Origin of the sequence: Streptomyces sp. NPDC101490, from assembly GCF_044767145.1 — a bacterium.
Classification (GTDB): Bacteria; Actinomycetota; Actinomycetes; order Streptomycetales; family Streptomycetaceae; genus Streptomyces.
Genome location: NZ_JBIWNI010000012.1, coordinates 1 through 55,256, shown reverse-complemented (window position 1 = coordinate 55,256; position 55,256 = coordinate 1). Strand labels below are relative to the sequence as shown.

At 72.5% G+C, this 55,256-nt stretch carries 47 protein-coding genes and 1 pseudogene; 43 read left to right on the top strand and 5 right to left on the bottom strand.

Going from position 1 to position 55,256, the window contains the following annotated elements:
- The first annotated feature begins 180 nt into the window (after positions 1-180).
- From secF to ACIRQY_RS21710, 3 genes are all read left to right on the top strand, one after another.
- A complete protein-coding gene (secF, locus tag ACIRQY_RS21720; protein WP_351787507.1) occupies positions 181-1,251 on the top strand; it encodes a protein translocase subunit SecF in 1,071 nt (356 codons plus the stop codon).
- Positions 1,248-1,799 carry an adenine phosphoribosyltransferase gene (locus ACIRQY_RS21715; protein ID WP_351787510.1) on the top strand — a complete coding sequence of 184 codons (552 nt, stop codon included), beginning with the start codon at positions 1,248-1,250 and terminating at the stop codon, positions 1,797-1,799. The genes secF and ACIRQY_RS21715 overlap by 4 nt, the downstream gene beginning before the upstream one ends.
- Before the next feature lie 211 nt (positions 1,800-2,010).
- Positions 2,011-4,488: a bifunctional (p)ppGpp synthetase/guanosine-3',5'-bis(diphosphate) 3'-pyrophosphohydrolase gene (locus ACIRQY_RS21710; RefSeq protein WP_351787513.1), complete on the top strand. Its 2,478-nt coding sequence runs from the start codon at positions 2,011-2,013 to the stop codon at positions 4,486-4,488.
- Between the two features lie 157 nt (positions 4,489-4,645).
- Here ACIRQY_RS21710 and ACIRQY_RS21705 read toward each other — a convergent pair whose 3' ends face one another.
- Both ACIRQY_RS21705 and ACIRQY_RS21700 read right to left on the bottom strand, forming a co-directional pair.
- Positions 4,646-5,875, bottom strand: coding sequence for a DUF349 domain-containing protein (locus ACIRQY_RS21705; RefSeq protein ID WP_351787516.1), 1,230 nt, complete (start codon positions 5,873-5,875; stop codon positions 4,646-4,648).
- Between the two features lie 200 nt (positions 5,876-6,075).
- On the bottom strand, positions 6,076-6,876 hold the full coding sequence (locus ACIRQY_RS21700; RefSeq protein WP_351787519.1) for a peptidylprolyl isomerase: 801 nt from the start codon (positions 6,874-6,876) through the stop codon (positions 6,076-6,078).
- 162 nt (positions 6,877-7,038) lie between these two features.
- Here ACIRQY_RS21700 and ACIRQY_RS21695 point away from each other — a divergent pair, with 162 nt between their 5' ends.
- The 5 genes from ACIRQY_RS21695 (at position 7,039) to rpsD (ending at position 12,247) form a co-directional block, all read left to right on the top strand.
- Positions 7,039-7,746, top strand: coding sequence for an MBL fold metallo-hydrolase (locus tag ACIRQY_RS21695; protein ID WP_351787522.1), 708 nt, complete (start codon positions 7,039-7,041; stop codon positions 7,744-7,746).
- A gap of 8 nt (positions 7,747-7,754) precedes the next feature.
- Positions 7,755-9,017 (top strand): histidine--tRNA ligase, encoded by a 1,263-nt coding sequence (gene hisS, locus ACIRQY_RS21690; RefSeq protein WP_403928080.1) that lies wholly within the window; start codon positions 7,755-7,757, stop codon positions 9,015-9,017.
- A 165-nt stretch (positions 9,018-9,182) separates the two neighbouring features.
- The gene (locus ACIRQY_RS21685; protein WP_403928077.1) at positions 9,183-9,809 is read left to right on the top strand and encodes a vitamin K epoxide reductase family protein; all 627 of its coding nucleotides are present in this window, start codon (positions 9,183-9,185) and stop codon (positions 9,807-9,809) included.
- A gap of 42 nt (positions 9,810-9,851) precedes the next feature.
- Entirely contained in the window at positions 9,852-11,207 is a 1,356-nt protein-coding gene (locus tag ACIRQY_RS21680; RefSeq protein ID WP_403928278.1) for a replication-associated recombination protein A, read from the top strand.
- A 425-nt stretch (positions 11,208-11,632) separates the two neighbouring features.
- Positions 11,633-12,247, top strand: a complete 615-nt coding sequence (rpsD, locus tag ACIRQY_RS21675) for a 30S ribosomal protein S4 (protein ID WP_024758279.1) — start codon at positions 11,633-11,635, stop codon at positions 12,245-12,247.
- Between the two features lie 33 nt (positions 12,248-12,280).
- Here rpsD and ACIRQY_RS21670 read toward each other — a convergent pair whose 3' ends face one another.
- Entirely contained in the window at positions 12,281-14,473 is a 2,193-nt protein-coding gene (locus tag ACIRQY_RS21670; RefSeq protein ID WP_403928072.1) for an ATP-binding protein, read from the bottom strand.
- 160 nt (positions 14,474-14,633) lie between these two features.
- On the opposite strand from ACIRQY_RS21670, the gene ACIRQY_RS21665 reads away from it, so the two are divergent.
- The 14 genes and pseudogenes from ACIRQY_RS21665 (at position 14,634) to nusB (ending at position 28,736) form a co-directional block, all read left to right on the top strand.
- Positions 14,634-15,074, top strand: coding sequence for a DUF948 domain-containing protein (locus ACIRQY_RS21665; RefSeq protein WP_351787533.1), 441 nt, complete (start codon positions 14,634-14,636; stop codon positions 15,072-15,074).
- A 5-nt stretch (positions 15,075-15,079) separates the two neighbouring features.
- Positions 15,080-15,424 (top strand): DUF6167 family protein, encoded by a 345-nt coding sequence (locus tag ACIRQY_RS21660; RefSeq protein ID WP_403928069.1) that lies wholly within the window; start codon positions 15,080-15,082, stop codon positions 15,422-15,424.
- Positions 15,424-18,093 (top strand): alanine--tRNA ligase, encoded by a 2,670-nt coding sequence (alaS, locus tag ACIRQY_RS21655; protein WP_351787538.1) that lies wholly within the window; start codon positions 15,424-15,426, stop codon positions 18,091-18,093. Before ACIRQY_RS21660 ends, alaS begins: the two co-directional genes overlap by 1 nt.
- A 2-nt stretch (positions 18,094-18,095) precedes the next feature.
- On the top strand, positions 18,096-18,560 hold the full coding sequence (gene ruvX, locus ACIRQY_RS21650) for a Holliday junction resolvase RuvX (protein ID WP_189832423.1): 465 nt from the start codon (positions 18,096-18,098) through the stop codon (positions 18,558-18,560).
- Between the two features lie 103 nt (positions 18,561-18,663).
- Positions 18,664-20,487, top strand: a complete 1,824-nt coding sequence (gene mltG, locus ACIRQY_RS21645) for an endolytic transglycosylase MltG (RefSeq protein ID WP_403928066.1) — start codon at positions 18,664-18,666, stop codon at positions 20,485-20,487.
- Positions 20,487-21,314: a shikimate dehydrogenase gene (locus tag ACIRQY_RS21640; RefSeq protein ID WP_403928063.1), complete on the top strand. Its 828-nt coding sequence runs from the start codon at positions 20,487-20,489 to the stop codon at positions 21,312-21,314. Before mltG ends, ACIRQY_RS21640 begins: the two co-directional genes overlap by 1 nt.
- A 289-nt stretch (positions 21,315-21,603) precedes the next feature.
- Complete coding sequence (gene aroC / locus ACIRQY_RS21635; RefSeq protein ID WP_351787546.1) at positions 21,604-22,788, top strand: chorismate synthase; 1,185 nt, start codon at positions 21,604-21,606, stop codon at positions 22,786-22,788.
- Positions 22,785-23,306: a shikimate kinase gene (locus ACIRQY_RS21630; protein ID WP_351787549.1), complete on the top strand. Its 522-nt coding sequence runs from the start codon at positions 22,785-22,787 to the stop codon at positions 23,304-23,306. Before aroC ends, ACIRQY_RS21630 begins: the two co-directional genes overlap by 4 nt.
- Positions 23,303-24,400, top strand: coding sequence for a 3-dehydroquinate synthase (gene aroB, locus ACIRQY_RS21625; RefSeq protein ID WP_351787552.1), 1,098 nt, complete (start codon positions 23,303-23,305; stop codon positions 24,398-24,400). The genes ACIRQY_RS21630 and aroB overlap by 4 nt, the downstream gene beginning before the upstream one ends.
- Positions 24,397-24,843 (top strand): type II 3-dehydroquinate dehydratase, encoded by a 447-nt coding sequence (aroQ, locus tag ACIRQY_RS21620; protein WP_351787554.1) that lies wholly within the window; start codon positions 24,397-24,399, stop codon positions 24,841-24,843. Before aroB ends, aroQ begins: the two co-directional genes overlap by 4 nt.
- Before the next feature lie 676 nt (positions 24,844-25,519).
- Positions 25,520-26,500 (top strand): annotated as a pseudogene (locus tag ACIRQY_RS21615) (AAA family ATPase); the annotation flags it as partial.
- 67 nt (positions 26,501-26,567) lie between these two features.
- Positions 26,568-27,680: an aminopeptidase P family protein gene (locus ACIRQY_RS21610; RefSeq protein WP_351787560.1), complete on the top strand. Its 1,113-nt coding sequence runs from the start codon at positions 26,568-26,570 to the stop codon at positions 27,678-27,680.
- A gap of 49 nt (positions 27,681-27,729) precedes the next feature.
- Positions 27,730-28,296: an elongation factor P gene (gene efp / locus ACIRQY_RS21605; protein ID WP_351787561.1), complete on the top strand. Its 567-nt coding sequence runs from the start codon at positions 27,730-27,732 to the stop codon at positions 28,294-28,296.
- Positions 28,297-28,298: 2 nt separating this feature from the next.
- The gene (nusB, locus tag ACIRQY_RS21600; RefSeq protein ID WP_351787563.1) at positions 28,299-28,736 is read left to right on the top strand and encodes a transcription antitermination factor NusB; all 438 of its coding nucleotides are present in this window, start codon (positions 28,299-28,301) and stop codon (positions 28,734-28,736) included.
- A gap of 284 nt (positions 28,737-29,020) precedes the next feature.
- Here the strand turns inward: nusB and bldD are convergent, their stop codons facing one another.
- Positions 29,021-29,521: a transcriptional regulator BldD gene (bldD, locus tag ACIRQY_RS21595; RefSeq protein ID WP_017242229.1), complete on the bottom strand. Its 501-nt coding sequence runs from the start codon at positions 29,519-29,521 to the stop codon at positions 29,021-29,023.
- 244 nt (positions 29,522-29,765) lie between these two features.
- Here bldD and pyrR point away from each other — a divergent pair, with 244 nt between their 5' ends.
- From pyrR to ACIRQY_RS21525, 14 genes are all read left to right on the top strand, one after another.
- Entirely contained in the window at positions 29,766-30,329 is a 564-nt protein-coding gene (gene pyrR, locus ACIRQY_RS21590) for a bifunctional pyr operon transcriptional regulator/uracil phosphoribosyltransferase PyrR (RefSeq protein ID WP_351787566.1), read from the top strand.
- An 87-nt stretch (positions 30,330-30,416) separates the two neighbouring features.
- The gene (locus ACIRQY_RS21585) at positions 30,417-31,406 is read left to right on the top strand and encodes an aspartate carbamoyltransferase catalytic subunit (protein WP_403928056.1); all 990 of its coding nucleotides are present in this window, start codon (positions 30,417-30,419) and stop codon (positions 31,404-31,406) included.
- Positions 31,407-31,408: 2 nt separating this feature from the next.
- Entirely contained in the window at positions 31,409-32,695 is a 1,287-nt protein-coding gene (locus ACIRQY_RS21580) for a dihydroorotase (protein ID WP_403928053.1), read from the top strand.
- Positions 32,692-33,264 carry a hypothetical protein gene (locus ACIRQY_RS21575; RefSeq protein ID WP_403928051.1) on the top strand — a complete coding sequence of 191 codons (573 nt, stop codon included), beginning with the start codon at positions 32,692-32,694 and terminating at the stop codon, positions 33,262-33,264. Before ACIRQY_RS21580 ends, ACIRQY_RS21575 begins: the two co-directional genes overlap by 4 nt.
- On the top strand, positions 33,261-34,430 hold the full coding sequence (gene carA, locus ACIRQY_RS21570; RefSeq protein WP_403928048.1) for a glutamine-hydrolyzing carbamoyl-phosphate synthase small subunit: 1,170 nt from the start codon (positions 33,261-33,263) through the stop codon (positions 34,428-34,430). The genes ACIRQY_RS21575 and carA overlap by 4 nt, the downstream gene beginning before the upstream one ends.
- Positions 34,423-37,731, top strand: coding sequence for a carbamoyl-phosphate synthase large subunit (gene carB, locus ACIRQY_RS21565; RefSeq protein WP_403928045.1), 3,309 nt, complete (start codon positions 34,423-34,425; stop codon positions 37,729-37,731). Before carA ends, carB begins: the two co-directional genes overlap by 8 nt.
- A gap of 140 nt (positions 37,732-37,871) precedes the next feature.
- The gene (locus tag ACIRQY_RS21560; RefSeq protein ID WP_403928043.1) at positions 37,872-38,981 is read left to right on the top strand and encodes a quinone-dependent dihydroorotate dehydrogenase; all 1,110 of its coding nucleotides are present in this window, start codon (positions 37,872-37,874) and stop codon (positions 38,979-38,981) included.
- Positions 38,978-39,853: an orotidine-5'-phosphate decarboxylase gene (gene pyrF, locus ACIRQY_RS21555; protein WP_351787584.1), complete on the top strand. Its 876-nt coding sequence runs from the start codon at positions 38,978-38,980 to the stop codon at positions 39,851-39,853. Before ACIRQY_RS21560 ends, pyrF begins: the two co-directional genes overlap by 4 nt.
- A 300-nt stretch (positions 39,854-40,153) precedes the next feature.
- Positions 40,154-40,477, top strand: coding sequence for an integration host factor (locus ACIRQY_RS21550; RefSeq protein ID WP_030008746.1), 324 nt, complete (start codon positions 40,154-40,156; stop codon positions 40,475-40,477).
- A 73-nt stretch (positions 40,478-40,550) separates the two neighbouring features.
- Positions 40,551-41,123, top strand: a complete 573-nt coding sequence (gene gmk / locus ACIRQY_RS21545) for a guanylate kinase (RefSeq protein WP_403928038.1) — start codon at positions 40,551-40,553, stop codon at positions 41,121-41,123.
- Between the two features lie 120 nt (positions 41,124-41,243).
- Positions 41,244-41,516 carry a DNA-directed RNA polymerase subunit omega gene (gene rpoZ / locus ACIRQY_RS21540; RefSeq protein ID WP_005319902.1) on the top strand — a complete coding sequence of 91 codons (273 nt, stop codon included), beginning with the start codon at positions 41,244-41,246 and terminating at the stop codon, positions 41,514-41,516.
- 118 nt (positions 41,517-41,634) lie between these two features.
- Positions 41,635-42,846: a bifunctional phosphopantothenoylcysteine decarboxylase/phosphopantothenate--cysteine ligase CoaBC gene (coaBC, locus tag ACIRQY_RS21535; RefSeq protein WP_403928035.1), complete on the top strand. Its 1,212-nt coding sequence runs from the start codon at positions 41,635-41,637 to the stop codon at positions 42,844-42,846.
- Between the two features lie 247 nt (positions 42,847-43,093).
- Positions 43,094-44,302: a methionine adenosyltransferase gene (gene metK / locus ACIRQY_RS21530; RefSeq protein ID WP_403928032.1), complete on the top strand. Its 1,209-nt coding sequence runs from the start codon at positions 43,094-43,096 to the stop codon at positions 44,300-44,302.
- 93 nt (positions 44,303-44,395) lie between these two features.
- Positions 44,396-46,534: a primosomal protein N' gene (locus ACIRQY_RS21525; protein ID WP_403928030.1), complete on the top strand. Its 2,139-nt coding sequence runs from the start codon at positions 44,396-44,398 to the stop codon at positions 46,532-46,534.
- Positions 46,535-46,681: 147 nt separating this feature from the next.
- On the opposite strand, the gene ACIRQY_RS21520 is transcribed toward ACIRQY_RS21525, so the two are convergent.
- Positions 46,682-47,200: a hypothetical protein gene (locus ACIRQY_RS21520; RefSeq protein ID WP_403928027.1), complete on the bottom strand. Its 519-nt coding sequence runs from the start codon at positions 47,198-47,200 to the stop codon at positions 46,682-46,684.
- Between the two features lie 638 nt (positions 47,201-47,838).
- Here ACIRQY_RS21520 and fmt point away from each other — a divergent pair.
- The 7 genes from fmt to ACIRQY_RS21485 all read left to right on the top strand — a co-directional run bounded on the left by fmt (position 47,839) and on the right by ACIRQY_RS21485 (position 55,165).
- Positions 47,839-48,771: a methionyl-tRNA formyltransferase gene (gene fmt, locus ACIRQY_RS21515; RefSeq protein ID WP_403928025.1), complete on the top strand. Its 933-nt coding sequence runs from the start codon at positions 47,839-47,841 to the stop codon at positions 48,769-48,771.
- 418 nt (positions 48,772-49,189) lie between these two features.
- Positions 49,190-50,602 carry an RsmB/NOP family class I SAM-dependent RNA methyltransferase gene (locus ACIRQY_RS21510; RefSeq protein WP_403928023.1) on the top strand — a complete coding sequence of 471 codons (1,413 nt, stop codon included), beginning with the start codon at positions 49,190-49,192 and terminating at the stop codon, positions 50,600-50,602.
- 203 nt (positions 50,603-50,805) lie between these two features.
- Positions 50,806-51,489, top strand: a complete 684-nt coding sequence (rpe, locus tag ACIRQY_RS21505; protein WP_351787607.1) for a ribulose-phosphate 3-epimerase — start codon at positions 50,806-50,808, stop codon at positions 51,487-51,489.
- Between the two features lie 133 nt (positions 51,490-51,622).
- Entirely contained in the window at positions 51,623-52,672 is a 1,050-nt protein-coding gene (locus ACIRQY_RS21500; protein WP_351787610.1) for a sugar-binding domain-containing protein, read from the top strand.
- A 186-nt stretch (positions 52,673-52,858) separates the two neighbouring features.
- Positions 52,859-53,296, top strand: coding sequence for a ribonuclease domain-containing protein (locus ACIRQY_RS21495; RefSeq protein WP_403928020.1), 438 nt, complete (start codon positions 52,859-52,861; stop codon positions 53,294-53,296).
- The gene (locus ACIRQY_RS21490) at positions 53,286-53,621 is read left to right on the top strand and encodes a barstar family protein (protein WP_351787616.1); all 336 of its coding nucleotides are present in this window, start codon (positions 53,286-53,288) and stop codon (positions 53,619-53,621) included. Before ACIRQY_RS21495 ends, ACIRQY_RS21490 begins: the two co-directional genes overlap by 11 nt.
- Before the next feature lie 62 nt (positions 53,622-53,683).
- Positions 53,684-55,165 (top strand): GuaB1 family IMP dehydrogenase-related protein, encoded by a 1,482-nt coding sequence (locus ACIRQY_RS21485; RefSeq protein ID WP_351787618.1) that lies wholly within the window; start codon positions 53,684-53,686, stop codon positions 55,163-55,165.
- Positions 55,166-55,256: the final 91 nt, after the last annotated feature.

The following is a 55,256-nucleotide window of genomic DNA, read 5'->3' as shown; positions in this document are numbered from 1 at the left end:
CCGGCGCCGGGGTGCCCCCCCACACCCCCCCGGCCCCCCCCCCCCCCGCGCCGCCCAACTTCCCCCCCCCCCCCCCCCCGCCCGCGGCCGGGGCCCCGGGGGGGGGGGGCCCCCCCCCGCCGCTGCGCCGCACCCGCCGTGCCACCGCCTCTGGCCCTGTCGACCCGAAGGAGGCGTGAGATGTCGAAGCTCGGAGATCTCGGTGCCCGGCTCCACCGCGGTGAAATCGGTTACGACTTCATCGGCAACCGCAAGATCTGGTACGGCCTGTCCATCCTGATCACGATCACCGCCATCGCGGCCCTGGCCGTCCGCGGCGTCAACATGGGCATCGAGTTCCAGGGCGGCGCCGTCTTCACCACCCCGAAGTCGAACGTCAGCGTCAGCCAGGCCCAGGAGTACGCGGAAGAGGCCTCCGGCCACGACGCGATCGTCCAGCAGCTCGGCAACGGCTCCCTGCGCATCCAGGTCGGCGGCCTCGACACCGCGCAGTCCGACCAGGTCCGCACGGAGCTGGCCAAGGACCTGGCCGTCCCCGAGGACAAGATCGCCGCCGAGCTGGTCGGTCCCAGCTGGGGCGAGCAGATCGCCAACAAGGCCTGGACCGGCCTGGCGGTCTTCATGATCCTCGTGGTGATCTACCTGGCCATCGCCTTCGAGTGGAGAATGGCGGTCGCGGCGCTCATCGCCCTGATCCACGACCTCACGATCACGGTCGGCATCTACTCGCTGGTCGGCTTCGAGGTCACCGTCGGTACGGTCATCGGCCTGCTGACGATCCTCGGATATTCGCTGTACGACACCGTGGTCGTCTTCGACTCCCTCAAGGAGTCGACGAAGGACGTCACCAAGCAGACCCGCTTCACCTACAGCGAGCTGGCCAACCGCTCGATCAACGGCACCCTGGTCCGTTCGATCAACACCACCGTCGTCGCGCTGCTGCCGGTCGCGGGCCTGCTCTTCATCGGTGGCGGTGTCCTCGGCGCGGGCATGCTCAACGACATCTCGCTGTCGCTGTTCGTCGGCCTCGCCGCCGGCGCGTACTCGTCGATCTTCATCGCCACCCCGCTGGTCGCCGACCTCAAGGAGCGCGACCCGGCGATCAAGGCGATGAAGAAGCGCGTCCTCGCCAAGCGGGCCGCCGCCACCGCCAAGGGCGAGTCCCTCGACGACGGCGACGAGCTGTCCGAGGCCGCCGTGGTCGGCTCGCAGTCCGGCCGCCGGGGCCACGCCCAGGAGCGCCGAGGATGACCGCCGAGGCCCCGGACGTCACCGGGCTCCTGCTCAGCCGCATCCGTGACGTCCCCGACTACCCGAAGCCGGGCGTGCTGTTCAAGGACATCACCCCGCTGCTCGCGGACCCGGAGGCGTTCGGTGCCCTCACCGACGCCCTCGCCGCCCTGTGCTCCGCGCACGGTGCGACGAAGATCGTCGGACTGGAGGCGCGCGGCTTCATCCTGGCCGCCCCGGTGGCCGTCCGCGCGGGCCTGGGCTTCATCCCGGTCCGCAAGGCCGGAAAGCTCCCCGGGGCGACACTCCGCCAGGCGTACGAGCTGGAGTACGGCACCGCCGAGATCGAGGTGCACGCCGAGGACCTGGCCGCGGGCGACCGCGTGATGGTCATCGACGACGTCCTCGCCACCGGCGGGACGGCCGAGGCCTCGCTGGAGCTCATCCGGCGCGCGGGCGCCGAGGTCGCGGGCGTCGCGGTCCTCATGGAGCTCGGCTTCCTGCCCGGCCGCGCCCGGCTGGAGCCCGCCCTGAAGGGCGCGCCGCTCACCGCGCTGATCACCGTCTGACATCGAGCCCAGGCCCGTAGGGGGCGCTCCGGGGAATCCCCGGGGCGCCCCCGTCGTTTTCCGGAGTGCGCCGGTCCGGTACTCCGGGAGCGGAAGCACCGCGCGACCGGGCACGTCCACGCCCCGGGCGCGTGAGCAGCGCGCCCCCCGGCTCGATACCATGGGATCTCCGGGCCTGACCGGGGGACCCGGAACCGCACGAGGAGCGCTCTTGCCAGACGAGGCCCAGTCACTCTCCGCAGCGCAGCCCGACCCGAAGGCCGACCAGGCGGCGCAGGGGACCGGCACGCCCCAGAACAGGCCGGCGGAGACCGGGCCCACGCCTGCCGCACCGGCCCCGGGGACCCCGGCGCCCGCGCCCGTACGGCCCGCTCCGGCCGCCCCCGGCCGCTCCGGCGGCTCGTCCAACCGCGTCCGCGCCCGCCTCGCCCGGCTGGGTGTCCAGCGCTCCTCCCCGTACAACCCGGTCCTCGAACCGCTGCTGCGGATCGTCCGGTCCAACGACCCCAAGATCGAGACGGCCACGCTCCGCCAGGTCGAGCGGGCCTACCAGGTCGCCGAGCGCTGGCACCGGGGCCAGAAGCGCAAGAGCGGCGACCCGTACATCACGCACCCGCTCGCCGTCACCACGATCCTCGCCGAGCTGGGGATGGACCCGGCGACGCTGATGGCGGGACTCCTGCACGACACCGTCGAGGACACCGAGTACGGCCTCGATACCCTCCGCCGTGACTTCGGCGACCAGGTCGCCCTGCTCGTGGACGGCGTCACCAAGCTCGACAAGGTCAAGTTCGGCGAGGCGGCGCAGGCCGAGACCGTCCGCAAGATGGTCGTCGCCATGGCCAAGGACCCGCGCGTCCTGGTCATCAAGCTCGCCGACCGCCTGCACAACATGCGCACCATGCGCTACCTCAAGCGGGAGAAGCAGGAGAAGAAGGCCCGCGAGACCCTGGAGATCTACGCCCCGCTGGCGCACCGGCTGGGCATGAACACCATCAAGTGGGAGCTGGAGGACCTCGCCTTCGCGATCCTCTACCCCAAGATGTACGACGAGATCGTCCGGCTCGTCGCCGAGCGCGCCCCCAAGCGGGACGAGTACCTCGCCATAGTGACCGACGAGGTCCAGGCCGACCTCCGCGCCGCCCGCATCAAGGCGACCGTCACCGGCCGCCCCAAGCATTACTACAGCGTCTACCAGAAGATGATCGTCCGCGGCCGTGACTTCGCGGAGATCTACGACCTGGTCGGCATCCGTGTCCTCGTGGACACCGTCCGCGACTGCTACGCGGCGCTCGGTACCGTCCACGCGCGATGGAACCCGGTCCCCGGCCGGTTCAAGGACTACATCGCGATGCCGAAGTTCAACATGTACCAGTCGCTGCACACGACGGTCATCGGACCCAACGGCAAGCCCGTCGAGCTCCAGATCCGCACCTTCGACATGCACCGGCGCGCCGAGTACGGCATCGCCGCGCACTGGAAGTACAAGCAGGAGGCCGTCGCGGGCGCCTCCAAGGTCCGCGCCGACGTGCCGAAGAAGACCGGCAAGGACGACCACCTCAACGACATGGCGTGGCTGCGGCAGCTCCTCGACTGGCAGAAGGAGACCGAGGACCCCAGCGAGTTCCTGGAGTCGCTGCGCTTCGACCTCTCGCGCAACGAGGTCTTCGTCTTCACCCCCAAGGGCGATGTCATCGCCCTGCCCGCTGGGGCCACCCCCGTCGACTTCTCGTACGCGGTCCACACCGAGGTCGGCCACCGCACCATAGGGGCGCGGGTCAACGGACGCCTGGTGCCGCTCGAATCGACCCTCGACAACGGCGACCTGGTCGAGGTCTTCACCTCCAAGGCGGCGGGCGCCGGTCCCTCCCGCGACTGGCTGGGCTTCGTCAAGTCCCCGCGCGCCCGCAACAAGATCCGTGGCTGGTTCTCCAAGGAGCGCCGCGACGAGGCCATCGAGCAGGGCAAGGACGCCATCGCGCGGGCCATGCGCAAGCAGAACCTGCCGATCCAGCGGATCCTGACCGGCGACTCCCTCGTCACCCTCGCGCACGAGCTGCGCTACAGCGACATCTCCTCGCTGTACGCGGCGATCGGCGAGGGCCATGTCACCGCCCAGTCGATCGTGCAGAAGCTCGTCCAGGCCCTCGGCGGCGAGGAGGCCGCCACCGAGGACATCGACGAGACCGCGCCGCCCGTCCGGGGCCGCTCCAAGCGCCGCGCCAACTCCGACCCCGGCGTCGTCGTCAAGGGCGTCGAGGACGTCTGGGTCAAGCTGGCCCGCTGCTGTACCCCCGTGCCCGGCGACCCGATCATCGGATTCGTCACCCGGGGCAGCGGCGTGTCGGTCCACCGCAGCGACTGCGTCAACGTGGAGTCGCTCTCGCGGGAGCCCGAGCGCATCCTGGAAGTCGAGTGGGCGCCCACCCAGTCGTCCGTCTTCCTGGTCGCCATCCAGGTCGAGGCGCTGGACCGGTCCAGGCTCCTGTCGGACGTCACCCGGGTCCTCTCGGACCAGCACGTCAACATCCTCTCGGCGGCCGTCCAGACCTCCCGCGACCGGGTGGCCACCTCGCGCTTCACCTTCGAGATGGGCGACCCGAAGCACCTGGGGCACGTCCTGAAGGCGGTCCGGGGCGTCGAGGGCGTCTACGACGTGTACCGCGTCACCTCGGCCCGCAGGCCGTAGGAAGCCGTAGGAAGGGCCCTCGGGCCGCTCCACGGGCCAGGCGCGGTCCGCGGGACCCGCCCGGAGACCCGTGCGGCGCTCCCGCCGCCCGTACGCACCACGAGGAAGGCCCCCCGGCAGCACGCCGGGGGGCCTTCCTCGTACGGGGTCACCGGCCTCAGCCGCCGAACTCGACCAGGCCCTTCAGCGCCTGGTCGAGCAGGGCCTGGCGGCCCTCCAGCTCACGGGAGAGCTTGTCGGCCTTCGCGTCGTTGCCCGCGGCACGGGCCGCGTCGATCTGCTTGCGCAGCTTCTCCACCGCGTCCTGGAGCTGACCGGTCAGACCCGCGGCACGCGCACGCGCCTCCGGGTTCGTCCGGCGCCACTCGCCCTCCTCGGCCTCCTGGATCGCCCGCTCCACCGTGTGCATCCGGGCCTCGACCTTGGGACGGGCGTCCCGGGGCACGTGCCCGATGGCCTCCCAGCGCTCGTTGAGGGAGCGGAAGGCCGCACGGGCCGCCTTCAGGTCCGTCACCGGCACCAGCTTCTCGGCCTCGGCGGCGAGGTCCTCCTTCAGCTTGAGGTTCTCGGTCTGCTCCGAGTCCCGCTCGGCGAAGACCTCACCGCGCGCCGCGAAGAAGACGTCCTGGGCACCGCGGAAACGGTTCCACAGATCGTCCTCGTGCTCGCGCTGCGCCCGGCCCGCGGCCTTCCAGTCCGTCATCAGCTCGCGGTAGCGCGCCGCCGTGCCGCCCCAGTCGGTCGAACGGGACAGCGACTCCGCCTCGGTGACCAGACGCTCCTTGACCTTGCGGGCGTCCTCGCGCTGGGAGTCCAGCGCGGCGAAGTGGGCCTTGCGCCGCTTCGAGAACGCCGAGCGGGCGTGCGAGAAGCGGTGCCACAGCTCGTCGTCGGACTTCCGGTCCAGCCGGGGAAGGCCCTTCCAGGTGTCCACCAGGGCCCGCAGCCGCTCGCCCGCCGAGCGCCACTGCTCGCTCTGGGCCAGCTCCTCGGCCTCGACGACCAGCTTCTCCTTGGCGGTGCGCGCCTCGTCGGTCTGCTTGGCCTTCTGGACCTTGCGCTCCTCGCGGCGCGAGTCGACCGTCCCGACGAGCTTGTCCAGCCGGGTGGCGAGCGCGGCCAGGTCGCCGACGGCGTGGTGCTCGTCGACCTGCTGCCGGATGTGCTCGATCGCCGTCGTGGCGTCCTTCGCCGAGAGGTCGGTGGTCCTCACCCGCTTCTCGAGGAGGCCGATCTCGACCACCAGGCCCTCGTACTTGCGCTCGAAGTAGGCCAGGGCCTCCTCAGGGGTGCCGGCCTGCCACGATCCGACGACCTTCTCGCCCTCGGCCGTCCGCACGTACACGGTGCCCGTCTCGTCGACGCGGCCCCACGGGTCGCTGCTCACAGCGCCTCCTCACCATGATGCCGTCGTGGGGTGGTACCCCCCGGGCATCGTCCACAGTTTCCCGGCGGGCCTCGCCCGCCTTCCGCAGCGCGTCCTACGGACCGACGCTGCACAACGCCAATCTAGGCGAACCGCGCCCCGGCTGTCCGCACTCAGCGCGACCGAGATTCGCCGGTCCCGCCCGGGTGCGGACCCCGGGCTCACTTCTTCTTCACGGACGCCTTCGCGACGGTGACGGCCTTCTTCGGGGCGCCGTCCGCGGCGCCGCCCTCGACCCCGGCCGCCGCCACCTTCTGCACGACCTTGAGCCCGGCGGCGTCGATCTTGCCGAACGGGGTGTACGTCGGCGGCAGCTTGGTGTCCTTGTAGACCAGGAAGAACTGCGAGCCGCCGGTGCCCGGCTGCCCGGTGTTGGCCATGGCCACCGTACCGGCGGGGAAGGTCACCGAGCCGTCCGCGCCCGGCTTGCCCAGCGCGGTCAGGTTCTCGTCCGGGATGTTGTAGCCGGGGCCGCCGGTGCCGTCGCCCTTGGGGTCGCCGCACTGGAGCACGAAGATGCCCTGCGTGGTGAGCCGGTGGCACTTGGTCCCGTCGAAGTACTTCTTGTCGGCGAGGTACTTGAACGAGTTCACCGTGCGCGGGGTCTTCGCCGCGTCCATGGTGAAGGTCACGGCACCCTCGTTCGTGTCGAGCGCCATGGCGTACGAGGCCTTGGCGTCGACCGCCATCTCCGGCTCCGGAGCCGCGGGCTCGCTCGCCGAGGGCCCCGGGGTCGAGGGCGTGCCCTCCGGGGCCGCCCCGGCGTCCGAGCCCTTCTTGTCATCGTCCGTCAGCGCCACGGACGCGTACACCGCGCCGCCCGCCGCGAGCACCACCGCGAGGGCCGCCGCGATCACGGCGTTGCGACGCTTCGCCTTGCGCTGGTGCTCCTCGCGCCGCTGCTGCTGCCGCGCGTACTTCTCCCTGGCAAGCTGCCGCCGCCGCTGATCGTTCGTGACCACCGGATCCGCTCCCTCGTTCGTCTGTTCTCGTCCTGGCCGGATGTGCCCGTACCGTATACGGGTTGGCTGTGGAACCGGCACCGCCGGTAGGCTCTGATCTGCTGGATCCCGCGATTTCCGGGATCTCCGAAGCCCACTGCCGGACGACAACTAAGGACGAACGTGCTGATTGCCGGGTTCCCGGCCGGGGCCTGGGGGACCAACTGCTACCTGGTCGCCCCCGCCGCGGGCGAGGAGTGCGTCATCATCGACCCGGGCCACCAGGCCGCCCGGGGAGTCGAGGAGACGCTGAAGAAGCATCGCCTCAAGCCCGTCGCCGTCGTCCTCACCCACGGACACATCGACCACGTCGCCTCCGTCGTCCCCGTCTGCGGCGCGCACGACGTCCCCGCGTGGATCCACCCGTCCGACCGCTACATGATGAGCGACCCGGAGAAGGCCCTCGGCCGCTCCATCGGGATGCCCCTCATGGGCGAGCTGACCGTGGGAGAGCCCGACGACGTGCGGGAGCTCACCGACGGCGCCGCGCTGAACCTCGCCGGTCTGGAGTTCTCCGTCGCCCACGCGCCCGGCCATACCAAGGGGTCGGTGGCCTTCAGGATGCCGGAGACCACGGAGATCCCCTCCGTGTTCTTCTCCGGGGACCTGCTGTTCGCCGGCTCCGTCGGACGCACCGACCTGCCCGGCGGTGACATGGACGAGATGCTCGCTTCGCTGGCCCGCGTGTGCCTGCCGCTCGACGACTCGACCGTGGTGCTGTCGGGACACGGTCCCCAGACGACCATCGGCCAGGAGCGCGCCACCAACCCCTATCTGCGGGACGTGGCCGCCGGCCTCGGGAGCGCGAAGGCTCCCCGACGAGGAATGTGACGACCTACGTGAGCACCTTCAAGGCCCCCAAGGGCACGTACGACCTGATCCCGCCGCACTCGGCGACGTACCTCGCGGTCCGCGAGGCCATCTCGGCGCCGCTGCGCAGGTCCGGCTACGGCTATGTCGAGACCCCCGGCTTCGAGGACGTGAACCTCTTCGCCCGCGGCGTCGGAGAGTCCACGGACATCGTGAGCAAGGAGATGTACGCCTTCGAGACCAAGGGCGGCGACCGGCTCGCCCTGCGCCCCGAGGGCACCGCGTCCGTGCTCCGCGCCGCCCTGGAGGCCAACCTCCACAAGCAGGGCAACCTGCCCGTCAAGCTCTGGTACTCCGGCTCGTACTACCGCTACGAGCGCCCGCAGAAGGGCCGCTACCGCCACTTCTCGCAGGTCGGCGCCGAGGCGATCGGTGCCGAGGACCCGGCGCTCGACGCCGAGCTGATCATCCTGGCCGACGAGGCCTACCGCTCCCTCGGCCTGCGCGACTTCCGCATCCTGCTGAACTCGCTCGGCGACAAGGAGTGCCGCCCCGTCTACCGGGAGATCCTCCAGACCTTCCTGCGCGGCCTCGACCTCGACGAGGAGACCCTGCGCCGCGCCGAGATCAACCCGCTGCGCGTCCTCGACGACAAGCGCGAGGCCGTGCGGAAGCAGCTCGCCGACGCCCCGCTCCTCCGCGACCACCTGTGCGAGGCCTGCACCGCGTACCACGAGGAGGTGCGCGCCCTGATCACCGCGGCGGGCGTGGTCTTCGAGGACGACCCCAAGCTGGTGCGCGGCCTGGACTACTACACCCGGACCACCTTCGAGTTCGTCCACGACGGCCTCGGCTCGCAGTCCGCGGTCGGCGGCGGCGGACGCTACGACGGCCTCTCCGAGATGATCGGCGGCCCCGCGCTGCCGTCCGTGGGCTGGGCGCTCGGCGTCGACCGCACGGTCCTCGCCCTGGAGGCCGAGGGCATCGCGCTCGACCTGCCGTCCGCCACCAGCGTCTTCGCCGTGGCCATCGGCGAGGAGGCGCGCCGGGTCCTCTTCGGCAAGGTCACCGAGCTGCGCAGGGAGGGCGTCGCCGCGGACTTCTCCTTCGGCGGCAAGGGCCTCAAGGGCGCCATGAAGGACGCCAACCGCTCGGGCGCCCGCCTCGCCGTCGTCGCCGGTGAGCGCGACCTCGCCGAGGGCGTCGTCCAGCTCAAGAACATGGAGTCCGGCGAGCAGCGGGCCGTCGCCGTTGCGGAGCTCCTCGACGCGGTCCGGGCCGAGCTGGCCTGACGCACCACGGACTACCGGAGGGGCCGGGCCACGCGCACGCGTGTCCCGGCCCCTCCCGTTCGCCCTTACGCCCCCCTCACTTATCCCCCGCGAACGGTGGGGGCCGGGCCCCGTACGGCAGAATGACCCTGCCCAGCAGGCCCGCGACCGAGGGAACAGGACGACATGACGAAGGCAGCGGTGGACGAGGCCGCGTCCGGCCGGAACGACGGCGGGACGATCGGGGCGGGCAAGGCCCTCGCGTGGCTCCTCGTGATCACCGGAGCGGCCGGCGTGCTCGCCGCGTGGGTCATCACCATCGACAAGTTCAAGCTCCTGGAGGACCCGTCCTTCACCCCGGGGTGCAGCCTGAACCCGATCGTCTCCTGCGGCAACATCATGAAGAGCGAGCAGGCCTCGGTCTTCGGCTTCCCCAACCCCCTGCTCGGCCTCGTCACGTACGCCATGGTCGTCGCCATCGGGGTGGGCCTCCTCGCCGGGGCCCGCTACCGCCGCTGGTACTGGCTCGGCCTCAACGCGGGCACGCTCTTCGGCGTCGGCTTCTGCACCTGGCTGATGTACCAGTCGCTGTACGAGATCAACTCGCTCTGCCTGTGGTGCTGCCTGGCCTGGGTCGCCACCATCGTCATGTTCTGGTACGTGACCTCGCACAACGTGCGGAACGGCGTGATCCCCGCCCCCGCCGGCCTGCGGACCTTCTTCGCCGAGTTCACCTGGGTCCTGCCCGTCCTGCACATCGGGATCATCGGGATGCTGATCCTGACCCGCTGGTGGGACTTCTGGACCAGCTGACGGCCGCCGGGCTGTCACTGCCGTGACCTAGGCTTCATGACTGTGGAGCCCGACCTCTTTACCGCAGCGGCGGAAGAACGCCAGGAGAAGGACCCCGCCGGCAGCCCGCTGGCCGTCCGGATGCGCCCGCGCACCCTCGACGAGGTGGTGGGCCAGCAGCATCTGCTCAGGCCCGGCTCACCGCTGCGGCGGCTCGTCGGGGACGGCGCCGGAGGCCCCGCGGGAGCCTCCTCCGTGATCCTCTGGGGCCCGCCCGGCACCGGCAAGACCACCCTGGCGTACGTGGTGTCGAAGGCCACCGAGAAGCGGTTCGTGGAGCTGTCCGCGATCACCGCGGGCGTCAAGGAGGTCCGCGCCGTCATCGACGGGGCCCGCCGCGCGGTCGGGGGGTACGGCAAGGAGACGGTCCTCTTCCTCGACGAGATCCACCGCTTCTCCAAGGCCCAGCAGGACTCGCTCCTGCCCGCCGTGGAGAACCGCTGGGTGACGCTCATCGCCGCCACCACGGAGAACCCGTACTTCTCGGTGATCTCCCCGCTCCTCTCCCGGTCGCTGCTCCTCACCCTGGAGCCGCTGACCGACGACGACCTGCGCGCCCTGCTGGCCCGGGCCCTCACCGACGAGCGCGGGCTCGGCGGGGCGGTGACGCTCCCGGAGGACGCCGAGGCCCATCTGCTGCGGGTCGCGGGCGGCGACGCCCGGCGCGCCCTGACGGCCCTGGAGGCGGCGGCGGGCGCCGCCCTCGCCAAGGGGGAGCCGGAGATCAGCCTCCAGACGGTCGAGGAGACCGTCGACCGGGCGGCGGTGAAGTACGACCGGGACGGCGACCAGCACTACGACGTGGCCAGCGCCCTCATCAAGTCCATCCGGGGCTCGGACGTGGACGCGGCCCTGCACTACCTGGCGCGGATGATCGAGGCGGGGGAGGACCCGAGGTTCATCGCCCGGCGCCTGATGATCTCCGCGAGCGAGGACATCGGCCTCGCGGACCCCGGCGCCCTGCCGATCGCCGTGGCGGCGGCCCAGGCCGTCGCCATGATCGGTTTCCCCGAGGCGGCGCTCACCCTGAGCCACGCGACCATCGCCCTGGCCCTGGCCCCGAAGTCGAACGCGGCGACGACCGCGATCGGAGCCGCCCTCGCCGACGTGCGGGGCGGCCTGGCGGGTTCGGTCCCGCCGCATCTGCGCGACGGGCACTACAAGGGCGCCGCCAAGCTGGGCCACGCCCAGGGGTACGTGTACCCGCACGACGTGCCGGGCGGCATCGCGCCCCAGCAGTACGCGCCGGACACCGTCCACGGCAAGCGGTACTACGAGCCCACCCGGTACGGGGCCGAGGCGCGGTACGCGGACGTGGTGGAGCGGGTGCGGGAGAGGCTGAGGGGCGAGGGCGGCTGACGGACGGGTGTCCGGGGCCGGGCCGGAAGAGCGCCGCCCCTCCGCGCGGCCCCGTCACCGGACCGCTGCCAACAGGCCTCCGTGCGAGGGCGCCTTCCGGAACCGGTACACTGGTCCGGATCGCTGCGTCCCGTGTCCGGCTCCGGTCGGCACCACCAGAACGGGACAGTCAGCAAGGAGACCCGGCCCCCGGGCGGGGTTTCCAGGAGCGTCGCGCACCTTCGAAGGTGTCGCGTGCCACCCATCACCACCCGGATCTCCGGGAGCGGCGATGGGTCGTTCGCGTGCTGCACGTATGTGCCCAGACCTGGGGGCGGCTGCCCGGCAGGCCCGTCCCGTACGGACCCGCGGGTTTCCCCGGCTGCGGATGCGACCTCCCTGAACCCTGGTGAAGCCGTTTTCGTATCCATGAGAGAGGTTGGTTCATGCCGAACCAGTCCCGTCCCAAGGTCAAGAAGTCGCGTGCCCTCGGCATCGCGCTGACCCCCAAGGCCGTCAAGTACTTCGAGGCCCGCCCCTACCCGCCGGGCGAGCACGGCCGTGGCCGCAAGCAGAACTCGGACTACAAGGTCCGTCTGCTCGAGAAGCAGCGTCTGCGCGCCCAGTACGACATCAGCGAGCGCCAGATGGCCCGCGCCTACGACCGCGCCAAGAAGGCCGAAGGCAAGACGGGCGAGGCGCTGGTCGTCGAGCTCGAGCGTCGCCTCGACGCCCTGGTCCTGCGTTCGGGCATCGCCCGCACCATCTACCAGGCCCGCCAGATGGTCGTCCACGGCCACATCCAGGTCAACGGTGGCAAGGTCGACAAGCCGTCCTTCCGCGTCCGTCCCGACGACGTCGTGATGGTCCGCGAGCGCAGCCGCACCAAGCCGCTGTTCGAGGTCGCCCGTGAGGGTGGCTTCGCCGCCGACGGTGAGACCCCGCGCTACCTGCAGGTCAACCTGAAGGCCCTGGCCTTCCGCCTCGACCGCGACCCGAACCGCAAGGAAATCCCGGTCATCTGCGACGAGCAGCTGGTCGTCGAGTACTACGCCCGCTGATCCCAGCACGGCGTCGTACCACCCCCGCGGTGTTCAGCCCGCCGCTTCCCCGCCCTTGAAGGTGGGGGAGCCGGCGGGCTTCCGCGTTCCCGGGACCTTCCCCGGCCCGGCCGTACGGAAGGGACGCGGAGCCGACGCCGGAGCGCCACCGCCCGGGCCCCGGCCCACCGCGAGCGCCCGCTCCACCGCCTCCGCGGCCGAGAGTCCCCGGCCCTCGGCGCACGCCGCCTCGAAGGCCGCGGGACCCAGCGCCTCCGCCGACCGCCGCTCGCACAGAGCCCGCGGCCCGTCGAACGCCGCCGAACCGAAGAACCGGACGCCCACCGCGTCCCACATCGGCGCCGCCGCCCCCTGGAGGACGGCCGCCTCCACCGGATCGCCCCCGCTCACCGTCACCAGCGCCAGCAGCTCCACCGCGAGGACGAGACCCACCAGGTCCCGGAACGTGTGGTTGATCAGCACGCACTCGGTCAGCAGCTCCCGCGCCTCCGCCAGCGCGCCCCGCGTCCACGCCGCGTACCCCAGGACGTAGAGCGCGTACGCCCGGGTCCACAGCTCACCGCTCTCCCGGCAGATCTCCCGCACCTCCCGGCAGAGCGCGACCGCCCCCTCCAGATCGCCCCGGAAGGCCCGCGCCATCCCCAGCTCCACCTGTCCCATGAGCACGTTGCTGTTGAGCTCGCCCAGCTCCCGGTAGGCGTCGAGGGCCCGGCCGATCAGCTCCTCGGCCCGGGGCAGGTCGTCCGTGAGCAGCGCCAGACAGCCCATCCGGTGCGTCGCGTACGCCTCCGCGAGCGCGTGCCCCGAGGCCCCGGCCCCCTCCCGGCACTCGTGGAGCGCCGCCACCGCCGCGGCCCGGTCGCCCTGGAGCACCGTCACGTACCCCAGCACCCACAGCGCCTTCAGCCGAGGCCCCTCCTGCTCCGAGTCCGGCGCCAGTGCCCGCTCCAGCCAGTGCCGCCCCTCCGACAGACGCCCGCAGCCCACCCACGCGAACCAGAGGGTGCCCGCCAGGTGCTGGGCCAGGTGCGTGTCCTCCGGGAGCTCCAGGCACAGGTCGAGCGCCGCCCGCAGATGGGGGAGCGCCGTCTCGACCCGGACCGCCACCTCCGGCTGGCGCGGACTGAACCACTCCAGCTCGCACCAGGTGGCGAGGCCCACGTACCAGTCCCGGTGCCGCCGCCGCATCCGCTCCGTGTCGCCCAGCGCCGCCAGCCACTCCGCCCCGTACGCGGCCACCGTGTCGAGCATCCGGTACACCGGGCCCACGGAGGTGTCCTCCCGGACCAGGAGCGACTGCGCGAGCAGCCCCCCGAGCACGTCGAGCACCCGCTCGGGCGCCAGCTCCGGGCCCCCGCACACGTACTCCACCGCCTCCAGGTCGAAGGGGCCGGGGAAGACCGAGAGCCGCGCCCACAGCAGCCGCTCCTCCGGGGTGCACAGCTCGTGGCTCCAGCCGATCGCCGTGCGCAGCGTCCGGTGCCGGGGCAGGGCACCGGGGGCACCGTCCGAGAGGAGCCGGAACCGGTCGTCGAGGCGGTGCAGCACCTGCTCGACGGAGAGCAGCGGCAGCCGTCCCGCCGCCAGTTCCAGGGCCAGCGGGAGACCGTCGAGGCGTCGGCACAGCTCCGCCACCGTCGCCGCGCCCCCGGCCGGGGCGGGCCACCCGGCGGCCGGGGCGTCCCCCGGCAGTGCCGGGGCCCCCGCCTCCACCGCCCGCTCGGCGAGCAGCGCCGCCGAGTCCGCCGCGTCCAGCGGAGCCAGCGGCAGGACGGCCTCGCCCGGCACCCGCAGCGCCCGGCGCCCGGCGGCGAGCACGGTGAGCCCGGGGGCGTGTTCGAGCAGCTCCCGCAGGAGCGCCGCGCAGGGCTCCGCCAGGTGCTCGAAGCCGTCCACCACCAGGAGCGTCTCGCCCTCCGCGAGACGGCGCAGGAGCACCTCGCGGGCGGTGCGGGGGGTGTGGTCGGTGAGACCCAGCGCCTCGACCAGGGCGTGCGCGAGGAGCGCGGGGTCGCGCAGCGGTGCGAGCGCGGCGAGCCGGACCCCGGCGCCGTAGCGTTTCTGCACTTCGGCGGCGACGCGCAGCGCGAGCCTGGTCTTGCCGACGCCCCCCACTCCCACGACCGTGACCAGCCGGGACGTGTCGAGGAGCGCCGTCAGCGCGGCCCGCTCGGCGGCCCGTCCGACGAACCGATTCAGCTCCGCCGGGAGATTGCTCCGTCGCATGGGACACGGAGCGTACCCACCCGCGCGCGCTCCGTACAATCGGCTCCGTCGCTCCCGTCCCGCGCCCCGGTAATGCGGTACGGCGGGACAGCCGGGGCGCGATAGGCTCGGGAGACGTATTTTCGCAAGGGCCCGACGACAGCAGAGAGCGCGGTGCAGAGTGACCGGTGGAGAGGTTGCCGGGATTCTGGTGGCCGTCTTCTGGGCGATCCTGGTCTCCTTCCTCGCCGTGGTGCTGGTGAGGCTGGCGCAGACGCTCAGGGCGACCACCAGGCTCGTGGCGGACGTGACCGAGCAGGCCGTTCCCCTGCTCGCCGACGCCTCCGCGACCGTGCGCTCGGCGCAGACCCAGCTCGACCGGGTCGACGCCATCGCCACCGACGTCCAGGAAGTCACCTCCAACGCCTCCGCGCTCTCCTCCACCGTCGCCTCCACCTTCGGCGGCCCGCTCGTCAAGGTCGCCGCCTTCGGCTACGGCGTGCGCAAGGCGCTCGGCCGGGACCGGGGCGCCGACGGGGGCGCGCCCGGGCCGCGCGTGCGGCGCACGGTGATCGTCGGCCGTACCGTGCCGTCCTCACGACGCCGGAAGCAGAAGGGCTGAACCCGATGTTCCGCCGTACGTTCTGGTTCACGGCCGGCGCAGCCGCCGGTGTGTGGGCCACCACCAAGGTCAACCGGAAGCTCAAGCAGCTGACCCCCGAGAGCCTCGCCGCCCAGGCGGCGAACAAGGCGGTCGAGACCGGCCACCGTCTCAAGGACTTCGCCCTCGACGTCAGGGCGGGCATGGTCCAGCGGGAGGCGGAGCTGGAGGAGGCACTCGGTCTGGACGCGCCCGCCGAGCCCGGCCGGGAGCTTCCGGAGCCGCGCCGCAGGGCCGCCCTCGGACCCACCGCGCATCCCACCCCGCACGTAATTCCCACGATCTCGTACAACCGGAATGAGGACCACTGATGGAGTCGGCTGAAATCCGCCGCCGCTGGCTGAGCTTCTTCGAGGAGCGCGGGCACACCGTCGTCCCTTCGGCGTCGCTCATCGCGGACGACCCGACTCTGCTGCTCGTCCCCGCGGGCATGGTGCCCTTCAAGCCCTACTTCCTGGGTGAGGTCAAGCCGCCCTTCTCGCGCGCCTCCAGCGTGCAGAAGTGCGTGCGTACGCCCGACATCGAGGAGGTCGGCAAGACCACCCGCCACGGCACCTTCTTCCAGATGTGCGGCAACTTCTCCTTCGGCGACTACTTCAAGGAAGGCGCCATCAAGCTCGCCTGGGAGCTGCTGACCTCCCCGGTGGAGCACGGCGGCTACGGGCTGGAGCCGGAGAAGCTCTGGATCACGGTCTACCAGGAGGACGACGAGGCCGAGCAGATCTGGCGCGACGTCGTCGGGGTCCCCGCCGAGCGCATCCAGCGCCTCGGCAAGGCGGACAACTACTGGTCGATGGGCGTCCCCGGACCCTGTGGCCCGTGCTCCGAGATCAACTACGACCGCGGCCCCGAGTTCGGCGTCGAGGGCGGCCCGGCCGTCAACGACGAGCGGTACGTGGAGATCTGGAACCTGGTCTTCATGCAGTACGAGCGCGGCGAGGGCTCCGGCAAGGACGACTTCCCGATCCTCGGCGAGCTGCCCTCGAAGAACATCGACACGGGCCTCGGCCTGGAGCGCCTGGCGATGATCCTCCAGGGCGTCCAGAACATGTACGAGACGGACACCCTCCAGGTCGTCATCGACAAGGCCACCGAGCTGACCGGCGTCGCCTACGGCAAGGCCCACGACAGCGACGTCTCGCTGCGCGTGGTCGCCGACCACATGCGCACCTCCGTGATGCTCATCGGTGACGGCGTCACCCCGGGCAACGAGGGCCGCGGCTACGTGCTGCGCCGCATCATGCGCCGCGCCGTCCGCAACATGCGCCTGCTCGGCGCCACCGGACCGGTCGTCCAGGAGCTCGTCGACACCGTGATCGACACGATGGGCGAGCAGTACCCGGAGCTGATCACCGACCGCAAGCGCATCGAGACCGTGGCGCTCGCCGAGGAGGCCGCCTTCCTCAAGGCCCTCAAGGGCGGCACCAACATCCTCGACACCGCCGTCACCGAGACCAAGGCCACCGGCGGCTCGGTCCTCTCCGGCGACAAGGCGTTCCTGCTCCACGACACCTGGGGCTTCCCGATCGACCTGACCCTGGAGATGGCCGCCGAGCAGGGCCTCTCCGTGGACGAGGACGGCTTCCGCCGTCTGATGAAGGAGCAGCGGGACCGGGCCAAGGCCGACGCCAGGGCCAAGAAGACCGGTCACGCCGACGTCACCTCCTACCGGGAGATCGCCGACGCCAGCGGCGCCACCCAGTTCACCGGCTACACCAACACCGAGGGCGAGACCACGGTCGTCGGTCTCCTCGTCAACGGTGTCCCCTCGCCCGCCGCCTCCGAGGGCGACGAGGTCGAGGTCGTCCTCGACCGCACCCCCTTCTACGCCGAGGGCGGCGGCCAGATCGCCGACCAGGGCCGCATCAAGCTGCACTCGGGCGCGGTCATCGAGGTCCGTGACGTCCAGCAGCCGGTCCCGGGCGTCTCCGTGCACAAGGGTTCCGTGCAGGTCGGCGAGGTGACGGTGGGCGCCACCGCCTACGCCGCCATCGACGTGCGCCGCCGCCGGGCCATCGCCCGCGCTCACTCGGCCACCCACCTCACCCACCAGGCGCTGCGCGACGCCCTCGGCCCGACGGCCGCCCAGGCCGGTTCCGAGAACCAGCCCGGCCGCTTCCGCTTCGACTTCGGTTCGCCGAACGCCGTCCCCGGCGCCGTCCTCACCGACGTGGAGCAGAAGATCAACGAGGTCCTCTCGCGCGAGCTGGAGGTCCACGCCGAGGTCATGCCGATCGACGAGGCCAAGCGCCAGGGCGCCATCGCCGAGTTCGGCGAGAAGTACGGCGAGCAGGTCCGGGTCGTCACCATCGGGGACTTCTCCAAGGAGCTGTGCGGTGGCACCCACGTGCACAACACCGCCCAGCTGGGTCTGGTGAAGCTCCTCGGCGAGTCCTCCATCGGTTCCGGCGTGCGCCGCATCGAGGCCCTCGTCGGCGTCGACGCGTACCACTTCCTCGCCCGGGAGCACACGGTCGTCGCCCAGCTCCAGGAGCTGGTCAAGGGACGTCCGGAGGAGCTGCCCGAGAAGATCTCCTCGATGCTCGGCAAGCTGAAGGACGCCGAGAAGGAGATCGAGAAGTTCCGCGCGGAGAAGGTCCTCCAGGCCGCCGCCGGTCTGGTCGACTCCGCCCGGGACGTGCGCGGGGTGGCCCTCGTGACCGGTCAGGTCCCGGACGGCACAGGCGCCGACGACCTGCGCAAGCTGGTCCTCGACGTGCGCGGGCGCATCTCCGGGGACCGTCCGGCCGTCGTCGCCCTCTTCACCACCGTGGGCGGCAAGCCGCTGACGGTCATCGCCACCAACGAGGCCGCCCGCGAGCGCGGTCTCAAGGCCGGTGAGCTGGTGCGCACCGCCGCCAAGACCCTCGGTGGCGGTGGCGGCGGCAAGCCGGACGTCGCCCAGGGCGGCGGCCAGGACCCGGCGGCCGTCGACGACGCCATCGCCGCCGTCGAGCGCCTCGTGGGGGAGACGGCGTGACGATGCGCCGCGGCCGCCGTATCGCGGTGGACGTAGGGGACGCCCGGATCGGGGTCGCCTCGTGCGACCCCGACGGGGTCCTCGCCACGCCGGTGGAGACCGTGCCGGGGCGTGACGTCCCGGCCGCCCACCGGCGGCTCCGCCAGATCGTCGCGGAGTACGAGCCGATCGAGGTCGTCGTGGGTCTGCCCCGCTCGCTCAGCGGGCGGGAGGGTCCGGCCGCGACCAAGGTCCGTGCCTTCGCGGGGGAGATGGCCAAGGGCATCGCCCCGGTGCCGGTCCGGCTGGTCGACGAGCGGATGACCACGGTCACCGCGACGCAGGGACTGCGGGCCTCCGGGGTGAAGGCGAAGAAGGGACGGTCCGTCATCGACCAGGCCGCCGCTGTGATCATCCTTCAGAACGCTCTTGAGTCCGAACGGGTATCAGGTAATCCGCCCGGTGAGGGCGTCGAAGTGGTCATCTGATCGCGATACGGTAACGTTCCGCGCGATGCGGCGGATTTCGAACAGGTGCCGCACTACGTAGAGGCGGATCGTCCGGAAGCCTCGCGGCTGTGGTTGGGGATCGATGACTGAGTATGGCCGGAGCCCTGGCTCCGAACCGTGGCACCCCGGGGACCCGCTCTACGGGGACCAGGGGTGGGAGGGCCAGCAGCAGCAGTACCCGCACCCGCAGCAGGCGAACCAGTACGGGCAGGCCGATCAGACCGGTCACGGCTACGACCCCGCGTACGGCCAGGGCGGGCACCCCGGCCAGGGCTACGAGGCCGACCCGTACCAGCAGCAGGGCCAGCAGTACCAGCAGCAGGGCTATGCCGATCCGCAGTACCAGCAGCAGGTCCCACAGCATCAGCAGGTCCAGCCCCAGCAGCCGCAGCAGCTCCATGACCAGCAGCAGTACCAGCAGGCGTACGAGCAGCAGCAGGCACAGCAGTACGCGACGGGTTACCCGGGCGGTTACGACCCGCCCGGGAACCCCGGACAGCAGTACGACGGCAACTGGGAGACCGGCCAGGCGGCGATGGCCTACGGCACTCCCACGGCCGACCCCTACGGGGGACAGAACCCCGACCTCTACGGCACGCCCGAGGCCTACCCGCCGCCGCAGCCGCCCGGCCGCAGACAGAACCCGCCGGAGCCGGTGATCGACTGGGCGCCGGAGGAAGAGGAGCGCCCGGAGCCGGTGGAGGAGAAGGAGGAGCACCCCTTCTTCACCGGCGAGGACGACGCGCCGGAGGACGAGCACGAGGAGGAGCCCGGGCGCGGCCGGGGCTCCCGCGGCGGTGACCGCGAGCGCCGGAGCAAGACGAAGAAGCGCAAGGGCAAGAACGGCATGGCCTGTCTGGTCGTCGCCGTCGTCCTCGCGGGCGGCACCGGTACCGTCGCCTACTTCGGCTACCAGTTCTGGCAGGGAAAGTTCGGCGCGGTGCCCGACTACGTCGGCAACGGCACCGGAGACGTCCAGGTCGAGATCCCGAAGGGGGCGGTCGGCTCCGCGATCGGCAACATCCTCAAGAGGGAGGGCGTCGTCAAGAGCGTCGACGCCTTCGTCGCCGCGCAGACGAAGAACCCCAAGGGCCTCTCCATCCAGGACGGCGTCTACACCCTGAAGAAGGGCATGTCGGCGGAGGCGGCGGTCGCACTCATGCTGAACCCGGCGAGCCAGACCAACTTCATCATCCCCGAGGGCCGCCGGAACATCTGGGTCTACGGCGAGATCGACAAGAGGCTCGGTCTCGAAGCGGGCACCACCCAGGACGTCGCCAAGGCCAAGGCCGGCCAACTCGGCCTGCCGAAGTGGGCGATGAACCACAAGAACCTCAAGGACCCGCTGGAGGGCTTCCTCTTCCCGGCCAGCTACCCGGTGGCCAAGGGCACGAAACCCGAGGACGTGCTCCGCAAGATGGTCAACCGGGCGAACGCCGAGTACCTCAAGCTCGACCTGGAGTCCAAGGCCGGTTCCCTCGGTGTCGAGGGTCCCTGGCAGCTGCTCACCATGGCCAGCCTCGTCCAGGCGGAGGGCACCTCGCACGAGGACTACCGGAAGATGGCGGAAGTCATCTACAACCGCCTCAAGCCGAACAACCCGCAGACCTACGGCGCGCTGGAGTTCGACTCCACCTACAACTATCTGAAGAACCAGAGCAAGATCGACCTCACCATCCCCGAGCTGCGGAAACTCGACCACCCGTACAACACCTATTTCGTCAAGGGTCTCCCCCCCGGTCCGATCGACAACCCCGGCCTGGAGGCGCTGGAGGGCGTGCTCAACCCCACGCACGACGGCTGGTACTACTTCATCTCGCTCGACGGCAAGAACTCCGAGTTCACCAAGACGCTCGCGGAGCACAACAAACTCGTCGACAAGTTCAACGAGTCGAGGAAGAACTGATGGCGGCGGCACACCGGGCGGCGGTCCTGGGATCCCCCATCGCCCACTCCCTCTCCCCGGTCCTGCACCGGGCCGCGTACGCCGAGCTGGGCCTCGGCCACTGGTCGTACGAGCGGTTCGAGGTGGACGAGGCGGCACTGCCCGGCTTCATGAGCACGCTCGACGCGGGCTGGGCCGGGCTCTCGCTGACCATGCCGCTCAAGCGGGCCGTCATCCCGCTGCTCGACGAGGTCAGCGACACGGCCGCCGCCGTGGAGGCGGTCAACACCGTCGTCCTCCACGAGGACGGCTGCAGGACGGGCGACAACACCGACATCCCCGGCATGATCGCGGCCCTGCGCGAGCGGGGCGTCGAGAAGGTTGAGGCCGCGGCGGTCCTCGGCGCCGGAGCCACCGCCTCCTCCGCGCTCGCCGCGCTCGCCCGGATCTGCGCCGGACCGGTGACCGCGTACGTGCGCAGCGAGGCGCGCGCCGAGGAGATGCGCGGCTGGGGCGAACGGCTCGGCGTGGACGTGCGGACCGCCGCCTGGGACGACGCGGCGCAGGCGTTCGACGCGCCGCTGGTGATCGCGACCACCCCGGCCGGTACCACCGACACTCTCGCGTCGGCCGTGCCGCCCCGGCCCGGCACCCTCTTCGACGTGCTGTACGACCCCTGGCCGACCGCCCTCGCGGCCGCCTGGTCCGAGCACGGCGGCAAGGTCGTCGGGGGCCTCGACCTCCTCGTCCACCAGGCGGTGCTCCAGGTGGAACAGATGACGGGCGTGCCCCGCGCACCGCTGGCGGCGATGCGCGCCGCGGGCGAACGGGCCCTGGCGGCCCGCTAGACCGTGCCCGGCGGCTCCTCCCCGTGGCGGGACCCGCCGGGATCTCCTGTGCCCGGATCTCCCGGGGTGGGGGCGCCGCCCGGCCGTCCGTCCCCTGGTTCCTCCTGGTCGCGTCCCCTCCGTGTCCTCCCCGGCCATTCCGGCCCGGCGGTGGAGAAGGGGCGAAGTCCGACAAGTGGACCGGATGACCGTTTCACCCTCAGGACATGGGAGGATCGGGGGCGGCGGGCCAGGGCCACGCACCCGGTCGCGCCGTCTCAGCACCCCGTCGCGAGCATGAGGAGCATCGTTGAGCAGGTTGCGTTGGCTGACCGCCGGGGAATCCCACGGACCCGCGCTGGTCGCGACACTCGAGGGCCTTCCCGCCGGTGTCCCGGTCACCACCGAACTGGTGGCGGACCACCTGGCGCGACGACGCCTCGGTTACGGGCGCGGTGCCCGGATGAAGTTCGAGCAGGACGAGATCACCTTCCTCGGCGGCGTCCGCCACGGACTCTCCCTCGGTTCCCCGATCGCCGTCATGATCGGCAACACCGAGTGGCCCAAGTGGGAGAAGGTCATGTCGGCCGACCCGGTCGACCCCGCGGAGCTCAAGGAGACGGGCCGCAACGCCCCCCTGACCCGCCCCCGCCCCGGTCACGCCGACCTCGCGGGGATGCAGAAGTACGGCTTCGACGAGGCCCGGCCGATCCTGGAGCGCGCCAGCGCCCGCGAGACCGCCGCCCGGGTCGCCCTCGGGGCCGTCGCCCGGTCCTTCCTCAAGGAGGCCGCGGGCATCGAGATCGTCTCCCACGTCGTCGAGCTCGCCGCCGCCAAGGCGCCGTACGGCGTCTACCCGGCCCCCGCCGACGTCGAGAAGCTCGACGCCGACCCGGTCCGCTGCCTCGACGCCGACGCGTCGAAGGAGATGGTCGCCGAGATCGACCAGGCCCACAAGGACGGCGACACCCTCGGCGGAGTCGTCGAGGTCCTCGCGTACGGCGTGCCCGTCGGCCTCGGTTCGCACGTCCACTGGGACCGGCGTCTGGACGCCCGCCTCGCCGCCGCCCTCATGGGCATCCAGGCCATCAAGGGCGTCGAGGTCGGCGACGGCTTCGAGCTGGCCCGCGTGCCCGGCTCCCAGGCCCACGACGAGATCGTCCGCACCGAGGACGGCCTGCGGCGCTCCTCCGGCCGCTCCGGCGGCACCGAGGGCGGCCTGACCACCGGCGAACTGCTCCGCGTCCGTGCCGCGATGAAGCCCATCGCGACCGTGCCGCGCGCCCTCGCCACCGTGGACGTCGTCACCGGCGAGGTCGCCCAGGCCCACCACCAGCGCTCCGACGTCTGCGCGGTCCCCGCCGCGGGCATCGTCGCCGAGGCCATGGTCGCCCTGGTCCTCGCGGACGCCGTCGTCGAGAAGTTCGGCGGCGACAGCGTCCCCGAGACGCGCCGCAACGTGCGGTCGTACCTCGACAACCTGCACATCCGGTGACGGCCGGACCCCTGGTCGTCCTCGTCGGGCCGATGGGCTCCGGCAAGTCCACGGTGGGCGCGCTCCTGGCCGAACGGCTCGGCGCGCCCTACCGGGACACCGACGCCGACATCGTCGCCGCCGAGGGACGCGAGATCTCCGACATCTTCGTCGAGGACGGCGAGGAGCACTTCCGCGCCCTGGAGCGGGACGCGGTCGCCGCGGCCGTCGCCGGGCACGAGGGCGTCCTCGCCCTCGGCGGCGGCGCGGTCCTCGACGCGGGGACCCGCGCGCTGCTCGCCGGGCGCCCCGTCGCGTACCTCTCGATGGACGTCGACGAGGCGGTCCGGCGGGTCGGCCTCAACACCGCCCGGCCGCTGCTCGCCGTCAACCCGCGCCGCCAGTGGCGCGAGCTGATGGAGGCGCGCCGCCATCTGTACACCGAAGTCGCCCGGGCCGTCGTCAGCACCGACGACCGCACCCCCGAAGAGGTCGCGGACGCGGTCCTCGCGGCACTGGATCTGAAGAAGGACGCATGACGACGGACCAGGCAGTGACCCGCATCCAGGTCGAGGGCAGCGCGGGCACCGATCCGTACGAGGTGCTCGTCGGCCGTCAGCTGCTCGGCGAGCTGCCCGCCCTCATCGGCACCCAGGCCAAGCGGGTCGCCGTGATCCACCCGGAGGCGCTCGCGGGCACCGGCGAGGCGCTCCGCGCCGACCTCGCCGAGCAGGGCTACGAGGCGGTCGCCATCCAGGTGCCGAACGCCGAGGAGGCGAAGACCGCCGAGGTCGCCGCCTACTGCTGGAAGGCGCTGGGCCAGACCGGCTTCACCCGCAGCGACGTCATCGTCGGGGTCGGCGGCGGCGCCACCACCGACCTGGCCGGTTTCGTCGCCGCGACCTGGCTCCGGGGCGTGCGCTGGATCGCCGTGCCCACCACGGTCCTCGCCATGGTCGACGCGGCCGTGGGCGGCAAGACCGGCATCAACACCGCCGAGGGCAAGAACCTCGTCGGCGCCTTCCACCCGCCCGCCGGGGTCCTCTGCGACCTCGCCGCCCTCGACTCGCTGCCGGTGCACGACTACGTCAGCGGGCTCGCGGAGATCATCAAGGCCGGTTTCATCGTCGACCCGGTGATCCTCGACCTCGTCGAGGCCGACCCGGAGGGCGCCCGCACCCCGGCCGGTCCGCACACCGCCGAGCTGCTCGTCCGCTCGATCCGGGTGAAGGCGGAGGTCGTCTCCGGCGACCTCAAGGAGTCCGGCCGCCGGGAGATCCTCAACTACGGCCACACCCTCGCCCACGCCATCGAGAAGAACGAGCGCTACAAGTGGCGGCACGGCGCCGCCGTCTCCGTCGGCATGGTCTTCGCCGCCGAGCTGGGCCGTCTCGCCGGACGCCTCGACGACGCCACCGCCGACCGGCACCGCGCGATCCTGGAGTCCGTCGGGCTGCCGCTCACCTACCGGGGCGACCAGTGGCCCAAGCTCCTGGAGACCATGCGGGTGGACAAGAAGTCCCGGGGCGACCTGCTGCGCTTCATCGTGCTCGACGGGATCGGCAGGCCCACCGTCCTGGAGGGCCCCGACCCGGCGGTGCTGATCGCGGCCTACGGCGAGGTGTCCGCGTGAGCGGGCCGCGCCCGGTCCTGGTGCTCAACGGCCCCAACCTGGGGCGTCTCGGCTCCCGCGAGCCCGACATCTACGGCGCCACCTCCTACCGGGGGCTCGTGGAGGCCTGCCGGACGCTCGGCGCGGAGCTCGGCTTCGACGTCGACGTGCGGGAGACGAACGACGAGGGCGAGATGATCCGCTGGCTCCACGAGGCGGCGGACGGCTCGATCCCGGTGGTGATCAACCCCGGGGCGTTCACGCACTACTCGTACGGGATGAGGGACGCGGCCGCGCAGCGGACCGCCCCCCTCATCGAGGTACACATCTCCAACCCGTACTCCCGGGAGGAGTTCCGGCACACCTCGGTCGTCGCGGCCGTGGCGTCCGGGACGGTCGCCGGGTTCGGGATCGGTTCCTACCGGCTGGCGCTGCGGGCGCTCGCGGAGGAACTGACCGGCTGAGAGCGGTCCGGGGTGCCCCGTCCGGCGGGGCACCCCGGACCGCTTCCGGACGTTCTCCCGGTGGGGGACCGGGGGCGGTAACGTTCCGGCGCACCGGACACATCAGGCGCACGAGACGGAGTGGGACCGGATGCAGCACGCAGTGGGGGGTCCGCTGCCACCGCCCGAGCGATCGGGCCCGCCGCCCGCCCCCGTGACGGGCGGCGCCCAGGGCGCGCCCGACGAAAGCCCGTCGGGCGCCCCCGCCGGGCACCCGCCCGTCCCGCCGCCCCCGCCGGGCGCACCCCACCAGGGCCGGGCCACCGGGCCGGGCCCCGTCGCACCCACCGCACACCACCCCGTCGTGCCTCCCGCACCGCCTGTCGCGCCCATGCCGCCGCACGCGGCCCCGCCCGTCTGGAGCGCCCCCGGAGCCGCACCACAGCCCCCGGCGGTCCCCCCGCTCCCGGGCACCCCGCCGCCTTCCGCCGGTGCCCAGTCCCCGGCCGCCCCGGCGCGCGCCGGAGAGGACCGGCGCCGGACCGCCGAGCCGGGTCCCGGCAGTGCCGGGACCCCGGCGGTTCCGCCGTCCTCGGGTGGTCCGCACTCCGGCCCCGCTCGGCCTCCGGCCGCGCCGCCCCCCTCGGGCGCCCTCCCGTACCCGGCGGCCGCCCCGGATCCCGGCGGAGCCCGGCCCCCGGCGGGACCGCCGTCCGGGCCCGCCCCGTACCCGGCCGGGCCCCCGCGTCCGGCCGCCGCGTCGCATCCGGGCCCGGCCCCCTACCCCGGCCCTGCCCCGTATCCCGGCGGCCCCCCGTACGCGGGCGGACTCCCGTACCCCTCCGCCCCCTCGCACCCCGGCGGCCCCCAGCCCACCAGCGGGCCCTCAGGCCCGAGCGGTCCCCGGCAGCCGGGCGGCCCGCAGCACCCGACCGGCCCCGTACACCCCGACAGCCCCCGACACCCCGCAGGGACCACGCACCCCGCAGGGGTGGCGCGTCCCACCCCGCACTCCCACCCCGCAGGGGGCCCGCAGGGGGCCGAGTTCACCGGGCAGGTGCCGCTGCCGCCCGTCGGCGCACCGCTCCCCGGCGCCGGGGGGCAGGTTCCGGGCACCGGGGCCGCCACCCTCGCCGTGCTGCTCATCGGCCCCGCCGGGGCGGGCAAGACGACCGTCGCCCGGCACTGGGCGCGCCGCCGCCGGGTGCCCACCGCGCACATCAGCCTCGACGACGTCCGCGAGTGGGTCTGCTCCGGCTTCGCCGACCCGCAGTCCGGCTGGAACGAGCACTCCGAGGCGCAGTACCGCCTCGCCCGCCGCACCTGCGGCTTCGCCGCGCGCAACTTCCTCGCCAACGGCATCTCCTGCATCGTGGACGACGCGGTCTTCCCCGACCGTCCCGTCGTCGGTCTCGGCGGCTGGAAACGGCACGTCGGGCCCGGTCTGCTGCCCGTGGTGCTGCTGCCGGGGCTGGAGGTCGTCCTGGAGCGCAACGCGGAGCGCAGCGGCAACCGGCGCCTCTCCGACGAGGAGGTCGCCGCCATCCACGGCCGGATGGCCGGCTGGTACGGCTCCGGCCTGCCGATCATCGACAACTCCACGTACGACGTCGAGACCACCGCCCGGGTCCTCGACGACGTCCTCGCCCGGGCGATCGCCAGCCCGCCCGCCTGGTGACCGCGCGGGCGGCCCGGTCGGCCGTCCCCAACAGGCCGCCGCCGCGCCCGGCTCGTACGCTCGGAGCATGTCCGAGGTGTATGCGGACCGCCGGGTACGGCTGCGCGACCGCTGCGCGGCCGCCGGCAGCCCGGCGGCCCTGGTCTCCCGCCCCGCCAACGTCCGGTACCTCGCGGGCGGCTCGCCCCCGGGTGCCGTCCTCCTCGTCGGGGCGGAACCGGACGGGGACGTCCTGCTCTGCCCCGTCGCCCCCGGCGTGGAACCGGCCGACGGGCGGCTGGACGAACTGCTCCGCAGACAGGTTCTGCCCGTCGGCGGCGGAGACCCGGCGGTCGCCGCCGCGGACCTGGCCCGCCGGGCGGGCTCCGAGGCCCTCGCCGTGGAGGAGCACCACCTGACCGTGGCCCGGCACCGGGCCATGGGCTCCGTCGCGCCCGGACTGCGCCTCGCGGACCTCACCTGCGCCGTCGAGCAGCTGAGGATCGTCAAGGACGAGGACGAGATCGCCTGTCTCCGGATCGCCGCCGAGATCGCCGACCAGGCGCTCGGCGAACTCCTGGAGTCGATCCTCGTGGGGCGGACCGAGCGCCACCTCGCCCTGGAACTGGAACGGCGGCTCGTGGACCACGGCGCGGACGGGGCCGCCTTCCCCACCTCGGTGGCGACCGGCCCGCACTCCGGCCGCCGGGGCCACCGGCCCACCGACCGCCGGGTCGAGGAGGGCGATTTCCTCACCGTCGGCCTGGGCGCCGACTACCGGGGCTACCGGTGCGAGATCGGTCGCACCTTCGTCATCGGCACCGCCCCCGCCGACTGGCAGATCGAGCTGTACGAGCTCGTCTTCGCCGCTCAGCGGGCCGGGCGGGAGTCCCTTCTGCCGGGCGCCGCCTACCGGGACGTGGACCGGGCGGCCCGTCAGATCCTGGACGCGGCGGGGTACGCGGAGGCCGCCGTACCCCTCACCGGGCACGGGGTGGGGCTCGAAATCGACGAGGACCCGCAGCTGTCACCCTCGGCCATGGGTAAACTGGACGCTTGTGTGCCGGTCACCGTCGAACCGGGGGTCCACCTCCCGGGCCGGGGCGGGGTCCGGATCGATGACACGCTCGTCGTGCGCCAGGAGGCGGACGGCGGACCCGAGCTACTCACCATCACGACCAAGGAGCTGCTCGCGCTGTAGGGCGCGCAGGTATCCACGGTCCCACGTCAGTGCAGGAGATTTCGCAACCGTGGCTTCCACGAACGACCTCAAGAACGGCATGGTGCTCAAGCTCGACGGGGGCCAGCTCTGGTCCGTCGTCGAGTTCCAGCACGTCAAGCCCGGCAAGGGCCCGGCCTTCGTGCGCACCAAGCTCAAGAGCGTGCTGTCCGGCAAGGTCGTCGACAAGACGTTCAACGCCGGTACCAAGGTCGAGACGGCCACCATCGACCGCCGCGACATGCAGTTCTCGTACATGGACGGCGACTACTTCGTCTTCATGGACATGCAGACCTACGACCAGCTGATGGTCGACCGCAAGTCGGTCGGCGACGCGGCCAACTTCCTGATCGAGGGCTTCACCGCCTCGGTGGCCCAGCACGAGGGCGAGGTGCTCTACGTGGAGCTCCCGGCCGCCGTCGAGCTGGTCATCCAGCACACCGACCCGGGCGTCCAGGGCGACCGCTCCACCGGCGGCACCAAGCCGGCCACCCTGGAGACGGGCCACGAGATCCAGGTCCCGCTCTTCGTCTCCACCGGCGAGAAGGTCAAGGTCGACACCCGCACCAGCGACTACCTCGGCCGGGTGAACAGCTAACCGTGGCCGCCCGGAGCAAGGCCCGCAAGCGCGCCTTCCAGATCCTCTTCGAGGCCGACCAGCGGGGCACCTCCGTCCAGGAGGTCCTCGCGGACCAGGTCCGGCTCTCGCGGGGCGACGTCCACCAGCCGCCGGTGAGCGACTTCACCATGGAGCTGGTCGAGGGGTACGCCTCGCACGTGGCGCGGATCGACGAGCTCATCGCCACCTACGCGGTGGACTGGGACCTCGACCGGATGCCCGTCGCCGACCGGAACATCGTGCGCCTCGGCGCGTACGAACTGATCTGGGAGGACGGCACGCCGGACGCCGTCGCGATCGACGAGGCGGTGCAGCTCGCCAAGGAGTTCTCCACGGACGAGTCCCCGGCCTTCGTCAACGGTCTGCTGGCGCGCTTCAAGGATCTGAAGCCGCGTCTGCGCCGGGACGCGGACGCCTGACAGGCGGACGACACCGGCAGTCGAAGGGGCCCGCCGCACAGGGGTGCGGCGGGCCCCTTCGGCGTTCCCCCGAGCCGCCGGGGAATCCCGGCCAGGAGCGCCTGGGGGAGACGCCTGAGGGAGTCCCGGGACCCGGAGGCCGGGGGGCCCGGTCCCAGCCCCGGAGGCCAGGGGCTCGGGGCTCGCCCTGGAGCCTCTGGCGGGTCCGGAAAAACGCCGGGCCCGTGGACGTCGGATGACGTCCACGGGCCCGGCGGTACGTTTCTGCTGTGCCCCCGCAGGGGTCAGTTGTCCTCGTGGGCGACCGCGCGGCGCGCGTCCGCGTCGAGCACGCCCCAGCTGATCAGCTGCTCGGTGAGGACCGAGGGGGACTGGTCGTAGATGACGGCCAGGGTGCGCAGGTCGTCCTGACGGATCGACAGCACCTTGCCGTTGTAGTCGCCGCGCTGCGACTGGATCGTCGCCGCGTAGCGCTGGAGCGGGCCCGCCTTCTCCTGCGGGACGTGCGCCAGGCGCTCCAGGTCGAGGACCAGCTTCGGCGGCGGCTCGGCGGCCCCGCCCGGGGTCGTGCCCGGCAGCAGTTCCTGCACCGGCACCCCGTAGAAGTCGGCCAGCTCGGCGAGGCGCTGCACGGTCACCGCGCGGTCGCCACGCTCGTACGACCCGACGACCACGGCCTTCCAGCGGCCCTGCGACTTCTCCTCCACTCCGTGGAGGGAGAGCCCCTGCTGGGTGCGGATGGCACGGAGTTTGGCCCCGAGCTGCTTTGCGTATTCGCTGGACATAACGCTCCCGGACGCTGTGACGACATGCGGCTGCGCCGCGCGGCTGGTAACTCACTGTGAGGTTACGCAGAGTTACTCTTTCCCGTCAAGCCGAAAGGTCCGTACCGGTCCCTCCCGGGGGCGGCGCCCGGTGCGCCGCCCGGGGGCGAGGAGAGGCCGCGCCCGCCCCCTGGTATCGTTGACGTCGCATATCCGACGTCCTTTAAGAACCGTCCCGTGAGGCGGAGAAGGAGGTCCGTTTCCCATGGACACCCAGCAGTACGGCGACGACCCCAGGCCCGTTCTCGAGGCCCCGGACATCGCGCGGGTCCTGACCCGCATCGCACACGAGATCGTCGAGCGCGCCAAGGGCGCAGACGACGTGGTTCTCCTCGGCATCCCCACCCGTGGCGTCTTCCTCGCCCGCAGGCTCGCCGAGAAGCTCGCCTCCATCACCGGCACCAAGATTCCGGTCGGATCCCTCGACATCACCATGTACCGGGACGACCTCCGGATGAAGCCGGCCCGCGCCATCGGCCGCACCGAGATCCCCGGTGACGGCATCGACGGCCGCCTCGTCGTCCTCGTCGACGACGTCCTCTTCTCCGGCCGCACCATCCGGGCCGCCCTCGACGCCCTCGGCGACATCGGCCGCCCCCGCGCGGTCCAGCTCGCCGTCCTCGTCGACCGCGGCCACCGCGAGCTGCCGATCCGCGCCGACTACGTCGGGAAGAACCTCCCCACGTCGTTGCGGGAGACGGTCAAGGTCCAGCTCGCCGAGGAGGACGGCCGCGACACCGTCCTGCTCGGCACCAGGCCCACCGCCTAGCCCGACCGGCCTTCCCCCGCGCGGGGCCGGGGCACCCCCCTGCGCCCCCGCACGCCCTCACACCTCCCACCACGGAGCGACACACCGATGATGCGTCACCTCATCTCGGCCGCCGACCTCACCCGCGACGACGCCGTCCTGATCCTCGACACCGCCGAGGAGATGGCCCGGGTGGCCGACCGGCCCATCAAGAAGCTGCCCACCCTGCGCGGCCGGACCATCTGCAACCTCTTCTTCGAGGACTCCACCCGCACCCGGATCTCCTTCGAGGCCGCCGAGAAGCGCCTCTCCGCCGACGTCATCAACTTCGCGGCCAAGGGCTCCAGCGTCTCCAAGGGCGAGTCCCTCAAGGACACCGCGCAGACCCTGGAGGCCATGGGCGTCGACGCCGTCGTGATCCGGCACGGCGCCTCCGGAGCCCCCTACCGCCTCGCCACCTCCGGCTGGATCGACGCCCCCGTCGTGAACGCGGGCGACGGCACCCACCAGCACCCCACCCAGGCCCTCCTGGACGCCTTCACCATGCGCCGCCGCCTGGTCGGCCGCGACACCGGACTCGGCCAGGACCTCGCGGGCAAGCGGATCACCCTCGTCGGCGACGTCCTGCACAGCCGGGTCGCCCGCTCCAACGTCGACCTGCTGCACACCCTCGGCGCCGAGGTCACCCTGGTCGCCCCGCCCACCCTGCTCCCCGTCGGCGTCGAGACCTGGCCCTGCGAGGTCTCCTACGGCCTCGACCGGGTGCTGCCGAAGTCCGACGCCGTCATGATGCTGCGGGTGCAGCGCGAACGGATGAACGACGCCTTCTTCCCCACCGAGCGGGAGTACTCGCGCCGGTACGGGCTCGACGGCCACCGGATGGCGAAGATGCCCGAGCACGCCATCGTCATGCACCCCGGCCCCATGGTCCGCGGCATGGAGATCACCGCCGAGGTCGCCGACTCCGACCGCTGCACGGTCGTCGAGCAGGTCGCCAACGGCGTCTCCGTCCGGATGGCGGTCCTCTACCTGCTCCTGGGCGGCAACGACTCCACCACCCCCGCCCCCAGCACCCCCCGTACCGAGGAGAACAAGTAACCATGAGCAAGATCCTTATTCGCGGTGCGCGGGTGCTGGGCGGCGAGGTCCAGGACGTCCTGATCGACGGCGAGACCGTCGCGGAGGTCGGGACCGGCCTGTCCGCCGAGGGCGCCACCGTCGTCGAGGCCGACGGCCAGATCCTGCTGCCCGGCCTGGTCGACCTCCACACCCATCTGCGCGAGCCCGGCCGCGAGGACTCCGAGACCGTCCTCACCGGCACCCGCGCCGCCGCCTCCGGCGGCTACACCGCCGTCTTCGCCATGGCCAACACCCACCCCGTCGCCGACACCGCCGGTGTCGTCGAGCAGGTCTACCGGCTCGGCCGGGAGCACGGCTACTGCGACGTGCAGCCCATCGGCGCCGTCACCGTCGGCCTGGAAGGCCGGAAGCTCGCCGAACTCGGCGCCATGCACGACTCCGCCGCCGGTGTCACGGTCTTCTCCGACGACGGCAAGTGCGTCGACGACGCCGTCATCATGCGCCGCGCCCTGGAGTACGTGAAGGCCTTCGGCGGAGTCGTCGCCCAGCACGCCCAGGAGCCCCGCCTCACCGAGGGCGCCCAGATGAACGAGGGCGTCGTCTCCGCCGAACTGGGCCTCGGCGGCTGGCCCGCCGTCGCCGAGGAGTCGATCATCGCCCGCGACGTCCTCCTCGCCGAGCACGTCGGCTCCCGCGTCCACATCTGCCACCTCTCCACCGCCGGCTCCGTCGAGATCGTCCGCTGGGCCAAGTCCCGCGGCATCGACGTCACCGCCGAGGTCACCCCCCACCACCTCCTCCTCACGGACGAGCTGGTCCGCTCGTACAACCCGGTCTACAAGGTCAACCCGCCGCTGCGCACCGAGAAGGACGTCCTCGCGCTCCGCGAGGCGCTGGCCGACGGCACGATCGACATCGTCGCCACCGACCACGCCCCGCACCCGCACGAGGACAAGGACTGCGAGTGGGCCGCCGCCGCCATGGGCATGGTCGGCCTGGAGACCGCGCTCTCCGTGGTCCAGCAGACGATGGTCGAGACCGGCCTCCTCGACTGGGCCGGGGTCGCCGACCGGATGTCCCACGCGCCCGCCCGCATCGGACGGGCCACCGGCCACGGCCGTCCCGTCTCGGCGGGCGAGCCCGCCAACCTGACCCTGGTCGATCCGGCTTACCGTGGTGTCGTGGACCCCGCGGACTTCGCCTCCCGCAGCCGCAACACCCCGTACGAGGGCCGTGAGCTGCCGGGACGCGTCACCCACACCTTCCTGCGGGGCCGGGCAACGGTCGTGGACGGGAAGCTGGCGTGACACCACTCATCGCAATCGCAGCAGAGGCAGTCGAGAAGAAGTCGGCGGAGGTGACCGACTGGGCCGGACGGATCGGCTGGGTCGCCGGACTGCTGATCTTCATCGCCCTCGTGTACTGGCTGATGCGCCAGGGCTGGAAGTGGCGCGGCAGCCTCCAGTCGGACCTACCCGAGCTGCCCACCGCACCGACGGAACCCGGCCCGGCGACCCTGACCCTCAGCGGGCGCTACCACGGGTCCACGACCGCAGGACAGTGGCTCGACCGGATCGTCGCCCACGGACTCGGCACCCGCAGCCGCGCCGAGCTGACGCTCACCGGGGCCGGGATCACGGTCGGGCGCCCCGGCGCGAACGACTTCTTCGTTCCCGCCGGAGCCCTGCGCGAGGCCCGCCTCGACAAGGGCATCGCGGGCAAGGTCCTCGCCGAGGGCGGCCTGCTGGTCGTCACCTGGGAGCACGGCGACAAGCTGCTCGACTCCGGCTTCCGCTCCGACCGGGCGGCCGAGCACACCGCCTGGGTCGAAGCCATCAACTCCATGATCAACACGACGGAAGGCATCGCACGATGACGACCTCCACCAGGGGAGCTGCCAAGACTCCCGCCGTACTCGTCCTGGAGGACGGCCGCATCTTCCGCGGCCGCGCCTACGGGGCCGTGGGGGAGACCTTCGGCGAGGCCGTGTTCTCCACCGGCATGACCGGCTACCAGGAGACCCTCACCGACCCGTCGTACCACCGCCAGGTCGTCGTCATGACCGCCCCGCACGTCGGCAACACCGGCGTCAACGACGAGGACCCCGAGTCCGGCCGCATCTGGGTCTCCGGCTACGTGGTCCGCGACCCCGCGCGCGTCTCCTCCAACTGGCGCTCCCGGCGCTCGCTGGACGAGGAACTGGAGCGCCAGGGCGTCGTCGGCATCGCCGGCATCGACACCCGGGCCCTCACCCGCCACCTGCGCGAGCGCGGCGCCATGCGCGTCGGCATCTTCTCCGGCGACGCCGTCGCCGACGAGGCCGCCCTGCTCGCCAAGGTCACGGCACAGCCCGAGATGACCGGTGCGAACCTCTCCGCCGAGGTCGCCACCAAGGAGACCTACGTCGTCCCCGCGCTCGGCCCCGACGGCGAAGCCCTCCCGCTCGGCACCGCGAGGTTCACCGTCGCCGCCGTCGACCTCGGCATCAAGGGCATGACCCCGCGCCGGATGGCCGAACGCGGCATCGAGGTCCACGTGCTGCCCGCCACCGCCACCGCCGAGGACGTCTACGCGGTCGCCCCCGACGGCGTGTTCTTCTCCAACGGCCCCGGCGACCCGGCCACCGCGGACGGCCCCGTCGCCGCCATGCGCGAGGTCCTGAGCCGCAGGACGCCCCTCTTCGGCATCTGCTTCGGCAACCAGATCCTCGGCCGCGCCCTCGGCTTCGGCACCTACAAGCTGAAGTACGGCCACCGGGGCATCAACCAGCCCGTCCAGGACCGCACCACCGGCAAGGTCGAGGTCACCGCGCACAACCACGGCTTCGCCGTCGACGCCCCCCTCGACAAGGTCTCCGACACGCCCTACGGGCGCGCCGAGGTCTCCCACGTCTGCCTGAACGACCAGGTCGTCGAAGGCCTCCAGCTGCTCGACCAGCCGGCCTTCTCCGTCCAGTACCACCCCGAGGCGGCCGCGGGCCCGCACGACGCCGCGTACCTCTTCGACCGCTTCGTATCCCTGATGGAGGCCGAGCGTGCCTAAGCGCACCGACATCCAGTCCGTCCTGGTCATCGGCTCCGGCCCGATCGTCATCGGCCAGGCCGCCGAGTTCGACTACTCCGGCACCCAGGCCTGCCGCGTTCTCAAGGCCGAGGGCCTGCGTGTCATCCTGGTCAACTCCAACCCGGCCACGATCATGACCGACCCGGAGATCGCCGACGCCACCTACGTCGAGCCGATCACCCCCGAGTTCGTCGAGAAGATCATCGCCAAGGAGCGCCCCGACGCCCTCCTGCCCACCCTCGGCGGCCAGACCGCGCTCAACACCGCGATCTCCATGCACGAGCAGGGTGTCCTGGAGAAGTACGGCGTCGAGCTCATCGGCGCCAACGTCGAGGCCATCAACAAGGGCGAGGACCGCGACCTCTTCAAGGGCGTCGTCGAGGCGGTCAAGGCCAAGATCGGCTACGGCGAGTCCGCCCGCTCGGTGATCTGCCACACCATGGACGACGTCATCAAGGGCGTCGACGTCCTCGGCGGCTACCCCGTCGTCGTCCGCCCCTCCTTCACCATGGGCGGCGCCGGTTCCGGCTTCGCCCACGACGAGGACGAGCTGCGCCGCATCGCCGGCCAGGGCCTCACGCTCTCGCCCACCACCGAGGTGCTCCTGGAGGAGTCCATCCTCGGCTGGAAGGAGTACGAGCTGGAGCTGATGCGCGACAAGAACGACAACGTCGTGGTCGTCTGCTCCATCGAGAACTTCGACCCGATGGGCGTCCACACCGGCGACTCGATCACCGTCGCCCCGGCGATGACGCTGACCGACCGCGAGTACCAGCGCCTGCGCGACATCGGCATCGCGATCATCCGCGAGGTCGGCGTCGACACCGGCGGCTGCAACATCCAGTTCGCGATCGACCCGGTCGACGGCCGCGTCATCGTCATCGAGATGAACCCGCGCGTCTCCCGCTCCTCGGCGCTCGCCTCCAAGGCGACCGGCTTCCCGATCGCCAAGATCGCGGCCCGTCTCGCCGTCGGCTACACGCTCGACGAGATCCCGAACGACATCACGGAGAAGACCCCGGCGTCCTTCGAGCCCACGCTCGACTACGTCGTGGTCAAGGCTCCCCGCTTCGCCTTCGAGAAGTTCCCCTCCGCCGACTCCACGCTGACCACGACCATGAAGTCGGTCGGCGAGGCCATGGCGATCGGCCGCAACTTCACCGAGGCGCTCCAGAAGGCCCTGCGCTCCCTGGAGAAGAAGGGCTCCCAGTTCGCCTTCACCGGCGAGCCCGGCGACAAGGACGAGCTGCTGCGCGAGGCGGTCCGCCCGACCGACGGCCGCATCAACACCGTCATGCAGGCGATCCGCGCCGGAGCCACCCCCCAGGAGGTCTTCGACGCCACGAAGATCGACCCCTGGTTCGTCGACCAGCTCTTCCTGATCAAGGAGATCGCCGACGAGCTGGCCGCCGTCGAGCGCCTGGAGCCGGAACTGCTCGCCGAGGCCAAGCGCCACGGCTTCTCCGACGCCCAGATCGCCGAGATCCGGGGCCTGCGCGAGGACGTCGTCCGCGAGGTCCGGCACGCGCTCGGCGTCCGCCCGGTCTACAAGACGGTCGACACCTGCGCCGCCGAGTTCGCCGCGAAGACCCCGTACTTCTACTCCTCCTACGACGAGGAGAGCGAGGTCGCCCCGCGCGAGAAGCCCGCGGTGATCATCCTGGGCTCCGGCCCGAACCGCATCGGCCAGGGCATCGAGTTCGACTACTCCTGCGTCCACGCCTCCTTCGCGCTGAGCGACGCCGGGTACGAGACCGTGATGGTCAACTGCAACCCGGAGACCGTCTCCACCGACTACGACACCTCCGACCGGCTGTACTTCGAGCCGCTCACCCTGGAGGACGTCCTGGAGATCGTCCACGCGGAGACCCTCGCGGGCCCCGTCGCGGGCGTCGTCGTCCAGCTCGGCGGCCAGACCCCGCTGGGCCTGGCGCAGGCGCTCAAGGACAACGGCGTGCCCGTCGTCGGCACCTCCCCCGAGGCCATCCACGCCGCCGAGGACCGCGGCGCCTTCGGCCAGGTCCTCGCCGAGGCCGGACTGCCCGCCCCCAAGCACGGCACCGCGACCACCTTCGCCGGCGCCAAGGCCATCGCCGACGAGATCGGCTACCCCGTCCTCGTACGCCCCTCGTACGTGCTCGGCGGCCGGGGCATGGAGATCGTCTACGACGAGACCCGCCTGGAGTCGTACATCGCCGAGTCCACCGAGATCAGCCCCACCCGGCCGGTCCTGGTCGACCGCTTCCTCGACGACGCCATCGAGATCGACGTCGACGCCCTCTACGACGGCCAGGAGCTCTACCTCGGCGGCGTCATGGAGCACATCGAGGAAGCGGGCATCCACTCCGGCGACTCGGCCTGCGCCCTGCCCCCGATCACCCTCGGCGGCCACGACATCAAGCGCCTGCGCGCCTCCACCGAGGCCATCGCCAAGGGCGTCGGCGTGCGCGGTCTGATCAACATCCAGTTCGCGATGGCCGGTGACATCCTCTACGTCCTGGAGGCCAACCCGCGCGCCTCCCGGACCGTCCCCTTCACCTCGAAGGCGACCGCCGTCCCGCTCGCCAAGGCCGCCGCGCGCATCTCGCTCGGCGCCACCGTCGCCGAGCTGCGTGCCGAGGGCCTGCTGCCGAAGACCGGCGACGGCGGCACCCTGCCGCTCGACGCGCCGATCTCCGTCAAGGAGGCCGTGATGCCGTGGTCGCGCTTCCGCGACGTGCACGGCCGCGGCGTGGACACCGTCCTCGGCCCGGAGATGCGCTCCACCGGCGAGGTCATGGGCATCGACGCGGTCTTCGGCACGGCCTACGCCAAGTCGCAGGCCGGAGCGTACGGCCCGCTGCCCACCGGGGGCCGCGCGTTCATCTCGGTCGCCAACCGCGACAAGCGCTCGATGATCTTCCCGGCCCGCGAGCTCGTCGCCCACGGCTTCGAGCTGCTCGCCACCTCCGGCACCGCCGAGGTCCTCAAGCGCAACGGCATCAACGCCACGATCGTGCGCAAGCTGAGCGAGGGCGAGGGCCCGAACGGCGAGAAGACGATCGTGCAGCTCATCCACGACGGCCAGGTCGACCTGATCGTCAACACCCCGTACGGCACCGGTGGCCGCCTCGACGGTTACGAGATCCGTACGGCCGCGGTCGCCCGCAGCGTCCCCTGCCTCACCACGGTCCAGGCGCTCGCCGCGGCCGTCCAGGGCATCGACGCGCTCAACGGCGGCGACGTCGGCGTCCGCTCGCTCCAGGAGCACGCGGAGATCCTGACCGCGGCCCGCGACTAGGGCGTGCTTCGAAAGTAGCGCCGTCCGCCCGGAGGGCGGGCGGGACTTTCGCGACACGCCCCAGCAGCCCGTACGAACGAGGGGGGACACCGGCGACATCGCGGTGTCCCCCTCTTCATGAGCACACCTGGACTCCCCGCATGTACAAGTTCTTCTTCCGGCTCGTCTTCAAGCGCATGGACCCCGAGCAGGCCCACCACCTGGCCTTCCGCTGGATCCGGCTGGCCGCCCGCGTCCCCGTCCTGCGGACCTTCGTCGCCGCCTTCCTCGCGCCCCGCCACCGGGCCCTGCGCACCGAGGCCCTCGGCCTGCGGATGCACGGCCCCTTCGGGCTCGCCGCGGGCTTCGACAAGAACGCCGTCGCCATCGACGGCATGTCGATGCTCGGCTTCGACCACATCGAGATCGGCACGGTCACCGGCGAGGCCCAGCCCGGCAACCCCAAGAAGCGCCTCTTCCGGCTGATCCCGGACCGCGCCCTGATCAACCGCATGGGCTTCAACAACGAGGGCTCCGCCGCCGTCGCCGCCCGCCTGGCCGCCCGCGAACCCGTCTTCCGCACGGTCGTCGGCGTCAACATCGGCAAGACCAAGCTCGTCCCCGAGGCCGAGGCCGCCGACGACTACGTGAAGTCCACCGAGCGCCTCGCCGCGCACGCCGACTACCTCGTCGTCAACGTCTCCTCGCCGAACACCCCCGGCCTGCGGAACCTCCAGGCCACCGAGTCGCTCCGGCCCCTCCTGACCGCCGTACGGGAGGCCGCCGACCGCACGGTCACCGACCGCCGGGTCCCGCTGCTCGTCAAGATCGCGCCCGACCTGGCCGACGAGGACGTCGACGCGGTCGCCGACCTCGCCCTCGAACTGGGCCTCGACGGCATCATCGCCACCAACACCACCATCGCCCGCGAGGGCCTCGGCCTGAAGTCCGACCCGGCACTCGTCAAGGAGACCGGCGGCCTCTCCGGCGCCCCCGTCAAGGAGCGCTCCCTCGCCGTCCTCAGGCGCCTCCACGCGCGCGTGGGCGACCGCCTGGTCCTGGTGGGCGTCGGCGGCATCGAGAACGCCGAGGACGCCTGGCAGCGCATCCTCGCGGGCGCCACCCTGATCCAGGGCTACAGCGCCTTCATCTACGAGGGCCCCTGCTACGCCCGGGCGATCCACCGGGGCCTCGCCGCGCGCCTCGCCGCCTCCCCGTACGCCACCCTCGCCGAGGCCGTCGGCGCCGACAACCGAAAGGCCGCCAAGTGACCTCCCCGACGCCCGCCCCGCACCCCGTCCCGACGCCCTTCGGCACCCGGCTGCGCACCGCCATGGACGAGCGCGGCCCGCTCTGCGTCGGCATCGACCCGCACGCCGCCCTGCTCGACTCCTGGGGCCTGACCGACGACATCGCGGGCCTGGAGCGGTTCACGTTCACCGTCGTCGAGGCCCTCGCCGGAACGGTCGCCGTCTTCAAGCCGCAGTCGGCCTTCTTCGAGCGCTTCGGCTCGCGCGGCGTCGCCGTCCTGGAGCGCGCCGTCGCCGAGCTGCGCGCGGCGGGCGGCCTGGTCGTCATGGACGCCAAGCGCGGCGACATCGGCTCCACGATGGCCGCGTACGCGGAGACCTATCTGCGGGTGGACTCCCCGCTCTTCTCCGACGCGCTCACGGTCTCCCCGTACCTCGGCTACGGCTCCCTCAAGCCCGCCGTCGACCTGGCCCGCGAGTCCGGCGCCGGGCTCTTCGTGCTCGCCCTGACCTCCAATCCGGAGGGGGCCGAGGTGCAGCGCGCGGTGCGCGCGGACGACCCGGCCGGGCGGACCGTCGGCGCGCTCATGCTGGGCCACCTCGCCGGGGAGAACGCGGGGGAGAGCCCGATGGGCTCCTTCGGTGCCGTGGTGGGCGCCACCCTCGGCGACCTGTCCTCGTTCGACCTGGACATCAACGGGCCGCTCCTGGCCCCCGGCATCGGCGCGCAGGGCGCGACCCCGGCCGACCTCCCGGCCGTCTTCGGCGCGGCGGTGCGCAACGTCGTGCCGAACGTGAGCCGGGGCGTCCTGCGGCACGGTCCCGACGCGACCGCGCTGAGGGGTGCGGCCGACCGGTACGCGGACGAGATCCGCGCGGCCGTCGGGGGGTAGCGGGACGCGCGGCCAATCCCGCAGGTGGGGCGGTGCTGACGGGCCGTCTCACCGGGTCGCCCCGCTCTTTGACGAAAACTTGGCTCAAAACCGAGTCGTTTTGTCGGGAAAGTCCTGGTCGGTCGATGCTGACCAGGACTTTTCCGCTGTTCTCGCTGACTGGAGCGGCATCGGCCGCTAGTCTCCGGGGCAGAGCAGGCGTTCAACGGCCAGTGCGTTGATCGTTGCTCCACTGGTGTGGGGCGACTAGGTTCCTCACCGGTCCGTATCCGACAGATCGACATCCGAGGTGACGTAGGCGTGGCTCTTCCGCCCCTTACCCCTGAACAGCGCGCAGCCGCGCTCGAGAAGGCCGCCGCGGCTCGCCGGGAGCGGGCCGAGGTCAAGAATCGACTCAAGCACTCCGGCGCCTCCCTCCAGGAGGTCATCAAGACCGGGCAGGAGAACGACGTCATCGGCAAGATGAAGGTCTCCGCACTGCTCGAGTCGCTCCCCGGCGTGGGCAAGGTCCGCGCCAAGCAGATCATGGAGCGCCTCGGCATCTCCGAGAGCCGCCGGGTGCGCGGTCTGGGCTCCAACCAGATCGCCTCCCTGGAGCGCGAGTTCGGCAGCACCGGCGCCTGATCGGGTGACCGGTCCGGCGTCCGGTCCGGGACTCGCGTCCCGGGCACCCCGGTGATGCTGGAATAATCGCTGTATGGCAGCAGAGGTACGTCCGCGGCTGACCGTGCTCTCCGGCCCCTCAGGGGTCGGCAAGAGCACGGTCGTCGCGCATATGCGCAAGGTCCACCCCGAGGTCTGGCTCTCGGTGTCCGCGACGACACGGAAGCCCCGCCCCGGCGAGAAGCACGGCGTCCACTACTTCTTCGTGACGGACGACGAGTTCGACAAGCTGATCGCCAACGGTGAGCTCCTCGAATGGGCCGAGTTCGCGGGCAACCGCTACGGCACCCCGCGCGGCGCGGTCCTCGCCCGGCTCGACTCCGGGGAGCCCGTGCTCCTGGAGATCGACCTCCAGGGCGCCCGCCAGGTCAAGGACTCGATGCCCGAGTCCCAGCTGGTCTTCCTCGCCCCGCCGAGCTGGGACGAACTGGTCCGCCGGCTCACCGGCCGGGGCACCGAGTCGCCCGAGGTCATCGAGCGCCGCCTCGCCGCGGCCAAGGTCGAACTGGCCGCCGAGTCGGAGTTCGACACCACGCTCGTCAACACCTCCGTCGAGGACGTCGCACGTGAGCTGCTAACGTTGACGCTGGTGTCGTCTGGGGAGTGACCCCCGGATCACCGCAGTGCAGGCGTAGCACAGACGCAGCACAGACGTAGTACAGGCAGTAGAGCAGTAGCAGTAGAGCAGTACAGAACAGATCTTTTTCCATTCTTCGGAAGGTAGAGCGTGTCCTCTTCCATCACCGCGCCCGAGGGCATCATCAACCCGCCGATCGACGAGCTGCTCGAGGCCACGGACTCGAAGTACAGCCTCGTGATCTACGCGGCCAAGCGGGCGCGTCAGATCAACGCGTACTACTCCCAGCTCGGCGAGGGCCTGCTGGAGTACGTGGGTCCGCTGGTCGACACCCACGTCCACGAGAAGCCGCTCTCGATCGCGCTGCGCGAGATCAACGCGGGTCTGCTGACCTCCGAGGCCATCGAGGGCCCGGCCCAGTAACCACGCGTCGCGTGTAACGCTTGTCACCACAGGCCCGGCGGAGTTCCGCCGGGCCTGTGGTGTTCTCATGGAGTCCTAACGCGTCCGAGTGCGCGTCCGAGCGCGGGGAGTGACAGTCGTGGCCGAGCCGAAGGTCGTTCTGGGGGTCAGCGGCGGCATCGCCGCCTACAAGGCGTGCGAGCTGCTGCGGCGGCTCACCGAGTCGGGCCACGACGTCCGGGTCGTCCCGACCGGGTCCGCCCTCCACTTCGTCGGCGCCGCCACCTGGTCCGCCCTCTCCGGCCACCCCGTCTCGACCGAGGTCTGGGACTCCGTCCACGAGGTGCCCCACGTGCGGATCGGACAGGGCGCCGACCTCGTCGTCGTCGCTCCCGCCACCGCCGACCTGCTCGCCAAGGCGGCCCACGGCCTCGCCGACGACCTGCTCACCAACACCCTGCTCACCGCGCGCTGCCCCGTCGTCTTCGCCCCCGCCATGCACACCGAGATGTGGGAGCACCCGGCCACCCAGGAGAACGTGGCCACCCTGCGCCGCCGGGGCGCCGTCGTCCTCGAACCGGCCGTCGGACGCCTCACCGGAGTCGACACCGGCAAGGGACGGCTGCCCGACCCGACGGAGATCTTCGAGGCCTGCCGACGGGTCCTCACCCGCGGCGCCGTCGCCCCCGACCTGGCCGGACGCCATGTCGTGGTCAGCGCGGGCGGCACCCGCGAGCCCCTCGACCCCGTCCGCTACCTCGGCAACCGCTCCTCAGGCAAGCAGGGCTACGCCCTCGCCAGGGCCGCCGCCGCCCGCGGCGCCCGGGTCACCCTCGTCGAGGCCAACACCGGCATCCCCGACCCGGCGGGCGTCGACGTCGTCCACGTCGGCACCGCGCTCCAGCTCCGCGAGGCCGTGCTCAAGGCCGTGGCCGACGCCGACGCGGTCGTCATGGCCGCCGCCGTCGCCGACTTCCGCCCCGCCGTCTACGCCACCGGGAAGATCAAGAAGAAGGACGACGGCGGGGCACCCACCGTCGAGCTGGTCCGTAATCCGGACATCCTCGCGGAGCTGTCCGCCGAACGCGCGCTGCCCGGACAGGTCGTCGTCGGCTTCGCCGCCGAGACCGACGACGTCCTCGCCAACGGACGGGAGAAGCTCCGCCGCAAGGGCTGCGACCTCCTCGTCGTGAACGAGGTCGGAGAACGCAAGACCTTCGGCTCCGAGGAGAACGAAGCCGTGGTCATCGCCTCGGACGGCACCGAGACCCCGGTCCCGTACGGCCCGAAGGAAGCGCTCGCCGAGACGGTCTGGGACCTCGTCCTGCCCCGGCTGCTCCCGGCGCCCTGATCCGTCGCGCCCACGGTCGCCCCCGCCCCGCGCGGACGGCGGTGGGCTGCCGGACCCGGACCTCCAGGGGGTGTCCTGAACTACTCGGTGCGACCGGATTCACCCTCTCGGTGTATTCACTGTTCGAGACACCTGGTCCATTGCGCGACCACGACCGATAGACTGTCGGTGGAACGTCTTGGGGCGCAGCCCCCTGCCGGTCCGCTTCAAAGAAGAGCCAGCAGCCGCTGCAACCCCAGGGAGCGTTGTGTCCCGTCGTCTGTTCACCTCGGAGTCCGTCACCGAGGGACACCCCGACAAGATCGCTGACCAGATCAGCGACACCATCCTCGACGCACTGCTCCGGGAGGACCCCAACTCCCGTGTCGCCGTCGAGACGCTGATCACCACCGGCCTGGTGCACGTCGCCGGTGAGGTGACCACCAAGGCGTGGGCGGACATCCCGACCCTCGTCCGGAACAAGATCCTCGAGATCGGCTACGACTCCTCCAAGAAGGGCTTCGACGGCGCCTCCTGCGGCGTGTCGGTGTCCATCGGGTCGCAGTCCCCGGACATCGCCCAGGGCGTGGACACCGCGTACGAGCAGCGGGTCGAGGGTGACGAGGACGAGCTCGACAAGCAGGGCGCGGGCGACCAGGGCCTGATGTTCGGCTACGCCTCGGACGAGACGCCCGAGCTGATGCCGCTGCCGATCCACATCGCGCACCGCCTCTCCCGCCGCCTCACCGAGGTCCGCAAGAACGGGACCATCCCGTACCTGCGCCCCGACGGCAAGACCCAGGTCACCATCGAGTACGACGGCGACAAGGCCGTCCGCCTCGACACGGTCGTCGTCTCCTCGCAGCACGCCTCCGACATCGACCTGGAGTCGCTGCTCGCGCCCGACATCCGCGAGTTCGTCGTCGAGCACGTGCTCAAGCAGCTCGTCGAGGACGGCATCAAGCTCGACACCGACGGCTACCGCCTCCTGGTGAACCCGACCGGCCGCTTCGAGATCGGCGGCCCGATGGGCGACGCCGGACTCACCGGCCGCAAGATCATCATCGACACCTACGGCGGCATGGCCCGCCACGGCGGCGGCGCCTTCTCCGGCAAGGACCCGTCGAAGGTCGACCGCTCCGCCGCCTACGCCATGCGCTGGGTCGCCAAGAACGTCGTCGCCGCGGGCCTCGCCTCGCGCTGCGAGGTCCAGGTCGCCTACGCGATCGGCAAGGCCGAGCCCGTCGGTCTCTTCGTCGAGACCTTCGGCACCCACACGATCGAGACCGAGAAGATCGAGAACGCCATCGGCGAGGTCTTCGACCTGCGCCCGGCCGCGATCATCCGCGACCTCGACCTGCTCCGCCCGATCTACTCCCAGACCGCCGCCTACGGCCACTTCGGCCGTGAGCTGCCCGACTTCACCTGGGAGCGCACGGACCGCGTGGAGGCCCTGCGCCGGGCCGCCGGTCTGTAGCCCCACCCGCGCCCGCCCGGAGCCCGGCCCCCCTTCGGGGGTGCCGGGCTCCGGCATGTCCGGCTGTCGGTGCCGTCTGGTAGGTATGGGGCTGTGAGCAGCGAGAAGGAGCGGTCAGGGGAGACGGCGGAGCCCGAGCAGCTCGCGCTCATCCGGGAGACCGTGCGGAAGGCGAAGGTGCCCAAGGCCAAGCCCCGGACCTGGCGGGGCGCGGCGCTGGCCCGAGAACTGCCCGTGGCCAGGGTCGTCGTGAACAAGGGTGTCCTCCACCTCGACCAGTTCTTCGACTACGCGGTCCCCGAGGAACTCGACGAGGTCGCCCGGCCCGGCGTACGGGTGCGGGTGCGGTTCGGCGCCGGATCGGGCCAGGTGCGGGGCGGTCGGCGCGAGGGCGGCCGGCTCATCGACGGCTTCCTCGTCGAGCGCCGGGCCACCTCCGACTACGCGGGGCCGCTCGCCGCCCTCGCCGGCGTCGTCTCGCCCGAACCCGTCCTCGGACCCGAACTGCTCGGCCTCGCCCGCGCCGTCGCCGACCGGTACGCGGGCAGCCTCGCCGATGTGCTCCAGCTCGCCGTGCCCCCGCGCAGCGCCCGCGCCGAGGGCCGCCCCTCGCCGGAGCCTCCGCCGCCGCCGACCGCCCCCGAACCGGGCAGCTGGACGCGGTACGAACGCGGGCCCGCGTTCCTGGACTCCCTCGCGCGCGGCGGCGCGCCCCGGGCGGTGTGGAACGCGCTGCCGGGACCGCACTGGGCCGAGGAGATCGCCCGGGCCGTCCGGGCCACCCTGGCCTCCGGCCGGGGCGCCCTCGTCGTCGTCCCCGACGGGCGGGCGGCGGACCGCGTCGACACCGCCCTCACCACCGTGCTCGGCGAGGGCCACCACACCCTGCTCACCGCCGAGGCGGGTCCCGAGCAGCGGTACGCGCGCTGGCTCGCGGTCCGGCGCGGCGCCGTCCGGGCCGTCGTCGGCACCCGGGCGGCCATGTTCGCGCCCGTCCGCGACCTCGGCCTCGTCGTCGTCTGGGACGACGGCGACGGCAGCCACAGCGAGCCGCACGCCCCGCAGCCCCACACCCGCGAGGTCCTGCTGCTGCGCGCCGCCCACGACCGCTGCGCCTTCCTCCTCGGCAGCACCAGCTGCACCGTCGAGGCCGCGCAGCTCGTGGAGTCCGGCTGGGCCCGGGCGCTGGGCGCGGGCCGTGAGCAGGTCCGCGCCGCCGCGCCCCTGATCCGTACCGTCGGCGACGGCGAACTCGCCCGTGACGAGGCCGCGCGGGCCGCCCGGCTGCCCTCGCTGGCCTGGCGGACCGTACGGGAGGGGCTCAAGGACGGACCGGTGCTCGTCCAGGTCCCGCGCCGGGGATACGTGCCCCGGCTGGCCTGCGAGCGCTGCCGGACGCCCGCCCGCTGCCGCCACTGCGCGGGGCCCCTGGAGGCCCCCGGACAGCGGGAGCTGTGCTGCGGCTGGTGCGGGCGCGACGCCCCCGACTGGCACTGCGTGGAGTGCGGCTCCACCCGGCTGCGGGCCCAGGTGGTCGGTGCCCGGCGGACCGCGGAGGAGCTGGGCCGGGCGTTCCCCGCGGTGCCGGTCCGCACCTCGGGCCGGGACCACGTCCTGGACCGGGTGCCGGACCGCCCCGCCCTCGTCGTCTCCACCCCCGGCGCCGAACCCGTCGCCGACGGCGGCTACGCGGCGGCCCTCCTCCTCGACGGCTGGGCCATGCTCGGCAGGCCCGACCTGCGGGCGGGGGAGGAGGCGCTGCGCCGCTGGATCGACGCCGCCTCCCTGGTGAGGGGCCAGGCCGAGGGGGGCACGGTCGTCGTGGTCGCCGAGCCGACGCTGCGGCCGGTGCAGGCCCTCGTCCGCTGGGACCCGGTCGGGCACGCCCAGCGGGAGCTGGCCGAGCGGGCCGAGCTGGGCTTCCCGCCGGTCTCCCGGATGGCGGCCGTCTCCGGCCCCCCGGAGGCCGTCGAGGGCTTCCTGGCCGCCGCCGGGCTCCCCGGTGACGCCGAGATCCTGGGCCCGGTGCCGCTGCCCGTCGTCCGGCCGGGCGGGCCGCGCCGCCCCGGGGACCCACCGCCGGGCGAGCGGTGGGACCGGGCCCTGGTCCGGGTCCCACCGGGCAGCGGCGCGGCCCTGGCGGCGGCCCTGAAACAGGCCAGGGCGGCCCGGCTGGCCCGGGGCGGCGGGGACCCGGTGCGCATCCGTGTCGACCCGCCGGACATCGGCTGAACCCGCGCGGCGGCCGCCGGGCCCGTGCGCGGCGCTCGGGCGAGGGGCCCGAGAGGCACCGGGGGCCGTACGGCCGGGGCATCCGGCCCCGTACGAGCGAAGGCCGTCCGCCCCCGGAGGGACGGACGGCCTTCGGGGCGAGGGGGGTCAGCCGCCGCGCGGGCCGGGGAAGGCCGTCGGGCGGGGCTCCTCGCGGAGGCTGGCACTGCCCGAGGTCGGCTGCGGGGGCATCGAACGGGCGGCGGGCACCGCGGGGAGCGTGCGGGTGGTCCCCGGCTCCATGATCGGGTCCTGGTCGACGGGGACGCCCGGCTGGGGCGCGCGCCGGGAACCGTAACGACGGTGGACGGCCTGCTTGGTGACGCCGAGCGCGGAGCCCACGGCGTCCCAGGAGAAGCCGAGCGAACGGTCGAAGTCGACCGCGGCGGTCACCAGGGTCTCGACGCTGTCCCGCAGCTCCTGGGCCAGCCGGACGGTCGGGGCGGGGGCCCGCCCGTAGACGACGAAGCCCGTCGAGGGGCCGGAGCGGCGAGGACGGTAGACATTGCCCAGCTGGGCCGTGAGCGTGCGCAGTGCGTCCACCTGCCGGCGGACCCGCTCGATGTCGCGCACCAGCAGGTGCAGACTCGCCCGAGCCTGGGCGTCGTGGGTTGCGTGGTCGGCCATGTGAAAGCCTCTCGAACCGGCGTGTAAGGGTAAGGGCCGCCGAGGGGAGACGGCGACCCGAGTCGGTCAATCTCTCTTGACCAACGCGTCACCGGGAGTTGGGTCACGCTGCGGGGGCGTACATGTCTGCGCGCGGGGGCGCTCGTCCTTCCGTACGCCCCCTCCCGTCCCCGGCGTCCGGCGTGTCCCCGCCGGTCGGGGCGGGGACGGCGAGGGCCCGCCTGACCATTCCCGTCTGCCTCACGACGCCATGCACGCACTCTCGCCGCACCGGTCCCAGGCCCCACGTACGTCCAGTACGTGAGTCTGGGGCCGGCACGCCGAGAGCACGTACCTGACGCCGCGCGGCCGCCCTGCGGGCGACGACGGGAATGGTCAGACGGGCCCTAGGCGACCCGTCTGGACCGCCCCTTCCGGTTTCCGCCCGACCAGGGTGACCCACGGTGTCGCCGACACGTCCGGGCACGTGCCTGAGGGGCACCCTCCAGCACATGCCCCCGTACGTGGGGCGCCCGTCCGGGCACCTCCTCGCGGGGCACCGCAGCGGGCGCCGCGGGCTCGACCGGCGCCGTCCGGAGGGGACGACCTAGACTGATGGGCCGCCCGCAAAGCCCCCGGACAGACAGGCACCGCCACCCATGAAGCTCGTCTTCGCAGGCACCCCCGAGGTCGCCGTACCCGCCCTGGACGCCCTGCTCGCCTCCGGGCGGCACGAGGTGGCCGCCGTGGTCACCCGGCCGGACGCCCCGGCGGGGCGCGGCCGACGGCTCGTCGCGAGCCCGGTGGCGCAGCGCGCGGAGGAGGCCGGGATCGAGATCCTGCGGCCGGTGAAGCCCCGTGACGAGGGCTTCCTCGCCCGGCTGCGGGAGATCGCGCCGGACTGCTGCCCGGTCGTCGCCTACGGCGCGCTGCTGCCGAAGACGGCCCTCGCCGTCCCGGCCCACGGCTGGGTCAACCTGCACTTCTCGCTGCTGCCCGCCTGGCGCGGCGCCGCACCCGTGCAGCACGCGCTGATGGCGGGCGACCAGGTGACGGGCGCGTCCACCTTCCAGATCGAGGAGGGGCTCGACTCGGGTCCGGTCTACGGCGTGGTCACCGAGGACGTCCGGCCCACGGACACCAGCGGCGACCTGCTCACCCGGCTCGCCTTCGCGGGCGCCGGGCTGCTCGCCGCGACGATGGACGGCATCGAGGACGGCACCCTCAAGGCCGTGCCGCAGCCCGCAGAGGGCATCACCCTCGCCCCGAAGATCCAGGTCGAGGACGCCCGTGTCGACTTCGCCGCCCCCGCCCTGCGGGTGGACCGGGTCGTCCGCGGCTGCACCCCGGCGCCCGGCGCCTGGACGGTCTTCCGGGGCGAGCGACTGAAGCTGATCCAGGTCACGCCGCTGCCGGACCGGCTGGACCTGGCCCCGGGCGAGCTGGCGGTGGGCAAGAACAACGTGTACGCGGGCACCGGTTCGTACGCCGTGGAGCTGGTCTGGGTCCAGCCCCAGGGCAAGAAGCCGATGAAGGCGGCCGACTGGGCGCGGGGCGTGCGGATCGCGGCGGGGGAGCGGCTGGGGGCATAGGCCGTCCCCTCCGTCCCCTCCGCGTCCCGCCGGCCGGGCTCGCGGGGTCCGGCGCGGTGCGTCGCAGGACGGAGGATCGGACGGGAGCGGTGGGGGAGAGCGGGGAACAGCCGGGCAGAGCGGGGGAGAGCGGGGAGCGGCCGGGCAGAGCGGGGAGCCGCCGGGTGCCGGACGTGTCCGGCTGTTCCGCTGACACCGCGAGTGGCACCGCGAGGAGCGGTACCGGGCGTCGTGGGCCGCGTGAGATCCGGAAGGGGCGACCCCGCCTCCGCCGGTCGGACCGGCGCGGCGCCGGTCCGGACGCCGAGCGGGCACCTCGCCGGTGCGCCGGTCCGCCCGGTGCCCCGGGAGCAGGTGGCGGCGCGGCGGACGTACGCTTGGGGGGTTCGGCCTCTTCATATCGTCACCCGGAGCACCTTTGAGCGAGCAGGCACGTCGCCGTCCCCCCAAGCCCTACCGGCGGCCCCAGAAGGACCCCGTCCGGATGCTCGCCTTCGAGGCGCTGAGGGCGGTGGACGAGCGGGACGCCTACGCGAACCTGGTGCTGCCGCCGCTGCTCCGCAAGGCCCGGGAGGGCGGCACGTTCGACGCCCGGGACGCGGCCCTCGCGACCGAGCTGGTCTACGGGACGCTGCGCCGCCAGGGCACGTACGACGCGATCATCGCCGCCTGCATCGACCGGCCGCTGCGCGAGGTCGACCCGCCCGTGCTCGATGTGCTCGCGCTCGGCGCCCACCAGCTCCTGGGGACCCGTATCCCCACCCACGCCGCCGTCTCCGCCAGCGTCGAGCTGGCCCGCGTGGTGCTCGGCGACGGGCGGGCCAAGTTCGTCAACGCCGTCCTGCGGAAGATCTCGCGGCAGGACCTGGACGCCTGGGTGGCGCAGGTCGCCCCGCCGTACGACCAGGACCCCGAGGACCACCTCGCCGTCGTCCACTCGCACCCCCGCTGGATCGTCTCGGCGCTCTGGGACTCCCTCGGCGGCGGCCGTGCGGGCATCGAGGACCTTCTGGAGGCGGACAACGAGCGCCCCGAGGTCACCCTGGTGGCCCGGCCCGGCCGCGCCACCACCGAAGAGCTCGCCGAGGCCACCGAGTCCCTGCCGGGCCGCTGGTCCCCGTACGCCGTGCGGATGGCCGAGGGCGGCGAGCCCGGCGCCATCGAGGCGGTGAAGGAGGGGCGCGCGGGCGTCCAGGACGAGGGCAGTCAGCTCGTCGCCCTGGCCCTGGCCAACGCGCCGGTCGAAGGCGCCGACACCCGCTGGCTCGACGGCTGCGCGGGCCCCGGCGGCAAGGCCGCGCTGCTCGCCGCCCTCGCCGCCCAGCGCGGTGCCGCCCTGCTCGCCTCGGAGAAGCAGCCGCACCGGGCGCGGCTGGTCGAGCGGGCGCTCGCCGGGAACCCGGGCCCGTACCAGGTCATCGCCGCCGACGGCACCCGCCCGCCGTGGCGCCCCGGCTCCTTCGACCGGGTCCTGATGGACGTGCCGTGCTCCGGGCTCGGCGCGCTGCGCCGTCGCCCCGAGGCCCGCTGGCGCCGCCGTCCCGAGGACCTGGACGCTTTCGCCCCGCTCCAGCGCGCCCTGCTCACCGAGGCGCTGAGCGCGGTGCGCGTCGGCGGGGTCGTGGGGTACGCGACCTGCTCGCCGCACCTGGCCGAGACCCGGGTCGTGGTGGACGACGTCCTGAAGCGGACCGGCGGCGCCGAACTGATCGATGCCCGCCCGCTGCTGCCGGACGTCCCCGCGCTCGGCGACGGACCGGACGTCCAGCTCTGGCCGCACGTGCACGGCACGGACGCCATGTACCTGGCGCTGATCCGCCGGACGGCGTGACGGCGGGGGGCTCCCGGACGGTGTGACGGCGGGTCCTCCGGGCACGGCACGGTGTCCGGGGAGCCCAGCCCTTCGATCACCTGACCGCAATCTCCCGGTCTGTACAGGTCCCGTCCTCGTCGGTTCGTACCGAAATTGGTCTGGACCGGATTCGAAACCGTCCGGCGGCAAAGAAGCACCCAAGAACGTGGGAGGCTTGGCGCATGGCGCAGATCAATCCCAGCATCCTGTCCGCGGACTTCGCCCGGCTCGCCGATGAGGCGAAGGCCGTCGACGGTGCCGACTGGCTGCACGTCGATGTGATGGACAACCACTTCGTGCCCAACCTCACGCTGGGCGTGCCGATCGTGGAGTCGCTCGCGCGCGCGACCGGCACCCCCCTCGACTGCCATCTGATGATCGAGGACCCCGACCGCTGGGCGCCCCAGTACGTCGAGGCGGGCGCCGGTTCGGTGACCTTCCACGCCGAGGCCGCCGCCGCGCCCGTGCGCCTGGCCCGGGAGATCCGCGCCAAGGGGGCGCGGGCCTCGATGGCCCTCAAGCCCGCCACGCCCATCGAGCCGTTCGAGGACCTGCTCCCCGAGCTGGACATGCTGCTGATCATGACCGTCGAGCCCGGCTTCGGCGGCCAGGCCTTCCTCGACATCATGCTGCCCAAGATCCGCCGGACCCGTGAGCTGATCTCCCGGCACGGTCTGGAGCTCTGGCTCCAGGTCGACGGCGGAGTCACCGAGTCCACGATCGAACAGTGCGCCGAGGCGGGCGCCGACGTCTTCGTCGCGGGCTCCGCCGTCTACGGAGCGGCCGACCCGGCCGCCGCCGTGGCCTCGCTCCGGGCCCGCGCGGAAGCCGTCACGGCCACCGCCCCGTGGGCGTGTGGCCACTGAGCCGCCGTGAGATGAACGCGGTCCGTCGGGCCACCGGCAGGACTGATCAGGGCCCGCCGGATCTGACAGGATGGACGGCGGGTCCACAGTGTGAACGACATCGGTACGGACATCGCTAGGTGAACAGCGGTACGTGAACAGCAGTGAGGAGATCGCGGTGGCGGGTATGTCGGCGGGACGGGCAGCCCTGCGGATGGGCCCCGCGGAGCTGGTGCAGGCGGCGGCCATGGCCCGCCGCTTCTACCTGGAGGGCAAGTCCAAGATCCAGATCGCCGAGGAGTTCGGCGTGAGCCGCTTCAAGGTGGCCCGGGTCCTGGAGACGGCCCTGGAGCGCGATCTCGTACGGATCGAGATCCGCGTACCGGCCGAGCTGGACGCCGAACGCTCCGACGCGCTCCGCGCCCGCTACGGGCTCCGGCACGCGGTCGTCGTGGAGTCCCCCTCGGAGGGCGAGGACGAGTCGCCCGACCCGGAGAACCTCGGCGAGGTCGCGGCCGACCTGCTCGGCGAACTGGTCGCCGAGGGAGACGTCCTGGGCCTGGCCTGGGGCCGCTCCACCATCCACATGGCGGCGGCCCTCGACCGGCTGCCCCCGTGCACCGTCGTCCAGCTCACCGGGGTGTACGACGCCGGGACCGCCGAGCGCGGCTCCGTCGAGGCGGTCCGCCGCGCCGCCCAGGTCTCCGGCGGCGAGGCCCACCCCATCTACGCGCCGATGCTGCTCCCCGACCCGGCGACGGCGGCGGCCCTGCGCAGCCAGACCGGCATCGCACGCGCCTTCGAGTACTTCGACAAGGTCACCGTCGCCTGTGTCTCCATCGGCTCCTGGGAGCCGGGCATCTCCACCGTCCACGACATGCTCTCGGACGAGGAGCGCGCCCACTACGCCTCGCTCGGCGTCGCCGCCGAGATGTCCGCGCACCTCTTCGACTCCGAGGGCCGCCGGGTCGGCCGTGACCTGGGCGAGCGCTGCATCACCGTCGAGGCGGACCGGCTGCGCCGCATCCCCGAGGTCGTCGCCATCGCGGGCGGCCAGCGCAAGGCCGCGGCGATCGGGGCGGTCCTGCGCTCCGGGCTCGTCACCAGCCTGGTGACCGACCGCGCCGCCGCGGACTACCTGCTGACCGCGACGAACCCGGGGACCCATCCGGCGCTCGACCGGGCGGACCCGGACGGCGGCTGAGCCCCCGCCCCACCATGACGCCCCCGTCGGCCTCCGGCGGGGGCTTCGTCGTACCCGGGCCGCGCACGGGCGGCCCCGACCCGGGGGCGGAACCGACCCCCGGGGCGGACCCGGAGGGCGTACCGGGGCCGCTCCGGACAGGGACCCGGAGGGACGGAGCCGTTCCGTGGCGATATGTTCGGGATCATGTTGCTCCGGCCCCTGCGCGTGCTCCTCGCGCTCGTCCTCTGCGTCCTCCTCGGTGGCTGTTCCGCCGCGGGCGGCGGGGACACCACGTCCTCCCGCACCGCTCCGACCGCCTCCTCCGCGCCCGCCCCCGCGTCCACCGGCACCTCGGGACTGCCCACCGTACGGGCCGCCGACCTGCCCCCCGAGGCGCGCCGGACCCTCGCCCTGATCGCGCGCGGCGGGCCCTACCCGTACGCCAAGGACGGCAGCGTCTTCTCGAACTTCGAGAAGATCCTGCCGCGCGAGAAGCGCGGCTACTACCACGAGTACACCGTGAAGACGCCCGGCTCGCGCGACCGGGGCGCACGACGGATCGTCACCGGTCAGGGCGGCGAGACCTACTGGACCGCCGACCACTACGAGACCTTCCGGGAGGTGGTCCCCGATGCCCGCTGACGGCACCGTCGTCCTCGATCTGACCGGCGTCACGGACAAGGCGGCCCTGATGGACCGCTGCGCCGACGCCCTCGCCCTGCCCGACTGGTTCGGCCGCAACTGGGACGCCCTCGCGGACTGCCTCACCGATCTGCCGGAACCGGTCACGCTCGTCGTGACGGGCTGGCGGGAGTACGCCAGGACCCGGCCGCGCGAGTGGGGGACCGCCCAGGAGGTCTTCGCCACGGCCGTCGACGAGCGCCCCACCCGCCTCGCCGTCCTCCTCTCCCTCGGCACGTCCTCGGAGGATCCTACGAAGCGCCTCGCGCGAGCCTCGGAGGATTAGCCCGGGACTGGTATGCGTACACACGTGGGACAATGAACTACGTGCTTTTTCCCCTGGCTGAAATGCCTAGGGGCCGATCCGAACGACTGGGATGTCAGCACGTGCGTTTCCTCAATGACGTCAAGCCGCCCTACGACCTGACGTACGACGATGTGTTCATGGTGCCGAGCCGCTCGGCCGTCGGTTCCCGCCAGGCGGTGGACCTCTCCTCGCCGGACGGGACCGGGACCACGATCCCGCTGGTCGTCGCCAACATGACCGCCATCGCGGGCCGCCGGATGGCCGAGACCCTCGCCCGGCGCGGCGGACTGGTCGTCATCCCGCAGGACATCCCGATCGAGGTCGTCACCGACGTGATCTCGTGGGTCAAGAGCCGCCACCACGTGCTCGACACCCCGATCGTCCTGGAGCCGCACCAGACCGTCGCCGACGCGCTCTCCCTGCTGCCGAAGCGGGCCCACGGCGCCGGAGTCGTGGTCGACGCCGACCGCCGCCCGGTCGGCGTCGTCACCGACGCGGACCTCTCCGGCGTGGACCGCTTCACCCAGCTCTCCGAGGTCATGTCCAAGGACCTGCTGCTCCTGGACGCGGACATAGACCCCCGCGAGGCCTTCAACACCCTCGACGCCGCCAACCGCCGCTACGCCCCGGCGGTCGACGCCGACGGCAAGCTGGTCGGCATCCTCACCCGCAAGGGCGCACTGCGCGCGACCCTCTACACCCCCGCCGTCGACGCGAACGGCGGGCTGCGCGTCGCCGCCGCCGTCGGCATCAACGGCGATGTGGCGGGCAAGGCCAAGCAGCTGCTCGACGCGGGCGTCGACACGCTCGTCATCGACACCGCGCACGGCCACCAGGAGTCGATGATCAGCGCGATCAGGACCGTCCGGGCGCTCGACCCGCAGGTCCCGATCGTCGCGGGCAACATCGTCGCCGCCGAGGGCGTCAAGGACCTGATCGAGGCGGGCGCCGACATCATCAAGGTCGGCGTGGGCCCCGGCGCCATGTGCACCACCCGCATGATGACCGGCGTCGGCCGCCCGCAGTTCTCGGCCGTCATGGAGTGCGCCGCGGAGGCGAAGAAGTACGGCAAGCACGTCTGGGCCGACGGAGGCGTCCGCCACCCGCGCGACGTGGCCATGGCCCTCGCCGCCGGAGCCTCCAACGTGATGATCGGCTCCTGGTTCGCCGGTACGTACGAGTCGCCGGGCGACCTCCAGCAGGACGCCAAGGGCCGCTTCTACAAGGAGTCCTTCGGCATGGCCTCCGCGCGCGCGGTCAAGAACCGCACCAGCGACGAGTCCTCCTACGACCGCGCCCGCAAGGCCCTGTTCGAAGAGGGCATCTCCACCTCGCGGATGTTCCTCGACCCGGCCCGTCCGGGCGTCGAGGACCTGATCGACTCGATCATCGCGGGCGTCCGCTCCTCCTGCACCTACGCCGGTGCCGGCTCGCTCGCCGAGTTCGAGGAGAAGGCCGTGGTCGGCATCCAGTCCGCCGCCGGCTATGCCGAGGGCAAGCCGCTGCACGCCAGCTGGAGCTAAGGCCTGTCTGACAATTCCCGCCTGCCGCGCGACGCCATGCACGCACTCTCGCCGCACCGGCCCCAGACCCACGTACATCCAGTACGCGGGC

What these genes read in the sequence shown, in the direction of transcription:
- secF (WP_351787507.1), top strand. Translation starts at nt 181, where the DNA reads ATGTCGAAGCTCGGAGATCTCGGTGCCCGGCTCCACCGCGGTGAAATC.
- ACIRQY_RS21715 (WP_351787510.1), top strand. Translation starts at nt 1,248, where the DNA reads ATGACCGCCGAGGCCCCGGACGTCACCGGGCTCCTGCTCAGCCGCATC.
- ACIRQY_RS21685 (WP_403928077.1), top strand. Translation starts at nt 9,183, where the DNA reads ATGACGAAGGCAGCGGTGGACGAGGCCGCGTCCGGCCGGAACGACGGC.
- rpsD (WP_024758279.1), top strand. Translation starts at nt 11,633, where the DNA reads ATGCCGAACCAGTCCCGTCCCAAGGTCAAGAAGTCGCGTGCCCTCGGC.
- ACIRQY_RS21670 (WP_403928072.1), bottom strand. Translation starts at nt 14,473, where the DNA reads ATGCGACGGAGCAATCTCCCGGCGGAGCTGAATCGGTTCGTCGGACGG.
- ACIRQY_RS21660 (WP_403928069.1), top strand. Translation starts at nt 15,080, where the DNA reads ATGTTCCGCCGTACGTTCTGGTTCACGGCCGGCGCAGCCGCCGGTGTG.
- alaS (WP_351787538.1), top strand. Translation starts at nt 15,424, where the DNA reads ATGGAGTCGGCTGAAATCCGCCGCCGCTGGCTGAGCTTCTTCGAGGAG.
- ruvX (WP_189832423.1), top strand. Translation starts at nt 18,096, where the DNA reads ATGCGCCGCGGCCGCCGTATCGCGGTGGACGTAGGGGACGCCCGGATC.
- mltG (WP_403928066.1), top strand. Translation starts at nt 18,664, where the DNA reads ATGACTGAGTATGGCCGGAGCCCTGGCTCCGAACCGTGGCACCCCGGG.
- ACIRQY_RS21640 (WP_403928063.1), top strand. Translation starts at nt 20,487, where the DNA reads ATGGCGGCGGCACACCGGGCGGCGGTCCTGGGATCCCCCATCGCCCAC.
- aroB (WP_351787552.1), top strand. Translation starts at nt 23,303, where the DNA reads ATGACGACGGACCAGGCAGTGACCCGCATCCAGGTCGAGGGCAGCGCG.
- ACIRQY_RS21610 (WP_351787560.1), top strand. Translation starts at nt 26,568, where the DNA reads ATGTCCGAGGTGTATGCGGACCGCCGGGTACGGCTGCGCGACCGCTGC.
- bldD (WP_017242229.1), bottom strand. Translation starts at nt 29,521, where the DNA reads ATGTCCAGCGAATACGCAAAGCAGCTCGGGGCCAAACTCCGTGCCATC.
- pyrR (WP_351787566.1), top strand. Translation starts at nt 29,766, where the DNA reads ATGGACACCCAGCAGTACGGCGACGACCCCAGGCCCGTTCTCGAGGCC.
- ACIRQY_RS21585 (WP_403928056.1), top strand. Translation starts at nt 30,417, where the DNA reads ATGATGCGTCACCTCATCTCGGCCGCCGACCTCACCCGCGACGACGCC.
- ACIRQY_RS21580 (WP_403928053.1), top strand. Translation starts at nt 31,409, where the DNA reads ATGAGCAAGATCCTTATTCGCGGTGCGCGGGTGCTGGGCGGCGAGGTC.
- carA (WP_403928048.1), top strand. Translation starts at nt 33,261, where the DNA reads ATGACGACCTCCACCAGGGGAGCTGCCAAGACTCCCGCCGTACTCGTC.
- ACIRQY_RS21560 (WP_403928043.1), top strand. Translation starts at nt 37,872, where the DNA reads ATGTACAAGTTCTTCTTCCGGCTCGTCTTCAAGCGCATGGACCCCGAG.
- gmk (WP_403928038.1), top strand. Translation starts at nt 40,551, where the DNA reads ATGGCAGCAGAGGTACGTCCGCGGCTGACCGTGCTCTCCGGCCCCTCA.
- ACIRQY_RS21520 (WP_403928027.1), bottom strand. Translation starts at nt 47,200, where the DNA reads ATGGCCGACCACGCAACCCACGACGCCCAGGCTCGGGCGAGTCTGCAC.
- fmt (WP_403928025.1), top strand. Translation starts at nt 47,839, where the DNA reads ATGAAGCTCGTCTTCGCAGGCACCCCCGAGGTCGCCGTACCCGCCCTG.
- rpe (WP_351787607.1), top strand. Translation starts at nt 50,806, where the DNA reads ATGGCGCAGATCAATCCCAGCATCCTGTCCGCGGACTTCGCCCGGCTC.
- ACIRQY_RS21495 (WP_403928020.1), top strand. Translation starts at nt 52,859, where the DNA reads ATGTTGCTCCGGCCCCTGCGCGTGCTCCTCGCGCTCGTCCTCTGCGTC.
- ACIRQY_RS21490 (WP_351787616.1), top strand. Translation starts at nt 53,286, where the DNA reads ATGCCCGCTGACGGCACCGTCGTCCTCGATCTGACCGGCGTCACGGAC.
- ACIRQY_RS21485 (WP_351787618.1), top strand. Translation starts at nt 53,684, where the DNA reads ATGCCTAGGGGCCGATCCGAACGACTGGGATGTCAGCACGTGCGTTTC.